The 40617-nt window shown below is 45.2% G+C and carries 38 protein-coding genes and 1 tRNA gene; 13 read left to right on the top strand and 26 right to left on the bottom strand.

Translation table 11 applies throughout. The features are described 5' to 3' along the window. Positions 1–611: 611 nt before the first annotated feature. Entirely contained in the window at positions 612–794 is a 183-nt protein-coding gene (locus ETF27_RS02480; RefSeq protein ID WP_147785437.1) for a hypothetical protein, read from the bottom strand. A 53-nt stretch (positions 795–847) separates the two neighbouring features. Continuing rightward, positions 848–1102 (bottom strand): chromosome replication initiation protein, encoded by a 255-nt coding sequence (locus ETF27_RS02475; protein WP_130829459.1) that lies wholly within the window; start codon positions 1100–1102, stop codon positions 848–850. Between the two features lie 94 nt (positions 1103–1196). On the opposite strand from ETF27_RS02475, the gene ETF27_RS02470 reads away from it, so the two are divergent. Further along, positions 1197–1553 carry a hypothetical protein gene (locus ETF27_RS02470; protein ID WP_130829461.1) on the top strand — a complete coding sequence of 119 codons (357 nt, stop codon included), beginning with the start codon at positions 1197–1199 and terminating at the stop codon, positions 1551–1553. A 490-nt stretch (positions 1554–2043) separates the two neighbouring features. Here the strand turns inward: ETF27_RS02470 and ETF27_RS02465 are convergent, their stop codons facing one another. The 12 genes from ETF27_RS02465 to ETF27_RS02410 form a co-directional block, all read right to left on the bottom strand. Then, positions 2044–2166 carry an XRE family transcriptional regulator gene (locus ETF27_RS02465; RefSeq protein WP_130829464.1) on the bottom strand — a complete coding sequence of 41 codons (123 nt, stop codon included), beginning with the start codon at positions 2164–2166 and terminating at the stop codon, positions 2044–2046. Continuing rightward, positions 2166–2474 carry a helix-turn-helix domain-containing protein gene (locus tag ETF27_RS02460; protein WP_130829466.1) on the bottom strand — a complete coding sequence of 103 codons (309 nt, stop codon included), beginning with the start codon at positions 2472–2474 and terminating at the stop codon, positions 2166–2168. The genes ETF27_RS02465 and ETF27_RS02460 overlap by 1 nt, the downstream gene beginning before the upstream one ends. A gap of 14 nt (positions 2475–2488) precedes the next feature. After that, complete coding sequence (locus ETF27_RS02455) at positions 2489–3037, bottom strand: hypothetical protein (protein ID WP_130829468.1); 549 nt, start codon at positions 3035–3037, stop codon at positions 2489–2491. A gap of 63 nt (positions 3038–3100) precedes the next feature. After that, positions 3101–6214: a DNA primase gene (gene dnaG, locus ETF27_RS02450; RefSeq protein ID WP_130829470.1), complete on the bottom strand. Its 3114-nt coding sequence runs from the start codon at positions 6212–6214 to the stop codon at positions 3101–3103. Between the two features lie 108 nt (positions 6215–6322). Next, a complete protein-coding gene (locus tag ETF27_RS02445; RefSeq protein ID WP_007175168.1) occupies positions 6323–6526 on the bottom strand; it encodes a helix-turn-helix domain-containing protein in 204 nt (67 codons plus the stop codon). Beyond that, positions 6519–6848, bottom strand: coding sequence for a hypothetical protein (locus ETF27_RS02440; protein WP_116616139.1), 330 nt, complete (start codon positions 6846–6848; stop codon positions 6519–6521). The genes ETF27_RS02445 and ETF27_RS02440 overlap by 8 nt, the downstream gene beginning before the upstream one ends. Positions 6849–7386: 538 nt before the next feature. Continuing rightward, on the bottom strand, positions 7387–8595 hold the full coding sequence (gene pstS, locus ETF27_RS02435) for a phosphate ABC transporter substrate-binding protein PstS (protein WP_240048112.1): 1209 nt from the start codon (positions 8593–8595) through the stop codon (positions 7387–7389). 27 nt (positions 8596–8622) lie between these two features. Beyond that, a complete protein-coding gene (locus tag ETF27_RS02430; protein WP_147785436.1) occupies positions 8623–9339 on the bottom strand; it encodes a hypothetical protein in 717 nt (238 codons plus the stop codon). 201 nt (positions 9340–9540) lie between these two features. Beyond that, complete coding sequence (locus ETF27_RS02425) at positions 9541–10449, bottom strand: hypothetical protein (RefSeq protein WP_147785435.1); 909 nt, start codon at positions 10447–10449, stop codon at positions 9541–9543. 80 nt (positions 10450–10529) lie between these two features. Next, a complete protein-coding gene (locus ETF27_RS02420; RefSeq protein ID WP_147785434.1) occupies positions 10530–11870 on the bottom strand; it encodes a hypothetical protein in 1341 nt (446 codons plus the stop codon). Between the two features lie 156 nt (positions 11871–12026). Further along, entirely contained in the window at positions 12027–15275 is a 3249-nt protein-coding gene (locus ETF27_RS02415; RefSeq protein WP_130829476.1) for a TonB-dependent receptor, read from the bottom strand. 154 nt (positions 15276–15429) lie between these two features. Further along, positions 15430–16428: a FecR family protein gene (locus ETF27_RS02410; protein ID WP_130829478.1), complete on the bottom strand. Its 999-nt coding sequence runs from the start codon at positions 16426–16428 to the stop codon at positions 15430–15432. 288 nt (positions 16429–16716) lie between these two features. On the opposite strand from ETF27_RS02410, the gene ETF27_RS02405 reads away from it, so the two are divergent. From ETF27_RS02405 to ETF27_RS02395, 3 genes are all read left to right on the top strand, one after another. After that, a complete protein-coding gene (locus ETF27_RS02405; RefSeq protein WP_158635971.1) occupies positions 16717–17328 on the top strand; it encodes an RNA polymerase sigma factor in 612 nt (203 codons plus the stop codon). 104 nt (positions 17329–17432) lie between these two features. Beyond that, positions 17433–18587 (top strand): AAA family ATPase, encoded by a 1155-nt coding sequence (locus tag ETF27_RS02400; protein WP_130829482.1) that lies wholly within the window; start codon positions 17433–17435, stop codon positions 18585–18587. 6 nt (positions 18588–18593) lie between these two features. Beyond that, entirely contained in the window at positions 18594–19265 is a 672-nt protein-coding gene (locus ETF27_RS02395) for a hypothetical protein (protein WP_130829483.1), read from the top strand. Between the two features lie 49 nt (positions 19266–19314). On the opposite strand, the gene ETF27_RS02390 is transcribed toward ETF27_RS02395, so the two are convergent. Continuing rightward, positions 19315–20442 (bottom strand): clostripain-related cysteine peptidase, encoded by a 1128-nt coding sequence (locus ETF27_RS02390; protein WP_240048111.1) that lies wholly within the window; start codon positions 20440–20442, stop codon positions 19315–19317. 292 nt (positions 20443–20734) lie between these two features. On the opposite strand from ETF27_RS02390, the gene ETF27_RS02385 reads away from it, so the two are divergent. After that, positions 20735–21013 carry a HipA N-terminal domain-containing protein gene (locus tag ETF27_RS02385; protein ID WP_317131318.1) on the top strand — a complete coding sequence of 93 codons (279 nt, stop codon included), beginning with the start codon at positions 20735–20737 and terminating at the stop codon, positions 21011–21013. On the opposite strand, the gene ETF27_RS02380 is transcribed toward ETF27_RS02385, so the two are convergent. The 3 genes from ETF27_RS02380 to ETF27_RS02370 form a co-directional block, all read right to left on the bottom strand. Then, positions 20978–21181, bottom strand: a complete 204-nt coding sequence (locus tag ETF27_RS02380; RefSeq protein ID WP_240048110.1) for a hypothetical protein — start codon at positions 21179–21181, stop codon at positions 20978–20980. The two genes, ETF27_RS02385 and ETF27_RS02380, sit on opposite strands and share 36 nt — an antisense overlap. A 543-nt stretch (positions 21182–21724) precedes the next feature. After that, a complete protein-coding gene (locus ETF27_RS02375; protein ID WP_147785433.1) occupies positions 21725–22303 on the bottom strand; it encodes an anthranilate synthase component II in 579 nt (192 codons plus the stop codon). A gap of 36 nt (positions 22304–22339) precedes the next feature. Continuing rightward, positions 22340–23032 carry a phosphoribosylanthranilate isomerase gene (locus ETF27_RS02370; RefSeq protein ID WP_147785432.1) on the bottom strand — a complete coding sequence of 231 codons (693 nt, stop codon included), beginning with the start codon at positions 23030–23032 and terminating at the stop codon, positions 22340–22342. Between the two features lie 340 nt (positions 23033–23372). Here ETF27_RS02370 and rpe point away from each other — a divergent pair, with 340 nt between their 5' ends. After that, complete coding sequence (gene rpe, locus ETF27_RS02365; RefSeq protein WP_130829487.1) at positions 23373–24023, top strand: ribulose-phosphate 3-epimerase; 651 nt, start codon at positions 23373–23375, stop codon at positions 24021–24023. A gap of 77 nt (positions 24024–24100) precedes the next feature. Here the strand turns inward: rpe and ETF27_RS02360 are convergent, their stop codons facing one another. From ETF27_RS02360 to ETF27_RS02325, 8 genes are all read right to left on the bottom strand, one after another. Then, positions 24101–24697, bottom strand: a complete 597-nt coding sequence (locus ETF27_RS02360; protein ID WP_130829488.1) for a sigma-70 family RNA polymerase sigma factor — start codon at positions 24695–24697, stop codon at positions 24101–24103. A gap of 130 nt (positions 24698–24827) precedes the next feature. Continuing rightward, positions 24828–25358, bottom strand: coding sequence for a DUF6359 domain-containing protein (locus ETF27_RS02355; protein WP_240048109.1), 531 nt, complete (start codon positions 25356–25358; stop codon positions 24828–24830). A gap of 701 nt (positions 25359–26059) precedes the next feature. After that, a tRNA-Phe gene (locus ETF27_RS02350) sits at positions 26060–26132 on the bottom strand. 179 nt (positions 26133–26311) lie between these two features. Further along, positions 26312–27415 (bottom strand): thiamine-phosphate kinase, encoded by a 1104-nt coding sequence (locus ETF27_RS02345; protein ID WP_147785431.1) that lies wholly within the window; start codon positions 27413–27415, stop codon positions 26312–26314. Between the two features lie 143 nt (positions 27416–27558). Next, a complete protein-coding gene (locus ETF27_RS02340) occupies positions 27559–28368 on the bottom strand; it encodes a purine-nucleoside phosphorylase (protein WP_130829491.1) in 810 nt (269 codons plus the stop codon). After that, entirely contained in the window at positions 28253–29440 is a 1188-nt protein-coding gene (lpxK, locus tag ETF27_RS02335; protein WP_130829492.1) for a tetraacyldisaccharide 4'-kinase, read from the bottom strand. The genes ETF27_RS02340 and lpxK overlap by 116 nt, the downstream gene beginning before the upstream one ends. A gap of 63 nt (positions 29441–29503) precedes the next feature. After that, positions 29504–31273, bottom strand: a complete 1770-nt coding sequence (gene sppA / locus ETF27_RS02330) for a signal peptide peptidase SppA (RefSeq protein WP_147785430.1) — start codon at positions 31271–31273, stop codon at positions 29504–29506. 328 nt (positions 31274–31601) lie between these two features. Beyond that, positions 31602–31781, bottom strand: a complete 180-nt coding sequence (locus ETF27_RS02325; protein ID WP_147785429.1) for a hypothetical protein — start codon at positions 31779–31781, stop codon at positions 31602–31604. A 167-nt stretch (positions 31782–31948) separates the two neighbouring features. Here ETF27_RS02325 and ETF27_RS02320 point away from each other — a divergent pair, with 167 nt between their 5' ends. The 7 genes from ETF27_RS02320 to guaA all read left to right on the top strand — a co-directional run bounded on the left by ETF27_RS02320 (position 31949) and on the right by guaA (position 39899). After that, the gene (locus ETF27_RS02320; RefSeq protein ID WP_147785428.1) at positions 31949–33022 is read left to right on the top strand and encodes a glycerate kinase family protein; all 1074 of its coding nucleotides are present in this window, start codon (positions 31949–31951) and stop codon (positions 33020–33022) included. Positions 33023–33372: 350 nt separating this feature from the next. Then, the gene (locus tag ETF27_RS02315) at positions 33373–33642 is read left to right on the top strand and encodes a co-chaperone GroES (protein WP_130829495.1); all 270 of its coding nucleotides are present in this window, start codon (positions 33373–33375) and stop codon (positions 33640–33642) included. An 84-nt stretch (positions 33643–33726) separates the two neighbouring features. Then, positions 33727–35352 (top strand): chaperonin GroEL, encoded by a 1626-nt coding sequence (groL, locus tag ETF27_RS02310; protein WP_130829496.1) that lies wholly within the window; start codon positions 33727–33729, stop codon positions 35350–35352. A gap of 183 nt (positions 35353–35535) precedes the next feature. Then, positions 35536–35757 (top strand): hypothetical protein, encoded by a 222-nt coding sequence (locus ETF27_RS02305; RefSeq protein ID WP_130829497.1) that lies wholly within the window; start codon positions 35536–35538, stop codon positions 35755–35757. 12 nt (positions 35758–35769) lie between these two features. After that, the gene (locus ETF27_RS02300) at positions 35770–37320 is read left to right on the top strand and encodes a RapZ C-terminal domain-containing protein (RefSeq protein WP_130829498.1); all 1551 of its coding nucleotides are present in this window, start codon (positions 35770–35772) and stop codon (positions 37318–37320) included. Positions 37321–37467: 147 nt separating this feature from the next. Continuing rightward, the gene (locus ETF27_RS02295; protein WP_130829499.1) at positions 37468–38280 is read left to right on the top strand and encodes a sugar phosphate nucleotidyltransferase; all 813 of its coding nucleotides are present in this window, start codon (positions 37468–37470) and stop codon (positions 38278–38280) included. Between the two features lie 77 nt (positions 38281–38357). Continuing rightward, positions 38358–39899 carry a glutamine-hydrolyzing GMP synthase gene (gene guaA, locus ETF27_RS02290; protein ID WP_147785427.1) on the top strand — a complete coding sequence of 514 codons (1542 nt, stop codon included), beginning with the start codon at positions 38358–38360 and terminating at the stop codon, positions 39897–39899. Positions 39900–40617 lie beyond the last annotated feature (718 nt).

Here is a 40617-nt window from a genome sequence, read left to right as displayed (position 1 = left end):
GTTATCTGAGTTTGGAAACAAAAGCAAAGATAACAAAAAGGGCTGATACCTCGTGAGAAGTGTCAGCCCTAATTCATAAAAAATGTGGGATGTTTAGCGGACAGTAATAAAATACAATGAAGAAGATTTATAGCGTACCGGCTCGATACATATTCGAGGGTACTTTCAAGATAGAAGCAGAGAGCAGCGAGGAAGCCAAGTGTTATGCAAAATCCTAAAACACTGTGGAATGGTCATGGACAGTGGCATACAGACCACTTTGTCATACCGTGAGATTGATTGGGTATTCTGCAACCATCCTTGTAAGCAGGTGGGCAGAATAAGTAGGGAGGAGTGAGCATGGCTGGAGTATATCTGACAAGGTATGACCAGCTTTCAAAATCGGGCAGCTGTCACAGTCCGCTGCCTATTTGGGAGAAAGATGCTTAGCTGAATAATGCTTGGTTAAAATAAAAGTCTTGCTTTTGCATCAAAAACAAGACTTTTATTTGGGAGTACTTAATGTCCCTGAAAGCCGTATTTCGCTATCACGTCATAAATGAGTGTGATGACTCCACACCGCTTTCATCGCTTCGTTGGAACACGGAGCAACAAGGGAGATCGGTTATCCATTATGTGCTGGATGGAGTGCATAGCATGGTACAGGAAAGATAGGCTACCGCTGTTACGCTGATGATGGACTGTCGCCCATGACCGCTCCACGGCTCCGCCATCTTACTTCCTGCTCCGTGCCTATGCACACCATATTGCACATTTTTCCTGTGTAACGTCAGTGCATCTCCAGTGTAACGCAATTCTTGTGTTGCATTGGGGTTACACAGACTACCTATGTGGTTTTACCTATATTTCAGAAGGCTTTTTCCCTGAAAGTCGTATCTCCATTCATTGCGCATAGAGCAGCAACCATTACAATACCGCTTTCATCATTCTTCAGGGACGTAGAATGACAAGGGAGAGAGGTTAGGTCATTTCGTGCGCAACAAGGCCAGTGATGAGTTGAAGATGCCACATTCCATTCCAAACTTGCAACAAGATGCCCAAGCATCCTTGCATGCAGTTCTTCCATTCCATTTCCGGCTCTCTTCAACTCATTACCTGCCATGGCGCTCTCTTTTTGCTGTGAGAAACTAAACAAAGTTAGGTGATGGGGTGCTCACCACTGCTCCACAATAGCATTTAATATAGCAAATCATTTGATGACGGCAAAACTCGCCAAACAGTTGAAAGATTTCCCTCTTTATCCTCAGGACGGGAAGCAGAAGGACGACACTTGCGTCTGTGTGTTTGAATTTGGACTCATCCGCTGGTATGTACTGGAGGGGCAACCAGAAGGCAACGACTTTACTTTGTTCTGTATCGTAGTGGGGATAGCTGAAACGGAGTATGGCTACGCCTCTGTAAAGGAGATGGAAGGCATCAAGGTGGCTGGCTCACGGTATGGACTGGGCATGTTGAGCATTAGGCAAGTACCAGGCTTTAAGCCCTGTCTACTTACCGAGATACAGGATAAGCGACTACAGGACTTCCTCTCAAGGCTATATGATGAGCAGTAACGAAAGGCTTTGCAAGCGAGAGCCATGAAGGCTCGCTTTCAAATGGCCGAGTGCTGCTAAGCGTTATAGAAAAGGCGGAGCTTCCGCCTTTTTATTTTTTTTGTAGGGCACATATATTTGGGCTGTCTTTTCTGTCTTATTTGTCATAAACACATAAAGTGTTGATATACAATAATATAATATTCTTTGTTATTAGACAAGACTTTTATTATTAGACTAAAATAGAAAGATTCTTCACTTCGACCATTTTCTAAGACAAGCGATGACAAGTCAAGACAACATCAGAGACATATAATTTATTGATACTCAACGACAAGACATATAAGACAAGCAAGACAAGCATTTTTGGGGTTTACTGAGAATTTTTTTAGGGCAAAAATGAAGCCGCCATTACCAGGACAAATTACCTGATAATGGCGGGTAGCCTATCATGACTCACCAGCAGTTCTTAGGGTATCCAGAGTGAGTCCCTGTTACTTCTCTTTTTTGCTCAATGAGCGTCTTTTATCTTTTTCAAGAAGCGATTCGTTTTCTGCTCGTAAGCATTACGGGCAGACGTGTTTTTGCTGCCCAACACTCGGTTGAGCATCTCGTCATGTGAGTATAACTTCATCAAACCGTTTCTACCTCGCTGGGGAGTAAGTGGAGTGAGAGGGCATCTTCTATCTTGCAAAGCGTCTCGATGGAGAGATTCTCTTTCCCTCGGAGTATCTTTGACACATACTGCTGCGAGCAGCCCAAGCGCTGGGCAAGTTCTGTCTGGGTAAGATGGAGCTCGTCCATCTTGTCGAGCATAAGCATCGCAATACGCTGCGAGTGGCGAAGCCACGACTTGTTGGCCTGTCGGTATTCGGCAGCCTCACGCCAGCGAGAGGGTGTCTTGCTCTCATGCGCCTCCAGTTTGTTTATAATTTGGTTCATACTTACCTCCTTTTTTATATTGTGGTAACATAATCTATGAAAGAATCATCGTCGATAATATCCTCATTCAGGAGGAAACGGCGGACTTTTTCCAGTTTTGCCAATTCCGCCTTTGTGTGGTTTCGCTCTTCCATTTTGAGCGTAAGTTTAATAGCCCCACCTGTGATGACATATACGCCTTGTGATAACTTTATAGCATAGATGCGAAGCCACGAAGAATGACGAATCGTTCGTTTCAGCCTGGCTTTTTCTTTGCCGAGCACCATCTCCGAGGTGCGGAAGTTTTCCAATGGGTGAAATAGCAATTCTAAGTCTGAATCAGGATTTAAGTCCAGCATCAAACATTGCAGTTGATCGCTGTCCTCAATCGTGTCTTCTATGGCTTGGTTGATGTCTGTCACCTTGAAGTGGGCTATCAGATCATCCCAATTATCACGGAAGAATTGTCTAAGCCATACTACATTGCCCCACTTGTCAAACAGCGTATAGAGTGCATTATCGCTCTCTCCATTGTATCGCACAGCCCATAGACGACCGTCGTCAGTAATTTTATCGAACGTCATGTTCTTTCTTTTATGTTGCAAAGATAAGTTATATATTTGAATTATACAACTCATAGGTTGTATTTAACTATTATTTTCTTCCCTTGTCATCTCCAGATTGATGTCAAACGCCTCGACGAGCTTCTCATAGTCAAAGCAATAGGAACGTTGTTGGACGGACATTTTGGTGGGCTGCCCCTTGGCATCACGGTGATCGAAGTCAAGGACCTGGTTACCCTTTTTGACAACATGATACGTCATGCGCTGCTCGCCAAGATACTCTTTGCTGTTTTCTAAATAGTAACGCAGCGACTCTTCGGGCAGTGAGGTCTCTCCGTTGCGGTGGGCATTGAGCTTATAGAGCATGAAGATGCGGGTCTTCTGAAGATAGAGTATCTTGTGCGGCTCTGCCCATTCCGTTTCATTGATGATACTGGAATGGAACCGGCTGACAGATCTAATTCTAAAATCGGCATCTTCGTAAATTTCACCCTCACTATTGAGAAACTGCACCATGCGCCAGAAGCTACCCAACTCGTCGTTTGTCTTACATTCCATGTTTTGGTGTATAATGCCTTCAACCGTGATATTCAATACTTCTGAATACGAGAGAGGCAAATCCAATTTGCCTTCCAAACATCGGAAGGCTGTAAGTGGGACCACCCAGTTTTGCACAATGCGGTCGATGACATTCCTACTGCCTAACCGTTTGTTTACATCACCCAATATCAAATGATACTGGTCATAAAAGGCTTTGACAAACAGTTCCCTATGGGTCAAAAGCTGTAGGGTTAAGTGCGTCATTCCTTTGGAACGCATCATGAGCAATCTTTGGTAGTTCTTCTTTTCATCATCCGTAAAGTCTGACTTGGGAAACGAGAGGAAGATAAGCCGGCTGAAGAGTGCGATGTCGGTCGTAGGCATCTCTTGTCCGGAGATAATCACGCCTGCATCTACGGCGGTGGTCTCCTTCTTCTTGTCGGTGGCCATGTTCATGCGCGTGCGACCAGTACCGTCCCAAAGGCCCTTGATAAACTCTATCTTGGCGGTGTCGATGCCGTTCTTGTATTCGTCGATGTGCACCAGAGCATTGGCAGCGGCAGCTACCGTGTCGTTGAGCGCAGGAATGGTGGAGTTCTGTATGTTGGGCGGTATGTTGTCAATCACGAAGAACGACATCAAGGTGTGTCCTAACTCACTCTTGCCAGAACCCTTCGGACCGAAGAGATCGAGGATGGGAAATGAGCGTGTGGTGAGGGTGATGATGTCACGGAAAAGGGTGGCGAGATAAAAGCAGAAGCCTATCTTGCCATTGTCGCCAAAGACGAGGAAGAGTTGACGGGTGAAGTCCCGGAGCAAAATCATTGAGAAATTAAAATGCACAAACTGACGCTCGAAACGGAAATAGTCAGTGTTTTCCTTATAAATCTGAGAGAAGGCTGGCAGGTAGTAGTTACCCTTCTCGTCCAGGTGTACGATACCATACTCGTTGACTTCACTGAACTTCCCTCCATAATAGATGCCGTTGCCAAAGGCATAGAAGCCTTTCTTGTTCCAGCCGAGCTGCTTGATTTGGGCTGCTGTCTCGGTCTTTTCGTAGAGGAAGCACTTCAGCTTAATGAGTTCCTTCTCGCCAGCCTTCCAGATGAAGTTGCCGAGAGATTCGAGTTTTTGGCGGAACTTTTGCAGCGAGATAAGGTCTTCCTGCTCCATCTCTATAATTTCCTTGATGCCCAACTCGTTGGTGAGCAAGAAGAGTCGTTTGGCCATAAGCGGGTCCTTGATGTGGAAGAGTGGTGTCAGCGTAAAATTGCTCCATTCAATCACTCCTCCCTTCTCGGTGGTGGAGAAGTATTTGCCGTGGTCTATCCAAAAACCGTACTGACGGTTTAGGTCGATTTCGTCCTCCTTTGGGCTGTCGCGCCTCGTCCTCTCGTTCTCGACGGCTTTCTGCCAGAAGAGTTTTCCTCGGTGATATTTGGTGAGGGCATCAATGAACATGGTGAGCTTGGTGTCGTCATCGATAAAAGACAACAGGTGGGCTATCTGCTTCACGGCATCACTCTTTTGCTCAGTGTTGCCGCTCGTCTCAAATAGTTTGGCGGCCAGCCACAGGATAAAGTCCTCTTCCTCAACAGCCTTGAAGAGCGCTTGATTCTTGAAATAGGTATCGGGATCTTCCTTCTTACCTTCTTCGGAGGTGGGTATTTCCTTGACCGATACGATAAGGTGCTGTTCAGTGGCGAGCTTCCCTGCCTTCATTACGGCTTCGATACCCGTACCATAATCGGCGCCGCCCTTGGGTGGGTCGTTGTCGGGAATGAAGCACACCTTACTGGTTGCCCTCTTGATGAGTTGAAACTGCTCCGCTGTCCATGCCGAACCAAGGTCGGCTACGGCGTTCTGCACACCAATGGCATGCAGACGCATACAGTCGGGGGCTCCCTCCACAAGGTACATCTGCTCGGCCTTTCCTGCCGCCCGCCATGCCACGTCCAAACCAAAGACCGTGTTACGCTTATTGTAAAGAAACGACTCCTTGCTATTGAGATACTTTGGCTGACTGTCGTCCATCACCCTTGCTGTGAAGCCGATGATGTGCTGGTAGCGGTCTTTGATGGGGATGACGATACGGTTTTGGAAGAAGTCGTAGCCCTGCTTGTTAATGAGTCCCAACTCCTGGAGAAATTCCTTTTGCAAGGGCAGACGAGCGAGGGCTTTGCCGTCGATGGGCGCAAAACCGATCTCTATCTCATCGCAATACTTCTGCCCCCAGCGGCGGTAGGCATAGTCCTGGGCAGGCTTGTAGCGCAGAAACACCTCACGGTAATGCTTATGTACGGTGGCATTGACAATCAGTAGCGACTCACGTCTCAGGCGCTGCTGCTTCTCATCGATGGTTTCCTCACGTTCCTCCACCTCTATACCGTACTTCCTGCCCAGCCATTTCACGGCCTCTGGGTAGGTCATGTTCTCATGCTCCATCAGGAAGGTAATCGCATTACCTCCCTTATGGCACCCGAAACAGTAGAACATGCTGCGGTTGGGCGTAACTGTAAACGACGGTGTCTTCTCCTGATGGAAAGGACACAGCGCACGATAGATGATGCCTCGCTTCTGGAGTGACAAGAATTCGCCCACCACCTCTTCTATATGCGCCGCATCAAGTATCTTTTCTATAATGGCCTTGGGTATCATTTCATCCTCTAATCATGTTTGGGGTTACAAAAAAATGCCTCAGCCGACTGGCTTCTCAGCGGGTCGGCCAAGGGCTTCTACTTAGTCACTTGTTATTTAGAGGATTTGCTAAGTATCTCTTAATTCTGCAATGAACTCCGATTTCAGGACATACCAACAACGACCCATCTTATGAGCTGGGATAAGGCCTTTTTCGATGCGCTTCCTGATGGTACACTCCTTGCGTCCGAGCATAAGGGCGATGTCGGGCACGGTATAGACCGTGTCCGAGGTGTTAAGTACTCCATGACTGGCAGCCATGAAATCAGTCATGCTCGCTTTCCGCTTCCCATTCTTTCTTTCCGTAGAAATCAATGGGGAGTTTTTCTTTCCATTTTCCTTCATCTGTTTCCTTGTTTAATTCCTGTTTACGTTCCTCTGATGATACTGCATAGATGGCCAGCCGGCAGCCATAGCTGTTGTAGCTGTAATGGATGAACTTACCAGCGATGGCTCCCCAAGAGCGGTTGTAATCGCTGATCATGTTCACAAAGCTGTGACGCTTGTCCAGTGATACATTGGTGATCTTCAACTGGCCTACATGAATTTCCCTAATCCATGTCGTTGGATGGATAACTCTTTCTACTTTTGGCATAATCTTCTGATTTTAAATGAGGGCAATATTGCACTGAGATCCAAAAGAGAATGAGCATCTATCTTGCTGAGGGAATATCAAAAATGCAAAAAATCCTTCCATGGCTTCCGTTTCATCGAATGTAGAATTTCTGGTTTCCTTTCTTGGGTCAAAATGGTTTGACAGGAAATAGAAATTAAATTTTTGCTACAAAAATATAAGCAAAAATGGTGGAAAACGAAAACCAATCAGTTTAAATCGACCAACCAACCAAGTATTTAACGTTACCCAACGCTTCCTATGAAGAAGGAGTGAGACTGCTTTTGTCAATTATCTGACGGACACGGATGGAATATTCATACTCAACAGGAATTTTTGATAAGGTTCAGGATTTTCTCCGCCATCGAGACTACAAGGCAAACAAAAACGCCTGTGGACGACCGCAGGGGTAAGTTGCGGTGCGCCACAAGCGTTCAAGTTATGAAGAATAAAAAAGTTTTCATGAGGAGTCCTCATGAGGGGATGTTTCTTTTGAGGACGTCAAAGAGGCGGGGGGGAGCTATTTCATCTTCTTGCCCTCATACGTCATGCTGTCCAGCAGACGTGCGGCGGCGGCAGCGGTGCGGGTGGGCAGTGGCGAGTAGAGCAGACGGGTGGTCAGCTCCTGTGCCTCTGGGCTGAGCAGCCAGCGCAGAACGCTCACCGTCTCCTGTGCCTCATGATATGACCGCAAGGCGTAGCTCTGCTCCTGATACACCAACACCCAGGTGTAGCAGCTGATGGGGTATGCCCCGGCATCGGTGGCGTTGGTGATGTCGGTGGCATTGCCCTCCTGTTCGGCAGCAGCCATGATGCTCTCCTGCGTGGGCAGCACAAACGTGCCGGCGGCATTGCGCAGCCATGCCCGTTGCGTGTCGAAGGCGGTGGTGTATTCCGTCGCCACATAGCCGATGCTTCCTGGTATGCGTTCCACCAGGCCTGCCACGCCAGTATTGCCATTGGCAGCCACGCCCACCTTGCAGCCTATCTTCTTGCCCACGCCCATAGCGTTTTTCCATGCGTCGCTCACCTTTGAGAGATACTGGGAGAACACGTAGGTGGTGCCGCTGCCGTCGAGACGGAACACGGGGGTAATCTCCCGGTCGGGCAGTGATAGCTTGGGGTTCACCGCTGCAATGCGGGCATCGTTCCACTTCACGATTTTACCCATGAAGATGTCGGCCAGCAGTTCGCCCGTCAGCCGCAGGTTGTCCGTACCCTTCAGGTTGTAGGCCACGGTCACCGCCCCCATACAGGTGGGCAGTGCCAGCACCTTTCCCGGCAGGCTGTCGCGCTCTGCTTTGGTGGGCAGCACGTCCACGCCCGCAAAGTCGATCTGTCGGCGTTGCAGAGCTTTCAGACCCCGCTCCGAGCCGATACCGGCATAGGTCACGGGTACGTCGTTTTTCTCCCAGTACAACTCGAACGCTTTGTTGTAGAAAGGCAGGGGCAGCGTTGCTCCGGCTGCCGTCACCACCGTCTTGTGCGAGGCAGCCGATGGAGCCTTCACCACGCTCCCGTTCTCCGCATGAGTGGTGATGGAGAACATACAGAGCATCAATAAGATATTTTTTACTTTGAACATTGAACTTTGAACTTTGAACTTTGAGGTTTGAACTTTGAACTTTGAGGTTTGAACTTTGAACTTTGAGGTTTGAACTTTGAACTTTGAGGTTTGATCTTTAAACTTTGAACCGAAGGTCACCGACCAACGGAAAGTAATGAGCATGATGAATTATGAATTGTGCATTGTTCATTAAAACTCATATTCAATATTTCCCGAATGTCCATTCACCTGCAAGGTCTGACGGGCATCGCTGTCAAACTTCATCAGCGTGGGCATAAAGCCGATACGCTTCTCGGGTGTCACGTCGGCATTGTACAGGCGAAAATAAAAATTTCCCTGCACAGCCGTGGTGTCTATCTCCACGAACTGCCCCGGCACGTTCTGTTCCAACAACACGGATAAGAGCTTCTTGCTGGAAAACGGATTTTTGCCACTGAGTATTTGCACACGCATGTGGTGAATGTCGGGATAGGTCTTGTCTGTGTAGAAGAAGCGGGCTTTGACGTGTCCTGGCTCTGTAGGCATCGGCTCGCCACCTTCCGACTCGTCGGGTGTCATGAGTTTCTGCCCCGGCAATTGCACGAAGGTGAAGTCACGCTGCTGGCTCAGGTCCACGTTCATAGAGAAATCGGGCTGGTCGGCTCCTTTGCGAAAGCCCTGCAACACGCCCTTCGCATCTGCGCGGACGCGGTAGGTGCTGTTCGTGAAACCCCTATCCTTAGATAGACTTGCTGTCTTACCAGAAAAACTCTGACCATCCAGCATGAAATAGCAAGAGTCATACGAATAGGGCTCTGCCACCGTCAGATGATAGTAGCCGCCGTCCAAGGGCTCGTCGTTATAGCTGCAACCCGCAAGCAGCACCACGGCTGTTGCCGTGAGAAAGATTTGATTGAGTATTTTCATTCTTTACAATATTTTGGTAGAAACAAGGCGGAGTTGCCAGCAGAGTGTGCGGCACACCACCTTGTTGTTATGATTCCTCCGACCGATAGCATTTTTATCCAAGTGCATGATAACAGTCTGGATGGAAATAATGATGCATTGTGCATTATGAACCGCAGGTCACTGACCAACGGAAAGTAATTATGCATTATGCATTATGAATTATCTCATCATTACCTTTGCCGTCTTGTTTCCGGCTTTCACCACCAACAGTTGGTTCTTGGGCAGGTTGCCGATGTGGGTGGTTTCGCTGGTTGCCACAGTGTTGGCCACCGTCCTGCCAATGGCGTCGTACACAGTGATGCGGCTACCTTTCACGCCGCCCACATACAGCTCGCCACCATCTACCTTCACGGGCAAAGGCTGATTGGCGGTTGTGGTCTCGATACCGCTCGTGCCACCCTTCACAGTCAGGGAGAAGTCATCGAGCAAGAGGTCGCCAAAAATAACTTTCACTCCAATTAATAAATATTTCATCTTGCTCTTGTCGTAGGTATAAAATTCGCTTGGAGCATATCTTGCCAAACGGTCTCCAAAATCATAATCGACAGTAGCGAACTTCCAGTCTCCCTCTATAGCCTCTCCATTTGTGACTATGCCTTGTGAATCTATGCCTTGCTCTGCCACAGCATCTGCATTACCTATTTCATCGCTGTCGGAGGTGTGCCACATTCCAATGCAGTATTCCCATTCTATAGGCCTCCCTTTATAGTTTTTCGCCTTGATTACTTTGTACCAGAAAGAAAACGTATATACCTTATCTAACCCTGTAACAGAGGCATCTATACACTGTATCTCATTACCTCCACTTGGATAACCGTCGGAAGCATACATCATATACAGCGCTGCGTTGCCGGAATGAGCTTCGGAGATAATTGTGTTGAAATGAGCATCCCCTTCTTCAAAATCCCATGGATCAAGCCAACCTTTCGGATGAATGATACCGTTTACCTCATCAATGACGATTGTCTCACCTTCAAACCCTGGATTACTAAGTAGATTCTCCTGCGCATTAACAACAGTTGCGCTGCCAAGTAGCAGCAGGGCAAAAAGTAAATTTTTGGTTTTCATTTGTTTTTCTTTTTAATTAAACGTATCAAAGGATGGTAAGCCAACCTTGGCTGGCCTACTATCCTGAGAATATTTTATATTTATCTTACCCAAGCCTGGGCCGTCCAGACTGTTTTTAATCTGGGGTTGAACGCACCTTTATAATTGACAGCCTCAATGCCGGAGAGAGAATAGGCCCCCGTCATGGCAGGATTGCCAAGCGGTATCAAAGCCTTAGTCTTGTAATTGCCCCATGGATTGTTAAGTTTGATGAGGCTATAATCCGTCAGTCCCACATTGGAAGCCGATGGGGTAAAGGTATCATTCGTAGCTTTGTCGGCACTGAAGTTAATACCAGCTACCTGTCCATTTGAAGCAGCACAAATAACATTGTTTTCTAAAACATAGTTAGAGTTCTTGGTTTCTCTCAGAATGCCTCTCGGAAAACCATAGACCACACTGTTGATCAATGTGAACTCACAGTTGCGACGGAAATCAGCGCAAGACTTCAGAGCAGTTCCACTTTCACCAACCTGCGCTACCTGTCCTTTTGTAGTTCCTTTTATCGTCAAATTGCTCAATACGGGATGAGTGAAGGGAGTCTTTGTAGAACCAAGTTTGTCATTGTCACATTCGATACCATTCGGGTCTTTCGAATATTTCATGGTAGGCTCGATGGTGACCAGCGCATACTGGATAGTTCCTGTGTACCCCCAGTCGAAGTCGAGACCATCGTCGTCGGTGGCAGTGGAAACAAGGTACTTGCCGTTGACGCATCCGCCGAAGAACTCGAAGGCATCGTCGGCACCATGAAATGCCTGGCAGTGGTCGAGCCGCGTACCACGACCCACGCCACCGAAGGTGAAGGCGTTCAGCTCATTGTCGGCAGCAATGCTGGCACCGGCATATTCCACGCGTACATAGCTCAACACGCCAGAATTGTCGTTGTCGTTCGTACCGCCGAAATGGATGTCCACGCCTGCGGGTGCTGTGGATGCGTCGATGCCCTCAATGGCACACTCCGTGCCCTGATTGACAACAGCCTTGCCAAGAATGACGAGACCGCCCCATCCGCCTTTCTGTCCATTTTGGGCTGTGAACACGATAGGCTTATCGGCTGTACCCTGAGCCATGATTTTGCACCCACGGGTGATGATTAGAGCAGAAGCCATGGTGTTTTCACTGTTGTAAAGACCCTCAATGCGTGTACCCGGCTGAATGGTGAGCGTGGCACCGTTGGTGACGTAGGTTTTTCCACTGAGCTGATAGGTGACATTGCTGTACAACGTCTTGTCAGCACTGATGATACTCGACAGCGTTTCCGTTGCACGTACATTGTTCACTACAGGGATTGTTTCGTCCTCATTTGAACACGAAGTCATTGTGACTCCCACTGCCATGACTGCTACGAGGAGCATGGCGAACTTTTTAAAATTCTTCATAATAGAATGAATTTAGTTAATAAATGATTATTAATAGATGCCTCGGGACCGTCAAGGATGAAAAGTTCCACTGTTGTTATCTTACTTGGCTGGACTTTCTCGTATCTGGTCCTTTTGCATACTATCTCGAATTGATGTAGTACCCTTACGGGTGAATTAAAGTTGATAACTTACCGTCAGAGAGAGATTCACCCCCTTGTTGATGCGGCTGATGACCCAGTCACCGGGGGTATAGTCCATACCCTTGTCCGTCCAATCGACAATATCCGACCAGTTGCCACTTGTATCGATGTACCCGTGGCAGTTGCGGTAGAGGATGTAGTCTTCGTGAAGCAGGTCACTGGCATTGAACTTCACCTCAAGCCGATTTTTCAGGAACTTGGCGGCAAGTTGTAGGTCAAGCACATTGCGCGGATTCTCGTAGATGTCATACGCGTCATTCTCCGCTGATAGTAGCAGACTGCGTCCTTTACGCCCATAGTTGACTGTAGCGCTAAACTTCTTACCGAAGTAGCCCAACCCCGCGTTCACGGTGTAGGGCGACATTCCCATTAATGGGCGTCTGCGATTCTTATAACTGTTCTGTATGCTCTCATCGTAGTTGAGTTTCACTGTACCATCGATAATCGAGAAGTTGCCCGTGAACCAAAGGTCACGGAGGAAGGAGCCAGGCAGCAGGAATCCTAACGACTTGCGCACGTTCAGCTCGATGCCCTTGGCGGTGGCTTCGGGCAGATTGGCATGAATCTCGTCGTAGTTGTGACCGTCCTGTCTTAGCCAGGTATAGACCTCTGCCGGATCCTTGAACTTCTTGTGGAATAGGCTCAATGAGACCACCTCGCCCAGGGATGGGTACCACTCGAAGCGCAGGTCCCAGTTGGTGATTTTGGACTGCTTGACGTAATCTCCAAATTTTGTATAGGTAATCATGCGGTCTTCCACTCTATAGTATGGGGTGAACGTGAGTTCACGGAACTCAGGGCGGGCAAGGGTCTTGCTGAAGGCCAGGCGGGCGTTGAGCGTGGGCGTGATGTTATAGACCAAGGTGGCAGCGGGCAGCCAGTCGGTGTTTTTAATGGAAATAGTAGTGTCGTTCCAGTTAACACTCGTAGAAGTCAGGATGGCTGTTCTCGTGGTGGTGCTTGTTTGGGCATCCTCCATACGCACGCCAGCGGTGAGGTGGAGACGGTTGAAGAAAGTGAAATCGCCCATCAAATAGGCGGCATGCACGTCCTGGCTGCCCTCGTAATAGTCAGCGTATGAACCCATGATGCCGACCGGCGAATATACCGCAAAGCCCTGTTCGAACCATTTGGGATTGAAGGCATCGTTGAGGGGTAAGCCTTTATCCGGTAATTGGCCGGTAGGGCTTGTTATGTGGGGCTTGATGTACTGCTGGAAAAAGTCGGACCGGCGAAAGGTACCCATGTAACCAGCCTTGACACGCTGCTTGTTGCCTGCCACCTCGAAAGGATGCTCCACGTTGACTCCTACGGTCTTCTTGCTTTCGTTCAGGTCGGAATACATCAGATGACCACTGGTAAGATCAAATTGACTGGCGCTGCCACTGGCAGGTCTCCAGCCAAAGATATTCGTCGTATAGCGGTCACCTACCATATTCGCTTCGACCAATGCAGTGTTGGGGTTGGTGCGGTTCACCTTGTTGTAGGAGGCATTCCAGGTGAGGATGAGCTGATCCTCCCAGAACTTGTGCTCGCCGTCCATCTGTGTCTGGAACATCAACGTGCGCAGCGGGTTGCTGTAGAGCTCTCTGGTCCACCATGCGGTGTAATCGGTGACGATAAATCGGTCGGTGGTGGTGTGGGTGAAGCGGTTATTGAAGAGATTGCGCCACGTAATTTTGTGGTTGCGCGCCTGCCAGCCCATGTTGAGTACGGCACCGGTGGCGGTGACGAAGTTGTAGGCTCGGTTGGTACGGAAGAGGGAGTCGGCGCTGATCATTCGTGCCTCCTTGATGTTGTGGATGGTCTGCTCGTTGCGGTAGGTCAGGGCGAGCACAGCGCCGAGCTTGTGGCCGTTGTGCAGGGTGATGGGAATGCCTGCCGTGAGCGAGTAGGTCTGCAGCGGCAAGGCCTTGTACTTGAAAAACTGGATGGGGTTGCGCTGTGCGGCGTTCTTGCAGTACACGTCAGCTGCCTCGGCGGAATGGTCCTCGGTGGCCCACTTGCGATCCTTGATATTGCCGAAGAGATAGTCGGAGGCGTAGTTGATGCCCGTCTCCATGGTTTTGCCGGTGGAAATGGTATTGATACCCGTGCCGATGCTCACGTTGAGAAACTTCTTGGTGGGCACGGACAGCGTGTTGACCTCCACCAATCCGCCCGTGAACTCGGCGGGCAAGTCGGGGGTGAAGGTTTTTGCGATGGTCACCTTGTCCACCAGTCCGGCGGGGATGACATCGAAAGAGAAGTTGCGCTTGTTGGGCTCAGTGCTGGGCAGGGCAGCCCCGTTGAGCTGCACGTTGTTGTAACGTTCGCTCATGCCGCGCACCACCACATATTTACCCTTGTCAATGGTGACGCCGGAGACGCGGCCCAAGACCTGCGCCACGTTGTTGTCGGGGGTCTTACGAATGAGGTCTGCACTGATGCCATCGCTCATGGCCATGCGGTTCTTCTGCTGGGCGAGCAAGGCGTTGGCCGTGGCATTGTTGTAGGACGCCGTGACGGTGACGCCCTGCAGCTCGCTGGTGGCTTCCTGCAGGATGAAGTCGAGCTTGGTGGTTCTGCCGCCGTGCACCTTGACATCGGAGACACGCATCTTCTGATAGGAGATGCACGAGGCCTCGACGGTGAACGAGCGGCTGGGCAGACCGGTGATGGCGTAGTGGCCCTTGAGGTCGGTGGCGTCGCCCTTGCCGCTCATGCCCACCACCATGACGGTGGCGCCGATGACGGGGAATCCCTCCTTGTCGAGCACCGTTCCCGAAATGGTGCCGTGCGCTGCCGTGGCATTGTCGGGCTTCACGGCAAGGCGTTGGGGCTGCTGGCTATTCGCCGTGGGTTGGGTGGACGGCTGTGCCGTTTTCTTGGCGGCATCCCTGAACACGGTGTAGGTGTTGGTGCCAGGACCTTGGCGGTAGTTGTAGGCGGTGCCGGCGAGACAGGCGCGGATGTCCTGCTCCGCACCGGCGGGCTTGCCGGCTGCAACGGTGATGCCGCCCATCTTGGACGAGTCGAAGTTGATGTCCACCCCGTAGCGATGGCGGATACGGCCGAGACGGCTGCTGAGACTCTCCTTGGGATAGCCGGCGGAGAGCTGGGAGAGAGTGACGGCGGTTGCCGGTGTGCCCGCATGGCACGGGGAGCCGTTGAATCCTCCCGTGAGAAAGAGCAGACCCACGGCAAGGAGGGTCTTTTTAAAGGTGTAGTTCCTTTTTTCCATTTTCTTTTCTATGTTTTGATATTATGATGATAGACATACCTGTGGCTGTCGGCCCCGAAGGGCAAACTCCTGTCCGTGCGGGCTTCCTGCCTGCACATCCGTGTTGCCAAACTTTGTTGAGTTCTCTCTTCCGGCGCTTGGAAGGGAAGGCGTGCTATATGTTGTTTGCCGGATAAATGATGATCCGGCTACCCTGTTGTCGGTAGCTTGCGCCGAAGATGGTGCAGACGGCCTCCATGACGTTGCCCACGGTGGGACGGGTGGTCGTGACCGAGCAGTTGATGCGGGCAGACGGGCTGATGGCTCCCTGTGCCACGGTGACCTCCACGCCGAAATAGCGGCGCATCTTCTCGCGGAACTGCGGGAGCGTGGCATCGGTGAGGTGGAACTCGTGGCTCCGCCATTCCGTCATGTCTCCCACATCGACCTTGCCGACGCTCTCACGGCTGGTGGAGGCATCGTAGGTGATTTGGTCACCGTGGCGATAGCGGCCGAAGGAGTGTCCGCCGTGGGCTTTCTTCACCTCGACGCATCCGCTGCTCACGGTAATCTCGCTGACAGTCTGCCCCGGATGGGCGAGCACATTAAAAGAAGTGCCGTGGACCACGGCGTGGAGCTGCCCGGCCTCGACGGTGAACAGGCGGTCAGAATCGGTGGCCACGTCGAAGAATGCCTGTCCGCTCATGGCGACCACACGGGAAGAGCGCCCGAAGTCGTCGGCGATGGAGAGGGAGCTGCCACCCTGAAGATCCACCCTCGTGCCGTCGGGCAGGGTGACGGTGGTGTCGGCGGCGCAGCGGGCCAGCAGCTGCATGCGGGGAGACGGGGAGGAGAACCGCTGCCCCACGAGCAGAAACCCCACACCGGCAAGGAGAACGAGCATGGCCGCCGCACCCCAGTACCTCCATGCCATACGGACGGTATTGTTCCGGTGGGAGACACCGACCCTGAATCCCAATCGGCGAGACAGCGCACGACGCGTCATGCGCTTGCAAGCCTCAATCTCACGCCGACAGTCGGGAGAGACGGGAAGAGCCGACGACAGCTCCTCCTCTATGTCGGTCTCCAGAACAGGAGCATCGTCGGTATGCCTCATGTGCCGGTTGTAAAAGTCGCAGGCTTCCCTGATCAGTTGATTTCTTAATTCACTCATATATGGGTTGATGTTCTATATTTAAAATGTATGGATGCCCCGTGATGGTGGCCCTCCATATATAATACCGTAGAAAGGGCGGCATCTTTACCGAAAATCACGTTACAATTACATTAAATTTTGCAAAGCCCTTATTTCAAAGGCTTTCCAGAAGAAAGGGCCGCATGAACGCTTCTATTTTTTATAACAAATTATTCATAAAATTGTATTGATATTTTAACAATCCCAAACTACCTTTGCCGCATGTTAGTCTATGAACAGCGATCGATCGTAGGTGAGACAACGGAAATGGATGATCTTGAAGCGCTCCGGATGATTGCATCAAGATGTGAAGGGTGGCAGAAGGCTTTTTCCACTCTTTACACACGGTATGAGGATACTTTAATTACCTATTATTGCAGGACGCACGGCAAGGAGGCCGCCAGCGACATGGCGCAGTCTCTGTGGCTTACCCTCCTGGAAAGAGCAGAAGAATTGACGTACCTCGAATCGTCGGACAGGATTAAGGGATTCCTGATGAACATAGCCCGCTGTCAGGTCATAGATTTGTATCGAAAAGAAAAACTACACAAGAAATACGGACTTGTTTCTTTAGATGAACAGGAAAAGTTTAAAACTGTAGCCTATAACGTCAAGGATAAGTCGGCGGATGCCTCAGGTGGCATAGCCAGTCGGGAGATTGAATCCATCGTCTCGAAAGTATTGAAAAGATACAGGAAAAGGGAACAGATCGTGTTCCGCAAGATGGAAGAGGGCTGCCCTGCCCGTGAGGTGGGCAGGATGGTAGGCTATACGGAAGCCACTGTCTATAAGAAATATAGCCTCATGCGCAGGAATATCCGCCTTGCTCTGATCCAAGGTGGCTACACCCTCTTAGCCCTGCTGATGTTTACGGAGTGAGAAGAAGCCCGTAAAGAGAGTATTATTTATAAAGATAATATTGTTTTCTTATATATATTGCTTATCTTTGCACCAAACAACTCTTGTCATAAAGAAATATCATCATGAATGAATATATAAGAATCCAGCATTTCGGTCCCATCGTGGATGTTGAATTAGATCATATAGCTCAACTGACATTGCTTGTTGGTGAATCAGGAAGCGGAAAAAGTACCGTTATGAAATTGCTGTCTATGTTCCGATGGATTTATAAACGGGTCGTACTTCGCTCGTATGTAAAACAGGCCGACATCAATGATAATGGGATTAGGTTTGATTTTCAAGCTTTGCTTCGCACATCTGGTCTCGAAGAATATAGGGACAAGAAGAATACGAAGACGAAGACGAAGATTATCTATCGGAGAGGTAAATACGAAATTGCTTATCGCAATGGTAAACTGGATGCCACCATAACTATAAGTCCCAAAGATTTGAGTCTGGAGAAAATATGCTTCTTGTCCGACAAGAGAGTGATTTTACCGGATCTGGTTGACAATAAATTTAATAGAAAAAATGCTAATTATTATCTAGAGGATACGATGGAAAATTTTCTGCTGGCGCAGGGAGTCATCGAGGAATTTCCTGTAGATTATCTCGGCGTAAAGTTCAAGGTGGAAAAGAGTGGCAGTGCTGCCAAATATAAAGTAATGGGTGAAAATCAGGACAACCAACCTTATAATGTCAGTCTGAAGAACGCATCTTCTGGAATGCAGAATGTCATTCCGATGAGCTTGATCGTAGAATATTATTCCCGCTATTTCGACCCTAAGAAATCTATGGATACTTCGTTGTTTCAGTATTTGCAGGCAGGAGATCGGTTGAAATACTTTAACACTGCTCAGAATATTGGAGAAATAGAGCAAAAGAATGTTCATATCCTGATAGAGGAACCTGAGCTGAGCCTCTATCCTGACAATCAGGCTTCATTGATGGATTTTCTTGTTGAGCGTTGTTTTAGGACCGACCATCCGTACAATATGACGCTGATGATGGCCACTCATAGTCCATATTTGGTTAACTATCTCAACTTGCTGATGAAGCGGCTTGTCAAAGGCGAGCAAACGAAGGCTTGTATGGATCCGGATAAAGTGGATGTCTATGCTATTATGGATGGAACCGCCGTTTCATTGAAGATGAAGACAGCTCAAGGCGACACGATTATTGATGCCCGTCTGATGTCTGATCCCATTGCAGAAATGTACACGGAATACAATAATTGAACACGGATGGAATTGGAAGATTACCTACGGTCGGATGTCTTGGAGGTTATCAACAAGAAAAGGATAAGACAAGCACCTGAATGGAAGTCTGTACCTGAAGTTCGGATAGAAGATATAAGCGAATATTTGTTTGATGTCCAAGACCCCAAAAACAGCTCCCTCTCTATCAAGAAAGCCTATGGATCCGGGGCAGCTTCTTATATCAATGGAACTCCAGATAATACTTATCCACTTAGATTTGTCTGCTTTGAGGAATATATGAATCAGTTTGTCTTCAATGATGGGCAAGGGAACGCGAAGGTCGCCATGCTCAAGGAAGAACCTCGTCCAGACTTAATAGTTTATAATACAGATGAAGGCAAGAAATATTTTATTATCCAAGAATTATCAGAAGGAAAAATCGCCAAAAAAAAGATAAGAGCTCGTCAACAACTGAATGCGGCACTGGAGTTGCTTTGTAAATCAAGTGTTGTCAAAGACTATATTAGTTCGTTCCACCACCGACTGTGCATTGTTTCGGCAAAGGACGGTAGGGAGGCTGTCCCAACTCCACAAGATGTTGCTAAAGGATTCATGCAGATCTATCAGATTACTCCGGAACCCCTCTTTTTCTCTTTCGGCTCTATGAAACGATATGACTTCCAGGGAATGGAAACCAGCATCGTATGTTTGGAATGAGGAGTCCGCATCCCCTGCTCCTGGGTATGTTCCCATACCCTACTGATGTTCAAGGAGTATTAGCTCCATACACATTGCTCCACTCCATTTCCCTGAAATAATACTTGTATTCTTTCGTGGCGCTCCATTGTTTCAAAGGGACATAGACACTCAGCCCACAGCAATGACTGGGGACGAGCGTAAGCTGGTCAAGGAACTTGTTGGTGGCGGCCCTGTAGAGCACCGCATCGGACAGAGCTTTGTCGAATGCCGAAGTGGCTTGGTCCGCTGACTGATGAACCATGTCAGCCAGGTCGAAAAAGACGTGTGGATCATTGTCGCGGTGGTAGGCTTGCAGGGTGCGGGTGTCCATCGTCTCCACGCAGGACAGCCTATCCTTCAAAAGGACGTTCACATGCTGGTAGAGGGCATCCATCTTGGACGCATCAACCAGTGTAATCGTGGCAGAGCGCATATTGCTGTATTTCTTTCCCTCATAGTGACGATAATAGGTCTTGCAGGCCTGCACCAAAGCATCCTTTCCACCGAACAGAAAAGGCAGCACCTTGGCATAGGGAATGCCCGAAACGTCGTACTGGGCTTCGGCAAGTACTACCGTGGGCGACCCGATGAGGTACTGGCACTTGTGGCGTAGCTGGTAGAACGTCTCGACATTCGCCATTAGACAGGCATCGAACCAAATGTAGTCAGCCACTTGGTCGGGCAGCAACTTGGCCAGGGCGTCTATCTCTATCAATGGAGAGGTGGTTGCCTCGTTGGGCGTGCCGTCAAGGCCCATATATCGGGTGTTGAGATTTTGACGTGAAGGGACGCTGACCTGCATGATGTGGTGCGAATAGCCTCCCGGCAGCCAGCCCGTGGCATGTCCCCACAACACAAGCCCGAAATGGTCGGCAGGAACAAGCTGCTTAGTCTCACCAATGACACGCACCAGCGTTTCCGCCTTGGCCGAGTTCTCCTCTGGATAGTCTTTAAGGGGTATTTCTTCTCCCTGCCTTGAAATGCGGAACAGCCGTGGTGAAGCATCCTGCCGGTCGAGATAAATCACCGTGTTGCCCACGTCCTTGCTTTTCATTCCCTGCTTGAGCTGACCGACCGCATAGTCCACCTGTGAATCCATGGAGTTGTCGGCCATCATATAGACCAGTGTCGTGAAAGAAAGGGGTGTGCCAGGCATTGTACCGTTCTCCTCAGACGAACAGGCGAGGAGGCATGCGGACAAGAGGAGGAGGTAGGCCAGCCGCCGTACCCCATGGACAAGGGAAAGTTTCTTTGAGCTCTTCATGCTTGGATGGTTGATAAATGGCACAAAGATAGTCAGCAGAAGTTACAAAGACTTTAAAAATAGAATAAAATACAAAAACACCTCTGGAAAAATTCAGGACGAGCCCTATAGGGGCGTGAGAGGTTTGATTACGTATTAACGGCTACCAGAGACAATGAGACAAGCTGAGGTATATTGAAAGAGAATCCTTGCTGGCATCCTGACAGAATATGGTGGCGAATACCACTTCTGCTATGACGAATCGTATCTCAACCGTAAAGATGCAATGCCTGTAAGCTTGACGCTCCCATTACAAACAGAAAAAATCGTGAACTCAGTGTTGTTTCCATTTTTTGACGGACTGATACCCAAAGGATGGTTGCTTGATGTGGCACTTCGCAATTTGATTTTTGCTGTTATTCCATTTATATCTCCATCCTTTAGTGTTTCATTGCTGCATCATGCCACGCGCCCCTTCATATGAACACCTCTTAGTACCTACTTTCTGTGCTTCTTTCAGAGCTGTTTCTAAACCTGATTCTAAAAGATTGCATATTCCAAACACTACTTTGTGTTTGAACAAATTATGAATCAAAGCAGCCGCCGTCCAATCGTCCGCACCAACTATGAAAATATTTGTTTCAATTTCCATATTTCAGGTTTCAAGGTTCAAACCTCAGGATTAATATATGAATTATATAGAACCTACCTTAATTGTTGATGCTCTTTATTGTCATTCAATGATTATTTTTGTATTCTTTGATTGAATCTTTTATGAGTTTAGTTGTCATATTCAAGAAAAACAGCTATCTTTGTTTCGTTATTTAGATGGAGTAGGTGTTATGCTAAGTTTTTAATTTTTGATGCACCTTGTCCCTCAAACACTTCGATATAAAATATGGTTGTGTAGCTCCTTGACCAAGTTAAAAACATCCTCAATAGAATCTGTGCTAATGATTCTTGTTGGGTCATATACACAATGTGTTACTGGTGTGTTACCACCACAAAAACAACTGCAAAGTGAAAGTTTAGCAAAACAGTTTAACACATTGTCATATATCCAATTATATCAAAATGCAAGAATATTGGAAATGATTCCAGCCGAATCACAAAAGATTCCAACGGAATCACTCTGAAGAATTGGCTTGATAAAGGTTCTATTGTTACGTAGCTTTCTCATGAATTATACCATAGCTCATAAATTTGAAGTTACTGAAACAAGCCAATTATTTAACATCTCCTTTCCCTTTGGTGTCAGAACGCTCTCCGGGTGGAATTGTATGCCTTGAACATTGAGATGTTTATGTCGTAGAGCCATAATCTTTCCATCCACAGTTTCAGCGGTAATTTCCAAATCAGTGGGGAAATCAATTCGTGAAACCACCCAACTATGGTAACGTCCCACAACAAAAGAAGAACCTAATCCGGAAAATAAAGGAATTTCCATAGTCGTATGTATTTCATCGGATATACCATGAAACACATCAGGTAATTTTTCCAATCTCGCCCCAAAGACTTCCGCAATGGCCTGATGTCCCAAACAAACTCCCAATATTGGCTTTTTATCAGCATAAGTTCTAATCACGTCCATCAAAAGCCCTGCCTCAGATGGCACACCTGGTCCGGGACTTAACAGAATGGCATCATAGTCTTTCAACCGAGAAAGCTCTATCTCATCATTTTTAAGTACGCTAACCTCGACTCCCAATTCACGAACAAGATGAACAAGGTTAAATGTAAAAGAATCGTAGTTATCGATGAGTACGCACTTCATAACAAAACTTCTTAATTTAGAGCAGAAAGCAATGGTCTATCGTGCCACTGAAACAAATTCGCTTAGTTTATCAATATTCTTTAATGCCGGTTTATCCTCCACTTGTTCATTAAGATTGATTCCTAAAAATTGTGGATGCTGATAAGTTCGCAACTCATTTACACATTTCGGTGTGATATCGCCTCCAATTAGAAATGGAACATGTCCCTCATAACTATCCAGAATATGATAACTGTTATATTGCAAGTTTTCCGTAGAGGGATATAGTTCAAAAAGAAAATAATCTACAGTATGCTCATACTCTTTATATTTAAGAACATCTTGTTGAGTACGGATAGAGAGTTTTTTCATCACCTTCAGTCCCGGATGAATATCAGGGTCGATGGTTCTGCGAAGGTTATCAATCATAATGGAGCTTTCCTCTCCATTCAATTGAACGATATCCAAATGAAAATTTACAACTCGCGTAATGATATTCTGTGGCATATCGTTTTTAAAAACTCCACACAACTTTATCGATTCCCCATTTCTCAAAGCTTCGTTAGATTCAACCCTGCCATTTGCGGCATCCATCGTTCCATAATCAGGTATTATCCCCGCTTGAGAAGATACTTGACGAACATATCTTTCACTTTTAGGATTGAAGTCAAAACCTATCCAATCGACTCCCAAATTCATGATCTCGTGAATATTACGAGAATCACGCACTCCACAAACCTTTATAATCATACTATCAAATATAAATCTTAAACTCAAGGCAGGTCATAAGACGCCCCACTACACTCATTGAAATATTTTACAAAGTTAATGAAAAAGGAACATTCTTCTTCATTTTTAAGTTTCTATTTTGAAGAAATATCATAAAAACCGCAATATTTTCACAATAAAAAAGAATGGAATAGCGTTCCTTATTCAGTTATACACTTAAAAAATCAGCCTATGATAGATATTTTTACACATGAAGAAATGAATCCATCAGAAAAGACATTAAATTTTATCCGCCAATTCGCGTACACTTATCGTACGCTAAAAGTAAATGACAAATTAGAATCATACTGTTTAAATTGAAATGAACACCTTAGTTTCCCCCTCACTTCTATCGGCTGATTTTCTCCATTTGGATAAAGCCATTGAAATGATTAATCAAAGTGAAGCCGATTACATCCACATGGATGTAATGGATGGAATATTTGTCCCCAATATCTCATTTGGATTTCCCATACTCAAAGCAGTTGGAAAAGCATGCAAAAAGCCCATGGACGTGCACTTCATGATTGTCCATCCCGAACAATACATTCAACAAACAGCAGACGCAGGTGCTGCGATCATGAGTGTACACTATGAAACTTGTACCCATCTACACCGAACCATACAACAAATTCGAAATTCAGGAATGAAAGCCGGCGTTGTACTCAATCCCTCCAGCCCTGTAGGACTATTGGAAGATATCCTCGATGATGTAGATTTAGTACTTCTCATGAGTGTAAATCCGGGGTTTGGTGGTCAAAAATTCATCGAGAATACTATTAATAAAGTGAAGCGCCTTAAAGAAATGATCGCAAGGTCCGGGAAAAAGATAATTATTGAAATAGACGGCGGAGTGCAATCCGAAACGGCTCCACGTCTTGTGAATGCGGGAGCGGATATGCTGGTTAGCGGAAGCCATGTATTTAAGGCGAATGACCCCATTAGCACCATCCGCTCATTAAAGAATCTGTAATTATTCCATAAGGAAATATAGGAGTAGTGAGAAGAGGAGATTTATTGCATTATAAAATCCCTCTTCTTATTGTTTTCTTACGCCAATTGCAGAATCACGCCATGTTCCTTGGCCATGCGTCTTAAATTAATAATTGCATATCGCATTCTCCCCAAGCTCGTGTTAATACTCACCCCGGTGGTTTCAGCTATTTCCTTGAAGGACATTTCCTGATAGAAACGCATAAAAACAACTTCTCTTTGAGGAGCCGGGAGGTGATTTATCATTTTCCTAATATCCGATAACGTTTGAGCACTTACAAATTCATTTTCGATATTTCCGATTTGAACGTCAAGCCCACCAATATTGGAAAGATCATTTTCCTTGGGAGCTTCCATTATTTTATCAACTTTTTGAGCGCGATACCAATCCATAATGACATTATGCGCTATTCTCATGGCCCATGAGGAAAATTTCCCGGTTGGTAGATATTTTCCTTGCTGCAATCGAACTATGATTTTTACAAATGTCTCTTGAAACACATCATCGGCGATATTGCGATCATGCACAACGAACAAGATATAAGAGAATAATTTTGACTGATTTCGTGATAACAATAAATCAAAAGCCTTATTATCTCCATCAATATAAGACAAGGCCAAATCCTCGTCTGACATATTCTTTAGATTCTTCATTCCTTAAACATTTTACACATAAGTAATGATGTTTCAATAGGCTCTTATTTTTTATTGATGGTAAGATTTATTGTATTTACTTTGCAAATATAATTACTTTTATCTTTTTAGACAAACTTTTAACGAGATTTTACGAACCATCCTCACTTTCATCGACCAATTCATATCCTTCTATATCATCTTTCATTCCCGGGATTCCCAAATACTTTTTTCTGGAACCATAAAAAAACGCTTTCTTCCCAAAGAGTTCCGGATTGCGATGAAGACTAAAAAGTTCACGCATCTCTCCTGTCTTCAGTTGAATAGAAATCACCTTATGGTAATCGGTCTCCCCCGGTTCGTCAGCCAACAATATTGCAGTATCATAGGAAAAAGGCTTTTCCCATTCTGCATTTTTTATATTCTTTGTACAATCACCAACAATGTATCCTACTACCCCTACTTTCATACCTGTAATATCCAAAGCCATAAATTGAGCAACAGAGTATAGATAGTCACCGTCCCCCTCATCATTGGTATTATCATCAGCATCGTCAGTTTTCTCTTCCGGATTTTCTTTCTTATCTTCAAAATCCTCCAAGCCTGTTTTAACACATGCCGAAAAAGCACCTAACAGACAACATAATAATAACAGTTTTATGGTTTTCATCATATCCATCATGACCAACTGATGCAAAGGTATAAAAAGTCGGAGAAACAGGCAAGAAAACAAACCAAAGATTGACAGAAAACTAAATATTAAAGCAAAGAAGATAAAGTTGCATCAAATCATGAAACTTGACGTATTTTGTTACAATGCTGAATAGCGCCAACCTCCTCACATCTCCAATTCGTATTCAGATAATGGTAAACAGATGCTTGATAGCGAACATTCGCTCCCAACTATCACTACGAAATTATATAACAAAAACCACATCACGAACACGCGTCGCAACCTATTGATAATCAATATGATATTAAATGCGACTTAAAAGGTGAGCTTTTACATTCCAATTCATGACCTCTTGCATTGCAAAAGCTTAGCTTTTGGAAAGCAAAAGCTAAGCTTTGGATAAATGAATGAAGAAAATTTAGGACATTATTGATTTTTTCCCATATCGGCGGGAAGGATTTCCGTGTTTTCAAAGACCCTCCAAATAAGGAATATGTTTGTCTTTTGTCTTGCCCGGACAGGCACAGGTGTTGATATAAGTTTAAGAGTATGGGGGGAGGTAGTCAGTAAATTGCTGAATAACAGACATATATAATTGAATATTTCTAATAGTGGTCATTAGAAATATGAACTACATTTGTTTTTAATGGTCGATTTGAGATAAAAAAAGAGCGGACCCTTACGAGAACCGCCCTAATGAAAGGAGGAAGTGGTACCACCAGGAATCGAACCGGGGACACAAGGATTTTCAGTCCTTTGCTCTACCAACTGAGCTATGGCACCAACTGCTTTTCATGTCTAACTTTAGTCATTTCTGAATTGCGAGTGCAAAGATAACCAATTCTTTTTAATGTCGCAAATAATGCTAAGATTATTTTCAACATTAACCTTTCTTTACAAAAAAAATGGTGTGCTGAGCAATGTTACCTCACCCTATCGCTAACTAATCCCTCCCCCTACCGTTATTGTTTATTCCATCCTTGCGCCATGAGTTCAAATTCCTTACCATCTCTCGTTATGATATATTCTCCCAATTTTTCCTCTGTGATATACCCTATCTGGTGAATATTTTCCACTTGTTCTATCTTAGCATGCTCCTCAATTGGAATGGTAAAGAGCAATTCATAATCTTCTCCCCCATTGAGTGCCGCCGTAGTAAGATTCATGTTAAACTCCTCGCATGCAGAAGCTGTTTGATAATCAATGGGGATTTTATTTTCATATATTCTGCAGCCACATCCGCTTTGCTTGCATATATGTTTTAGATCACTCGCCAATCCATCAGAGACATCAATCATTGAGGTGGGATGAATGTCGGCCTCACTAAGTTGTTTAAGAACATCACCAGGAGCCTCCGGCTTCAATTGACGATCGATTAAATACTCTTTTCCCACAAAGTCTGGTTGAAAATGATTAATAGCTTCACGTTCAGCCTTTAAGCCTTCCAACATCGCTTTATTATTCGATGATGTGGCATCTTTGAGTTTTCGATTATATTCTTCAACCTGCTGATAGTAAACAGTTTTCTCCCTCTCAAGAATTTGAAGTCCCATATAGGCTGCTCCCAAATCGCCCGACACGCATATAATATCGGTAGGTTTTGCTCCTTTACGATAGACAATACTTTCTTTCTCCACTTCGCCCATGCATGTCATATTAATGGCAAGCCCGGTGAAAGAAGAAGTGGTATCCCCACCCACAAGATCAACCTTCCATTTATAACAAGCGGTTTTCAGTCCTCTATAGAAGTCCTCCAAGTCTTCCACCTTGAAACGTTTTCCGAGACCGATAGATACTATAATCTGTGTGGGACGACCATTCATGGCAAAGATATTACTCATCGTAATCATCGCACATTTATAAGCGAGATGTTCCATATCGATGTAAGTAAGGTCAAATTGTATGCCCTCCATGAACAGTCGAGAAGTTAAGAGCGTCTCTTTGTCGGAATGATTCACGATGGCCGCATCATCACCTATGCCCAAATGAGTAGACAGATTTGAAATCTTTATATCTTTTGTAAGTCGCTCAATCAGAGCGACTTCACCCAATTCTTTTATTTCCATTTATTTTCCAGCTTACTATCTAAATCTTCATCTTTAAGAAAGAGCGTGTATATTCGGATATTGGCACGAATAAAGACTATCGGGTCTTCTTCATGCGTTCTATCGTTTCTTATACACGCCCTTTCCGGTGATTCGCCTTATCGTCAAGACCGTTTTATCATTTCACGCATAATTTCCGTCATAAGTGGTTGAGCGGCATTGGCAGCTTCTTGTACTTCTTCGTGACTGACCTCTACCGGCACATCAAATCCACCCAAATCAGTGATTACGCTAATACCAAAGACTTTGATACCCGAATGACGTGCCACGATTACTTCGGGAACTGTACTCATCCCCACTGCATCTCCTCCTAAAATTCGATACATCTTGTATTCTGCCGGTGTCTCGAACGTAGGTCCTTGCACTCCGGTATAAACACCATGCAGCACACGGATATTCTTTTCTTTTGCTATATCGTCCGCCATTTTGATAAGCTTATGATCGTAGGGCTCATGCATATCGGGGAAACGTGGTCCTGTGGGAAAATTCTTTCCATGCAGAGGATGTTCTGGGAAAAAGTTTATGTGGTCGGTGATTATCATCAAGTCCCCAACCTTGAATTCCGGATTCATGCCTCCCGACGCGTTCGATACGAAGAGTGTCTCGATGCCAAGTTCATGCATGATGCGAATTGGGAAAGTAACTTCTTTCATTCCATAACCTTCATAATAATGAAAGCGTCCTTTCATCGCCATGATATCTTTACCGCCAAGTTTTCCAAAGATAAGACTGCCCGCATGACCTTCAACGGTAGATACCGGGAAGTTAGGAATATCTTTGTAAGAAAACTCGTAAGTATCAGTAATTTCGGAAGCTAATTGTCCGAGGCCCGTTCCCAGAATGATTGCCGTTTTGGGGCTTGTTTTCATCCTTTCTTTTAGCCAAGATGCTGTTTCTTGAATTTTTTCGTACATAGGATAATATTTTTTCGTTAAATCGCTCTCCTTTTTCAAGCATAAAGTTCACCTTTATAGGCAGAGCATAAATATTCTTTCTTACTTCTTCGTCTAAGCCCTCCAGATTGAGAAGGCGTGCTTTGTCTTTTTCCGTTGTGACAATGATTTTCGGTTGATTCATTTGTGCAAACGAGGCATTAATCATTTTCACGTCTTTCGCCTTGAATGCATGATGATCGGGGAAAGAAAGCACCATGGGAATCTTCTCTCCCATATATTGTTCCAAATCCATTTCCAATTGTTTGGGCAAGGCTATCCCAGAAAGCAACATCACATTGAATTTAGCTAAACTCGTCAAAGGTATCAAGTCTTTGCTTGCCTCTTTTTCAAATACCGGGTTCAATGCTTTGTAATCAATTGTCGTAAAGAATAAATCTTGAAAAGGATATAAATCCATCGCTTTGCTCAATACTCTATAATCAATGGGATTTAGGTCTTTCGGACATTTGGTGATAATGACGATATCCGCACGATGCTTCCCTGACAGTGGTTCGCGCAAACGCCCTGCCGGCAAGAGTTTGTCATAAACTATCAAGCGATGATAATCAACAAGAAGAATATTAATACCCGGTGTTACGTAACGATGTTGGAAAGCATCATCAAGTATCACCACATCGGTATTTTTCGTTGCTTCATCCGTTGTCAGCCTGTCTATCCCCGCACATCTGTTTTTATCCACTGCCACATACACATCAGGATATTTTCTTTTCATCTGAAAAGGCTCATCTCCTATCACCTTCATGGGTGTTTCCGCATCTGCTAACACGTATCCGCGACTTTTTCTTTTATATCCGCGAGAAAGCACGGCAACCTGCATATAGTCTTTTAACAGCTCCACAAGATACTCCACGTGAGGCGTCTTCCCCGAACCTCCCACAGTAAGGTTTCCGACAGATATTACAGGCACATCAAAACTTCTACTCTTTAGTATGCCCAATTCAAAGAGTTCGTTGCGAATGCCTACTCCCAAGCCATATAACCAGCTTAGTGGGAGTAACCATTTATTTGTTTTAATGAAATCGCCTTCCATATATGTGTCTCAAATTCAATTTAGAGAATAAGCCTCAACATACCTTTCAATGAAAATAAGGTTCTATTTTATATTAAGATAGTAAGGCATTCTCGCCTGAATGGCTGATTGTGAATTAAGTGAGTTCAAAAGAGTAAACGGTTCATAGAAGACACCAAGCGTTGCGTGAAGTTGCTCATCTAAATAATTGTTATTGTTCGCTTGTTCCATGAGTTGTGTCATCCAATCCGTAGGAAGAGGGTAACTTTTCGTATAATACTCTTTCAACTTTGCCATTTGCGCCGCTTTGCTTATCGCCTTGTCTATGCCTCCAAGTTCATCTATTAATTTTATTTTCAATGCGTCTTCACCGGAATAGACATGTCCCTGAGCAATGGCTTCCACTTGAGTTTCACTTAGTTTTCTACCTTTTGCCACTCGATTTTTAAATAATTTGTAGCCTCGATCGATATAACGTTCAAGATAGCTTATTTCTTCGGGTGTAAAAGCTCTTGTCATTGTTCCGAAACCGGCGTTCTTATTTGTTTTTACTTCGTCAAATTTCAATCCTAATTTTTCAGTAAACAACCCTTCAAGGTTGGGAAACATTCCAAAAATTCCTATCGACCCGGTAATGGTTGTAGGTTCGGCAACAATCCAATTTGCCGGAGCGGATATATAATAACCGCCCGATGCAGCCATTCCTCCCATACTTATAACCACCGGTTTCACTTTTTTAAGTTCCGTTATCTGATGCCATATCTGTTCTGAAGCATAAGCTGATCCGCCACCGGAATTAATCCTAATCACCACGGCTTTCACGTCGTCATCATTCATTAAGTTCTCAATATCTTTACAAACCACTTGAGCATCTATCAAATGACCTTCTGTTGTGAGTCCTCCCGCAGCTCCATCAACGATATTTCCAAACGCATAATAAACTGCTATTTCCTCTCCATCAGTATCATCATCGACTGCTTTCAAATCTGCCAACGAAACCTGTTTGATGCATTTTTCATCCTTAATCTTCAACAACTTTTTCACCTCCTTCTTTACTTGATCTGTATAGAGCAAATCATCAACCATCTTCATGGTTTTATATTTTTCCGGAGAAGCGAAAGTCACTAAGCTGTCGGCATAGCGATTTAAGTTGGCAACAGAAATCTTTCTGCTTGCCCCCACTTCCTTAGTTATGTTGCGCCAGATAGTATTTAGATATGCCGTTGTTTGAGCACGATCCGCATCGCTCATTTTATCTCCCGTAAACTGTTCGGTCGCGCTCTTGTATGTCCCCACTTTCGCAACCTGAATCTTTACTCCTACCTTTGCCAATAAATCTTTAAGATATACGGGCTGGGCAGCAAGTCCGTGCCAGTCGATTTGTCCTTGCGGATTTAAATAAACCTTATCCGCTACCGATGCCAAATAATAAGCCCCCTGTGTGTAAATATCTCCATAAGCCACTATCCACTTGCCACTCTTCTTAAAATCAAGCAAGGCATTGCGAGCAGCTTGCAAAGAAGCATAAGAGTCGGTTGAAAAGGCACCTGTTTCAAGATAAATACCTTTTATCTTATCATTTTTTTTGGCTTTTTTCACCCCCGAGACAAAATCCTCAAGACTGATGTCATTGGCAACCTGACCTGTTATTTTCGAAATGATGCCGTCTTCCGAACGTTCTGTCATTTTTCCGGAAAGATTTATCGAAAGTACGGAATTATCCTTTATATCCGCAGCGGTTTCACTTGAAACTATCATTCCAACCAGACTGATAACTCCGAAAATAACAAATATGACGCCGACAAGGAAAACCCCTACCATCGTCGCAAGTACATTCTTAAAAAAATCTTTCATATAGGTTGTTTTTACGGTTTGTTATTTTAAGGGAGATAATGGCATTCCACAGCAGACAACACACGCTTACTATCTTTTACACCTTATCTATATAATTGCAAAGATAAGCATAAAACGATAAATCTCAAAACTTTTTGAGATTTCTTTAGAAAACACCTGACAAAAAGTCGCTGACGTAACTTCGTCAACAGCTCGAAACACTACAAAGGAAATGTGGTTTGGCAATACTCATAAAGCTATGTTTTCTTGTTAGAACTTATAAGTCAATATTCGGTTAATTCCAATGTAATCGTTTAAAAATGAGAGAGAAAGAATTAACTATATGCAACTAATAAAAATTGATTAAATATCTGATTATCAGCGAATTTATATTTTTCCATCCTGCAAAACCTACATGAGGCATGAAGCCGATGTGTTTATTGAGGTTCAAAACCAACCCGGTCTCGAACCAACGTTGCACTCTTTCAACGAATAGTCGGTGTTCTTTGAGTTGTAGTGAATAGTTCATCTGCCAATAATATTTTTTGTTAAAATGTTGAAATCAATTAAAACTTTTACCGACAGTATGGGCTTTTTTGCGTGGTTTCCCTACCCTTCCTCTCAAATCTCGTGGAAAACCACTATATTTGCATACAAATTATTTATTTAAGTCTCTTAATGTAACGAGTAGTAGAAATGAAAATAATACTCGCCTTCGACAGCTTCAAAGGTTGTTTGTCCTCTATGAAAGCGGCTTCTATTGCCGAAACAGCTATTCGCTCCCTTCCTTACCCCATTGACGTGGTTAAAATTCCCGTTACTGATGGTGGAGATGGGATGCTGTCGGTGTATAATGCCCTTTTCAACTGTAAATCTGTTGCTGCCGAGTGCCACGACGCGCTAATGCGACCTATCAAAACAACTTTCTTGGTAAGAGAAGATGGTGTCTGTGTAATTGAAACAGCAGCAGCTTGCGGTATTAATTTATTGAAAAAGGAAGAGCTTAACCCACTGCGAGCCACCACTTATGGAGTTGGTGAACTGATGATAGCCGCCATCAAGCAGGGCTGTAAAGAGTTCATCATTGGTTTGGGTGGCTCTGCCACAAGCGACTGCGGATTAGGAATGCTCTTGGCATTAAAGGAAGAATATGGGGAAGATTGGTTTCAGCATCGACAACTCTCCGCGCTGAAAATCCGGTTGGCATCAGACGTAAATATCCCTCTGTACGGTTTCATGGGGGCTGCCAATGTGTTTGGTCCGCAAAAAGGAGCGACTGACAAAGACATCGTGTTATTGGATCGGAGAGCGAAAACTTTCGCGACAATGTCGGCAAGAAAAACCGGAAGAGACCATGCACAACAACCCGGAGCGGGAGCTGCCGGCGGTTTGGGCTACGCATTTCTTCAGTTCTTTAATGCCACCATGATTTCGGGAGCGGACTTGTTGCTTTCCGAAGTACAATTTGAGAAAAAGATAAGTGGTGCAGACTTCATTATTACCGGTGAAGGAAGTGCAGACAAGCAAACCTTAATGGGAAAAATTCCTTTTAAACTATTGCAGTATGGGCAAAACGCCAACATTCCCGTTCATCTCTTGGCGGGAAGAATAGCCGACAAAGAGCAATTGCTTTCTGCCGGTTTCGCCTCCGCGCGGTTCATAACGCCTCCCAACACTCCCTTGGAAGAAGCCGTTCAGCCGGCATACGCCAAAAAAAACCTGACCGAAGAAGTAACTCGACTTGTGAATTATCTTTACAACGACAAATAAAAATAAGCATTTACAAACTGCTTATAATCAAGACCTTACAAATCCATTTCAAAAGCATAGCTTTTGATGTGCAAAAGCTATGCTTTTGTGAGCCATTTCCTTAGCTTTTGGAACGCAAAAGCTAAGGAAATGAAAAACGAACATTGAAAAAACAGGACAATAGAGCTTTCCCACAGCATAATTAATGAGCTGAAATCCGAAACATAAAACAACTGACAACAATGTCAGAATTGTCATGCCAGCCGTGTCAGTGTAAAAAGTTGGCACGGTTTTCGTAATAGTATTGGCGAAGACACTAAAAGCAGTTCTTCACCGCAATTGAAAGATTTAAACTAAAAACATATAGAATTATGACAATTAAACCATTAGCAGACAGAGTGCTTGTTCTACCCATCGAGGCAGAACAGAAAGTAGGTGGAATCATTATTCCGGACACAGCCAAAGAAAAGCCACAGCGTGGCAAAGTAATAGCAGTAGGCAACGGTACCAAAGATGAAGATATGATCTTAAAGCCCGGCGATGAAGTTTTCTATGGAAAATACGCCGGAACGGAAATTGAGAACGAGGGCGAGAAATATCTCATGATGCGCCAGAGCGACGTGCTCGCCGTGGTGGAGTAATTTCCGAAAATGAAAATACAATAACGTTCATAATTTCACAACTAACAATCGTTTGAACGATTGAAACAAAATACAAACAATAAAATGGCAAAAGATATTAAATTCGATAAAGAAGCACGCGAGTTGCTTAAGAGTGGTGTAGATCAGTTGGCTGACGCCGTAAAGGTAACGTTAGGACCTAAGGGTCGCAATGTGGTCATCGGTAAAAAGTTTGGTGCGCCTCAGATTACGAAAGACGGTGTTACCGTGGCAAAGGAAATAGAGTTAGAGGATAATTTTGAGAACGCAGGCGCACAACTCGTAAAGAGCGTGGCAAGCAAGACCGGAGACGATGCAGGTGATGGTACGACAACTGCCACCATCCTTACTCAGGCGATTGTTACCGAAGGCTTGAAAAACGTTGCCGCTGGCGCGAACCCAATGGATTTGAAGCGCGGTATTGACAAAGCAGTAAACAAGATTGTGGACTACATAAAGGACAATGCCGAGATCGTTGGCGACAACTATGATAAAATCGAGCAAGTTGCAACAGTAAGCGCAAATAATGACCCTGAAATCGGTAAGTTGCTTGCCGATGCCATGCGCAAAGTGTCAAAAGATGGCGTGATCACAATCGAAGAAAGCAAGACCCGCGACACCACGATTGATGTTGTGGAAGGCATGCAATTCGATCGAGGCTATCTGTCAAGCTACTTCGTTACCGATACCGACAAGATGGAAGCCTTAATGGAAAATCCGTACATCCTCATCTACGACAAGAAAATCTCCAACGTTAAAGACTTCTTGCCCATCCTTCAACCGGCAGCAGAAAGCGGTCGCCCGTTGCTGGTTATCGCAGAAGATGTTGACTCGGAAGCTTTGACAACATTAGTAGTAAACCGTCTCCGTGGCGGACTGAAGATTTGCGCCGTGAAAGCACCGGGCTTTGGCGACCGTCGCAAAGCCATGCTCGAAGACATCGCCGTACTGACAGGTGGCGTAGTGATTAGCGAAGATAAAGGTCTGACACTCGACAAGGCCACTCTTGAAATGCTTGGCTCTGCCAAGAAAGTTACTGTTTCCAAAGATTTCACCACTATCGTTGATGGTGCGGGATCGAAACAGAACATCGCCGACCGCGTAAATCTTATTAAGAGCGAAATTGCCAACACAAAAAGTACATATGACAAGGAAAAACTTCAAGAGCGACTTGCCAAACTTTCCGGTGGTGTTGCCGTACTCTACGTCGGAGCAAACTCTGAAGTGGAAATGAAAGAGAAGAAAGACCGTGTTGATGACGCACTCTGTGCTACACGCGCGGCAACGGAAGAAGGTGTTGTAGTTGGTGGTGGCACCACTTACATCCGCGCTCAAGAGGCTTTGAAAGATTTGAAGGGCGAAAACGCAGATGAGCAGACAGGTATCAACATTATTTGCCGTGCCATTGAAGAGCCCTTGCGCCAGATTGTTGCCAACGCAGGTGATGAAGGTGCTGTGGTAGTAAATAAAGTTCGCGAGGGTAAAGGCGATTTCGGTTACAACGCTCGGAACGACCGCTATGAAGACTTGCGCACAGCAGGTGTGATCGACCCTGCAAAAGTAGCACGTGTGGCACTCGAGAATGCAGCTTCCATCGCTGGAATGTTCCTCACAACTGAATGTCTCATCGTAGATCAACCAGAGGAGACACCGGCAATGCCCGCTAACCCAGCAATGGGTGGAATGATGTAACAACCAATTATCAAGCATAAAAAAGGGGAGTCTGTACGACTCCCCTTTTTGTGCTCCTCCACTCAATATAAGACGAAACAACTGCCCCGGTAAGGACTGTCCTCAAACAATTATTTAAGCTCAAGGAAAGAGGTTTCCGTGTTTTTATTTTCCTCATCTAATCGTTTTTTGTATCTTTGCCAAATGAAGGCTAAGTTAAATTGGAAAATGTTCCTATTGTTCTTCATCGTTATTGGAGGACTCTATTACATTACGCGAAACATCTTGATAACGGCAGGTATCATGATGCTTCTTCTTTTAGTTGATGGGTTGCTACGCCAATACGAATTAAAAAAGAAAGGGGAACGGCAATCAAAAGAGATATTAAAACATCTGAAAGAAAATAATGAGGAAGAGCAACCTTGATAATCGAAAGGAATGGAAAAACTTTTAGAACTATATAAGAATTGGGCAGGTGCAAATCCAAAGAACATCGAGAAGATTCCCGGAGCAGGTAGCAACAGAGAGTACTATCGGTTTTTTAATGATGTCGGAGATACTGTCATCGGAGTAATCGGCACGAGCAGAGATGAGAACCATGCTTTCATCTATCTTGCCAATCATTTCACAAAACGCCGACTGCCCGTTCCACGAATTATAGCAATTTCGGATGATGAGACACGATACCTACAATCCGACTTGGGTAATCGCTCGTTGTTCAATGCCATTGCGGGAGGTCGCGAGGCAGGCGGAAGATATAATCTCGCAGAACAAAACCTATTGCGCAAAACCATTCGACAGCTACCCAATATTCAGCTGAGAGGTGCTCGGGAACTCGACTTTAATCAGTGCTATCCACAGCCGGAATTCAACGAAGAAGGGGTGTTGTTCGATTTGAACTACTTTAAGTATTGCTTCCTGAAAGCAACCGAATTGGACTTTCACGAGCTGAAGCTCCAAGCCGACTTCCATATAATGGCAAAAGACTTGACATCGGAGCCAATGAATTCTTTTCTTTATCGGGACTTTCAGGCACGCAACATCATGCTGGACGCGCAGAACAATCCCTATTTCATTGATTTCCAAGGTGGGAGGAAAGGACCTTTTTATTACGACCTCGCGTCATTCCTATGGCAGGCAAGTGCACAATACTCATTCAAATTGCGAAGAGAGCTTGTCTTCGAGTATTATCAGAGCTTAAAAAACTATACCGAAGTGCCCTCCAAACGCCATTTCGTGAACCGCCTTTCACTATTCGTATTGTTTCGGTTGCTTCAGGTTTTGGGTGCATACGGTTTTCGGGGCTATTTCGAACGAAAAAAACATTTCTTAGATTCGATACCACCTGCCATCCAAAACATCAGAGACCTTTTAACTTTAGACGAAAGTCTATTCCCCTATCCATATCTGATGGAAATTCTCAAGCAGCTGACGCAACTTCCGAGATTTGCTCGAATAGAACAACCTGCCGCCAATCGTACTGATGGATATAAGACGGCGGAAAAAGATATCTATCAAGCCAACCCTCTTGATGGTCCGGCAACTTTCTCGAAATATGATGGAAAAGGTCCATTGATAGTGCGTATCTATAGCTTCTCGTTCAAGAAAGGCATTCCGGAAGATACGTCCGGAAATGGCGGAGGATATGTCTTTGATTGCAGGAGCACACACAATCCGGGACGTTACGAGCCTTACAAGAAGATAAATGGTCTTGATGATTCTGTCATTAGGTTTCTTGAAGACGACGGAGAAATTCTCGACTTCTTAAAACCCATTTACAAGTTGGCAGACCATCATGTGGAACGGTACATCCAACGCGGATTTACCGACTTAATGTTCTGTTTCGGATGCACGGGCGGACAACATCGTTCCGTATATTGCGCTCAACACTTGGGGGAACACTTAAATCAGAAATACGGCATTGAGGTGCATATCGTTCATAGGGAACAAGATATCAGTCAGGTTTTGGCTTCAACCAAGAAACAATGATAGCGAAAAACGCAGATTGTATTTCTTGAAAAAATATTCCATTCAATGAGTATGCCGAACGGATTGAGCAGAAAAAGGCTTTTAGCTTGTTTTCTTTCGGTATCTGAAATATAATTAGTAAATTTGCACGCGTTAAAACAGTAGCTGATGCAGTCGATGATTTTTGCAGCCGGTCTCGGCACTCGCCTTAAACCGCTTACGGACAGAATGCCGAAAGCGTTGGTAAAGGTAGGGGGTAAGCCACTTATTGAACATACGATAGAAACCTTAAAGGCAGCAGGCAGCGAAACCATTGTTGTAAACGTACACCATTTCTCCAACCAGATTATTGATTATCTGCAATCAAAAGATTTCAGTATTGACATTCGCATTTCCGATGAGACAATGCAACTTCTTGACACCGGTGGAGGAATTAAAAAGGCTGCTTCATTTTTTAATCCCTTTCTGCCCATTCTTATTCACAATGTAGATATTCTCAGCAACGCGGATTTACGATCGTTGTATCATCACGCAATCAGACTGAACAAGAAAAGTGGAGTTGACGCTTTGTTGTTGGTGAGCCAGAGAGACACCAAGCGATACCTGATTTTCAACGAAGCCATGAGATTGATGGGGTGGACTAATGTAGAAACGGGAGAGGTGAAGTCGCCTTTTGAGGATATTGTTCATTTGAAATTCGAGCCACCATACAAAGATAAGCAACCAAACACACAACACGGCTACAGGTTGCTCGCATTTTCAGGCATCCATACCGTGAGCCCCACTATATTTCAAGCTATGAGAAACTATCCGGAGAAGTTTCCGATTATGGATTTTTACCTGAAGAATGCTAAGAAAATGAACTTCATGGGGTACATCAAAGAAGACTTGAAGCTTATGGATGTGGGGAAACTTGATAAGCTTTGCGAAGCAGAGGACTTTATAAGAAATGGGTATAATCTTCCATCCTCAAACCCATAAGCAAGGAAGATTCCAAAAGCATACAACGAATAATAAATTAAGATTAATTCCCAAACACATATAAACAACATTAGAATATGCAAAAGATAATCATCCTGGATTTCGGATCTCAAACAACCCAACTCATCGGAAGACGTGTACGCGAGTTGGATACATTTTGTGAGATTCTTCCCTACAACAAATTTCCCAACAATGATCCATCCGTGATTGGTGTCATCCTGTCCGGGTCGCCCTATTCCGTTCATGACAAAGAGGCCTTTCAGGTGGACCTGAAACAGTTTGTGGGTAAAATTCCGGTACTGGGAATATGCTATGGCGCACAATATATCTCACACAAGAACGGAGGAAAGGTGGAACAAACGGGAACGCGAGAATATGGGCGTGCCAACCTTTCCACAATTGATCTCAACAATTCGCTATTCAAGGGATTTCATGAGAACTCGCAAGTATGGATGAGCCACGGAGATACCATAACCGCCATACCCGGGAATTGCAAAACGATAGCTTCCACATCCGACGTGAAATATGCCGCTTACGCCTCAGAAGAGAATAGGTTGTGGGCAGTGCAATTCCATCCGGAAGTATATCATTCTCTGGAAGGCAAAACCTTGCTGAAGAACTTTGTTGTTGATATTTGTGGCAGCAAGCAGGAATGGAGCGCAGCCTCATACGTTGAAACCACCGTTCGGCAATTGCGCGAACGAATAGGTAACGACAGGGTTATTCTCGGACTTTCGGGGGGTGTAGATTCTTCGGTTTGTGCCACGTTGTTGAACAAAGCCATCGGAAAGAATCTGACTTGTATCTTTGTAGATCACGGCATGCTCAGAAAAAACGAATTTTCCAAAGTCATGAAGGCATACGAAGGGTTAGGGTTGAACGTTATCGGTGTAGATGCATCCGAAAAATTCTTCCAAGACTTAAAAGGTGTTACCGACCCGGAAAAGAAACGGAAGATTATCGGTCGCGACTTCGTGGAAGTGTTCAACGCCGAGGCAAAGAAGATTACCGATGCCAAATGGTTGGCACAAGGCACCATCTATCCCGATCGCATTGAGAGTTTGAGCATTACAGGCATGGTAATAAAGAGCCACCACAATGTGGGAGGATTGCCCAAGGATATGCACCTTCAGTTGTGCGAACCATTAAAATGGCTGTTCAAGGACGAAGTTCGACGCGTGGGCTATGAATTGGGTATGCCGGAGCGTCTCATCAAGCGACATCCGTTCCCGGGTCCCGGACTGGCAGTTCGCATCTTGGGAGACATCACTCGCGAAAAAGTACGTATCCTTCAAGAAGCCGATGACATATATATTGAGAATATGCACAACTATGTTTGTGAAGACGGCAAAGTGCTTTATGATAAAGTGTGGCAAGCGGGAACCGTTCTCCTTTCCACGATACGCAGCGTTGGAGTGATGGGCGATGAACGCACCTATGAACATCCCGTGGCACTTCGCGCCGTTACAAGCACTGATGCCATGACAGCAGATTGGGCACATCTCCCCTATGATTTCTTGGCAAAGGTTTCAAATGAAATTATCAATAAGGTAAAAGGTGTAAATCGAGTTTGTTACGACATATCTTCCAAGCCACCATCGACTATTGAGTGGGAATAGTATGGCTATGTTTTCATCCCTCTTCACACTTCAACAGAACGATAATCATGAGAATAGGAAAGAAGCGAACAAAGATTTTATCTTTTCTTAAGACAAACAGAATGGCGCGACAATTATGCCGCGCCATTTCGTTTGAATCCCTATCGCCCATTAGAAACATTCAATTATATATGTTTGTTATTCAGCAATTTAGTAACCAAAAGCCATACGCTATAAACTCATTTCAACACCTGCGCCTGTCCGGGCAAGACAAAAACAAACATATTCTTTATTTAGATGGGGTGTTGAAAACGAGAAAATCCTTACCTCCGATATGGGAAAAGTTCAATAATGTCCTAAATATTCTTCACTCATCTATCCAAAGCTTAGCTTTCACTTTCCAAAAGCTTAGCTTTTGCAATGCAAAAGGTCATGAATTGGAATGCAAAAGCTAAGCTTTTAAATCGCAATTAATATCACTCTGATTATCAATAGATTACAAAACGTTCCTCAGATATGGTTTTTGTAATATAATTTCATGGTGCCGGTCGGGTCGAATCTTCGCTATCAAGCATCTGTTTGCCATCACCTGAATACGAATTGGGGACATGAGTGGATATGTGCTATTCAGCATTGGAACAAAACACGTCAAGTATTATTATTTAATTATTACTGTCCGCTAAACATCCCACATTTTTTATGAATTAGGGCTGACACTTCTCACGAGGTATCAGCCCTT

It is taken from the genome of Prevotella brunnea (assembly GCF_008016795.1).
Classification (GTDB): domain Bacteria; phylum Bacteroidota; class Bacteroidia; order Bacteroidales; family Bacteroidaceae; genus Prevotella; species Prevotella brunnea.
Note: the sequence above shows the minus strand (reverse complement) of the source record. Positions and strands in the feature narration are given on the sequence as shown.

What these genes read in the sequence shown, in the direction of transcription:
- ETF27_RS02475 (WP_130829459.1), bottom strand. Translation starts at nt 1,102, where the DNA reads ATGGCAGGTAATGAGTTGAAGAGAGCCGGAAATGGAATGGAAGAACTG.
- ETF27_RS02470 (WP_130829461.1), top strand. Translation starts at nt 1,197, where the DNA reads ATGACGGCAAAACTCGCCAAACAGTTGAAAGATTTCCCTCTTTATCCT.
- ETF27_RS02465 (WP_130829464.1), bottom strand. Translation starts at nt 2,166, where the DNA reads ATGAAGTTATACTCACATGACGAGATGCTCAACCGAGTGTTGGGCAGC.
- ETF27_RS02460 (WP_130829466.1), bottom strand. Translation starts at nt 2,474, where the DNA reads ATGAACCAAATTATAAACAAACTGGAGGCGCATGAGAGCAAGACACCC.
- ETF27_RS02455 (WP_130829468.1), bottom strand. Translation starts at nt 3,037, where the DNA reads ATGACGTTCGATAAAATTACTGACGACGGTCGTCTATGGGCTGTGCGA.
- dnaG (WP_130829470.1), bottom strand. Translation starts at nt 6,214, where the DNA reads ATGATACCCAAGGCCATTATAGAAAAGATACTTGATGCGGCGCATATA.
- ETF27_RS02445 (WP_007175168.1), bottom strand. Translation starts at nt 6,526, where the DNA reads ATGACTGATTTCATGGCTGCCAGTCATGGAGTACTTAACACCTCGGAC.
- ETF27_RS02440 (WP_116616139.1), bottom strand. Translation starts at nt 6,848, where the DNA reads ATGCCAAAAGTAGAAAGAGTTATCCATCCAACGACATGGATTAGGGAA.
- pstS (WP_240048112.1), bottom strand. Translation starts at nt 8,595, where the DNA reads ATGCTCATTACTTTCCGTTGGTCGGTGACCTTCGGTTCAAAGTTTAAA.
- ETF27_RS02430 (WP_147785436.1), bottom strand. Translation starts at nt 9,339, where the DNA reads ATGAAAATACTCAATCAAATCTTTCTCACGGCAACAGCCGTGGTGCTG.
- ETF27_RS02425 (WP_147785435.1), bottom strand. Translation starts at nt 10,449, where the DNA reads ATGAAAACCAAAAATTTACTTTTTGCCCTGCTGCTACTTGGCAGCGCA.
- ETF27_RS02420 (WP_147785434.1), bottom strand. Translation starts at nt 11,870, where the DNA reads ATGAAGAATTTTAAAAAGTTCGCCATGCTCCTCGTAGCAGTCATGGCA.
- ETF27_RS02415 (WP_130829476.1), bottom strand. Translation starts at nt 15,275, where the DNA reads ATGGAAAAAAGGAACTACACCTTTAAAAAGACCCTCCTTGCCGTGGGT.
- ETF27_RS02410 (WP_130829478.1), bottom strand. Translation starts at nt 16,428, where the DNA reads ATGAGTGAATTAAGAAATCAACTGATCAGGGAAGCCTGCGACTTTTAC.
- ETF27_RS02405 (WP_158635971.1), top strand. Translation starts at nt 16,717, where the DNA reads ATGGATGATCTTGAAGCGCTCCGGATGATTGCATCAAGATGTGAAGGG.
- ETF27_RS02400 (WP_130829482.1), top strand. Translation starts at nt 17,433, where the DNA reads ATGAATGAATATATAAGAATCCAGCATTTCGGTCCCATCGTGGATGTT.
- ETF27_RS02395 (WP_130829483.1), top strand. Translation starts at nt 18,594, where the DNA reads ATGGAATTGGAAGATTACCTACGGTCGGATGTCTTGGAGGTTATCAAC.
- ETF27_RS02390 (WP_240048111.1), bottom strand. Translation starts at nt 20,442, where the DNA reads ATGCCTGGCACACCCCTTTCTTTCACGACACTGGTCTATATGATGGCC.
- ETF27_RS02380 (WP_240048110.1), bottom strand. Translation starts at nt 21,181, where the DNA reads ATGGAAATTGAAACAAATATTTTCATAGTTGGTGCGGACGATTGGACG.
- ETF27_RS02375 (WP_147785433.1), bottom strand. Translation starts at nt 22,303, where the DNA reads ATGAAGTGCGTACTCATCGATAACTACGATTCTTTTACATTTAACCTT.
- ETF27_RS02370 (WP_147785432.1), bottom strand. Translation starts at nt 23,032, where the DNA reads ATGATTATAAAGGTTTGTGGAGTGCGTGATTCTCGTAATATTCACGAG.
- rpe (WP_130829487.1), top strand. Translation starts at nt 23,373, where the DNA reads ATGAACACCTTAGTTTCCCCCTCACTTCTATCGGCTGATTTTCTCCAT.
- ETF27_RS02360 (WP_130829488.1), bottom strand. Translation starts at nt 24,697, where the DNA reads ATGAAGAATCTAAAGAATATGTCAGACGAGGATTTGGCCTTGTCTTAT.
- ETF27_RS02355 (WP_240048109.1), bottom strand. Translation starts at nt 25,358, where the DNA reads ATGATGGATATGATGAAAACCATAAAACTGTTATTATTATGTTGTCTG.
- ETF27_RS02345 (WP_147785431.1), bottom strand. Translation starts at nt 27,415, where the DNA reads ATGGAAATAAAAGAATTGGGTGAAGTCGCTCTGATTGAGCGACTTACA.
- ETF27_RS02340 (WP_130829491.1), bottom strand. Translation starts at nt 28,368, where the DNA reads ATGTACGAAAAAATTCAAGAAACAGCATCTTGGCTAAAAGAAAGGATG.
- lpxK (WP_130829492.1), bottom strand. Translation starts at nt 29,440, where the DNA reads ATGGAAGGCGATTTCATTAAAACAAATAAATGGTTACTCCCACTAAGC.
- sppA (WP_147785430.1), bottom strand. Translation starts at nt 31,273, where the DNA reads ATGAAAGATTTTTTTAAGAATGTACTTGCGACGATGGTAGGGGTTTTC.
- ETF27_RS02325 (WP_147785429.1), bottom strand. Translation starts at nt 31,781, where the DNA reads ATGAACTATTCACTACAACTCAAAGAACACCGACTATTCGTTGAAAGA.
- ETF27_RS02320 (WP_147785428.1), top strand. Translation starts at nt 31,949, where the DNA reads ATGAAAATAATACTCGCCTTCGACAGCTTCAAAGGTTGTTTGTCCTCT.
- ETF27_RS02315 (WP_130829495.1), top strand. Translation starts at nt 33,373, where the DNA reads ATGACAATTAAACCATTAGCAGACAGAGTGCTTGTTCTACCCATCGAG.
- groL (WP_130829496.1), top strand. Translation starts at nt 33,727, where the DNA reads ATGGCAAAAGATATTAAATTCGATAAAGAAGCACGCGAGTTGCTTAAG.
- ETF27_RS02305 (WP_130829497.1), top strand. Translation starts at nt 35,536, where the DNA reads ATGAAGGCTAAGTTAAATTGGAAAATGTTCCTATTGTTCTTCATCGTT.
- ETF27_RS02300 (WP_130829498.1), top strand. Translation starts at nt 35,770, where the DNA reads ATGGAAAAACTTTTAGAACTATATAAGAATTGGGCAGGTGCAAATCCA.
- ETF27_RS02295 (WP_130829499.1), top strand. Translation starts at nt 37,468, where the DNA reads ATGCAGTCGATGATTTTTGCAGCCGGTCTCGGCACTCGCCTTAAACCG.
- guaA (WP_147785427.1), top strand. Translation starts at nt 38,358, where the DNA reads ATGCAAAAGATAATCATCCTGGATTTCGGATCTCAAACAACCCAACTC.